49 protein-coding genes, 1 tRNA gene and 1 riboswitch (2 of these 51 cut by a window edge) are annotated in these 57,671 nt (G+C 49.0%); of the genes, 24 read left to right on the top strand and 26 right to left on the bottom strand.

Features of this window, described 5'->3' with window-relative positions; genetic code table 11:
* The 4 genes in view from ACFQ1C_RS08760 to ACFQ1C_RS08775 are tightly spaced (at most 6 nt apart) and all read left to right on the top strand, a layout consistent with a single transcriptional unit that may run on beyond the window.
* Positions 1 to 266, top strand: the final stretch of a protein-coding gene (locus tag ACFQ1C_RS08760) for a DUF2796 domain-containing protein (RefSeq protein ID WP_379558224.1). 319 nt of this gene lie to the left of the window's left edge; 266 of the gene's 585 nt are visible here — the last part of the coding sequence; its start codon lies off the left edge, out of view; the stop codon is at positions 264 to 266.
* A 6-nt stretch (positions 267 to 272) separates the two neighbouring features.
* Positions 273 to 959, top strand: a complete 687-nt coding sequence (locus ACFQ1C_RS08765) for an ABC transporter ATP-binding protein (RefSeq protein ID WP_379558225.1) — start codon at positions 273 to 275, stop codon at positions 957 to 959.
* Positions 953 to 2,200: an ABC transporter permease gene (locus ACFQ1C_RS08770; RefSeq protein WP_379558226.1), complete on the top strand. Its 1,248-nt coding sequence runs from the start codon at positions 953 to 955 to the stop codon at positions 2,198 to 2,200. The genes ACFQ1C_RS08765 and ACFQ1C_RS08770 overlap by 7 nt, the downstream gene beginning before the upstream one ends.
* On the top strand, positions 2,200 to 2,685 hold the full coding sequence (locus ACFQ1C_RS08775) for a DUF3299 domain-containing protein (protein WP_379558227.1): 486 nt from the start codon (positions 2,200 to 2,202) through the stop codon (positions 2,683 to 2,685). Before ACFQ1C_RS08770 ends, ACFQ1C_RS08775 begins: the two co-directional genes overlap by 1 nt.
* A gap of 366 nt (positions 2,686 to 3,051) precedes the next feature.
* On the opposite strand, the gene mtnK is transcribed toward ACFQ1C_RS08775, so the two are convergent.
* Complete coding sequence (gene mtnK, locus ACFQ1C_RS08780) at positions 3,052 to 4,227, bottom strand: S-methyl-5-thioribose kinase (RefSeq protein ID WP_379558228.1); 1,176 nt, start codon at positions 4,225 to 4,227, stop codon at positions 3,052 to 3,054.
* 199 nt (positions 4,228 to 4,426) lie between these two features.
* Here mtnK and ACFQ1C_RS08785 point away from each other — a divergent pair, with 199 nt between their 5' ends.
* From ACFQ1C_RS08785 to ACFQ1C_RS08815, 7 genes are all read left to right on the top strand, one after another.
* Complete coding sequence (locus tag ACFQ1C_RS08785) at positions 4,427 to 5,017, top strand: sigma-70 family RNA polymerase sigma factor (protein ID WP_379558229.1); 591 nt, start codon at positions 4,427 to 4,429, stop codon at positions 5,015 to 5,017.
* Complete coding sequence (locus ACFQ1C_RS08790) at positions 5,011 to 5,241, top strand: anti-sigma factor family protein (RefSeq protein WP_379558230.1); 231 nt, start codon at positions 5,011 to 5,013, stop codon at positions 5,239 to 5,241. Before ACFQ1C_RS08785 ends, ACFQ1C_RS08790 begins: the two co-directional genes overlap by 7 nt.
* A gap of 49 nt (positions 5,242 to 5,290) precedes the next feature.
* On the top strand, positions 5,291 to 6,274 hold the full coding sequence (gene arsS / locus ACFQ1C_RS08795; protein WP_379558231.1) for an arsenosugar biosynthesis radical SAM (seleno)protein ArsS: 984 nt from the start codon (positions 5,291 to 5,293) through the stop codon (positions 6,272 to 6,274).
* On the top strand, positions 6,274 to 6,939 hold the full coding sequence (locus ACFQ1C_RS08800) for a TIGR04283 family arsenosugar biosynthesis glycosyltransferase (protein ID WP_379558232.1): 666 nt from the start codon (positions 6,274 to 6,276) through the stop codon (positions 6,937 to 6,939). The genes arsS and ACFQ1C_RS08800 overlap by 1 nt, the downstream gene beginning before the upstream one ends.
* The gene (locus tag ACFQ1C_RS08805; RefSeq protein WP_379558233.1) at positions 6,936 to 7,619 is read left to right on the top strand and encodes a TIGR04282 family arsenosugar biosynthesis glycosyltransferase; all 684 of its coding nucleotides are present in this window, start codon (positions 6,936 to 6,938) and stop codon (positions 7,617 to 7,619) included. Before ACFQ1C_RS08800 ends, ACFQ1C_RS08805 begins: the two co-directional genes overlap by 4 nt.
* Positions 7,620 to 7,763: 144 nt before the next feature.
* Positions 7,764 to 8,714 carry a tRNA dihydrouridine(16) synthase DusC gene (dusC, locus tag ACFQ1C_RS08810; protein ID WP_379558234.1) on the top strand — a complete coding sequence of 317 codons (951 nt, stop codon included), beginning with the start codon at positions 7,764 to 7,766 and terminating at the stop codon, positions 8,712 to 8,714.
* Positions 8,715 to 9,456: 742 nt separating this feature from the next.
* Positions 9,457 to 9,828, top strand: coding sequence for a transcriptional regulator, TraR/DksA family protein (locus ACFQ1C_RS08815; protein WP_379558235.1), 372 nt, complete (start codon positions 9,457 to 9,459; stop codon positions 9,826 to 9,828).
* Positions 9,829 to 10,113: 285 nt separating this feature from the next.
* Here ACFQ1C_RS08815 and ACFQ1C_RS08820 read toward each other — a convergent pair whose 3' ends face one another.
* Positions 10,114 to 11,166 (bottom strand): porin, encoded by a 1,053-nt coding sequence (locus tag ACFQ1C_RS08820; protein ID WP_379558236.1) that lies wholly within the window; start codon positions 11,164 to 11,166, stop codon positions 10,114 to 10,116.
* Between the two features lie 367 nt (positions 11,167 to 11,533).
* Between ACFQ1C_RS08820 and dinG the strand changes: the two genes are divergently transcribed.
* Together dinG and ACFQ1C_RS08830 are read left to right on the top strand one after the other, a co-directional pair.
* Positions 11,534 to 13,624, top strand: coding sequence for an ATP-dependent DNA helicase DinG (dinG, locus tag ACFQ1C_RS08825; protein ID WP_379558237.1), 2,091 nt, complete (start codon positions 11,534 to 11,536; stop codon positions 13,622 to 13,624).
* Positions 13,625 to 14,060: 436 nt separating this feature from the next.
* The gene (locus ACFQ1C_RS08830) at positions 14,061 to 14,693 is read left to right on the top strand and encodes a YccT family protein (RefSeq protein WP_379558238.1); all 633 of its coding nucleotides are present in this window, start codon (positions 14,061 to 14,063) and stop codon (positions 14,691 to 14,693) included.
* A 68-nt stretch (positions 14,694 to 14,761) separates the two neighbouring features.
* Here ACFQ1C_RS08830 and ACFQ1C_RS08835 read toward each other — a convergent pair whose 3' ends face one another.
* The 4 genes from ACFQ1C_RS08835 to ACFQ1C_RS08850 all read right to left on the bottom strand — a co-directional run bounded on the left by ACFQ1C_RS08835 (position 14,762) and on the right by ACFQ1C_RS08850 (position 18,357).
* Entirely contained in the window at positions 14,762 to 15,334 is a 573-nt protein-coding gene (locus ACFQ1C_RS08835; RefSeq protein WP_379558239.1) for a DUF924 family protein, read from the bottom strand.
* 167 nt (positions 15,335 to 15,501) lie between these two features.
* A complete protein-coding gene (locus ACFQ1C_RS08840; protein ID WP_379558240.1) occupies positions 15,502 to 16,869 on the bottom strand; it encodes a YjiH family protein in 1,368 nt (455 codons plus the stop codon).
* A 568-nt stretch (positions 16,870 to 17,437) separates the two neighbouring features.
* On the bottom strand, positions 17,438 to 18,094 hold the full coding sequence (locus ACFQ1C_RS08845) for a thiopurine S-methyltransferase (protein ID WP_379558241.1): 657 nt from the start codon (positions 18,092 to 18,094) through the stop codon (positions 17,438 to 17,440).
* A gap of 65 nt (positions 18,095 to 18,159) precedes the next feature.
* On the bottom strand, positions 18,160 to 18,357 hold the full coding sequence (locus ACFQ1C_RS08850; protein ID WP_379558242.1) for a DUF4250 domain-containing protein: 198 nt from the start codon (positions 18,355 to 18,357) through the stop codon (positions 18,160 to 18,162).
* A gap of 333 nt (positions 18,358 to 18,690) precedes the next feature.
* Here ACFQ1C_RS08850 and ACFQ1C_RS08855 point away from each other — a divergent pair, with 333 nt between their 5' ends.
* Positions 18,691 to 19,197 (top strand): hypothetical protein, encoded by a 507-nt coding sequence (locus ACFQ1C_RS08855; protein ID WP_379558243.1) that lies wholly within the window; start codon positions 18,691 to 18,693, stop codon positions 19,195 to 19,197.
* Between the two features lie 239 nt (positions 19,198 to 19,436).
* Here the strand turns inward: ACFQ1C_RS08855 and hemH are convergent, their stop codons facing one another.
* From hemH to fadI, 5 genes are all read right to left on the bottom strand, one after another.
* Positions 19,437 to 20,405, bottom strand: coding sequence for a ferrochelatase (gene hemH, locus ACFQ1C_RS08860; protein WP_379558244.1), 969 nt, complete (start codon positions 20,403 to 20,405; stop codon positions 19,437 to 19,439).
* 79 nt (positions 20,406 to 20,484) lie between these two features.
* On the bottom strand, positions 20,485 to 21,129 hold the full coding sequence (gene adk / locus ACFQ1C_RS08865) for an adenylate kinase (RefSeq protein WP_379558245.1): 645 nt from the start codon (positions 21,127 to 21,129) through the stop codon (positions 20,485 to 20,487).
* A gap of 292 nt (positions 21,130 to 21,421) precedes the next feature.
* Complete coding sequence (gene htpG / locus ACFQ1C_RS08870; protein ID WP_379558246.1) at positions 21,422 to 23,338, bottom strand: molecular chaperone HtpG; 1,917 nt, start codon at positions 23,336 to 23,338, stop codon at positions 21,422 to 21,424.
* A gap of 455 nt (positions 23,339 to 23,793) precedes the next feature.
* The gene (gene fadJ / locus ACFQ1C_RS08875) at positions 23,794 to 26,001 is read right to left on the bottom strand and encodes a fatty acid oxidation complex subunit alpha FadJ (protein WP_379558247.1); all 2,208 of its coding nucleotides are present in this window, start codon (positions 25,999 to 26,001) and stop codon (positions 23,794 to 23,796) included.
* Complete coding sequence (gene fadI, locus ACFQ1C_RS08880; protein WP_379558248.1) at positions 26,001 to 27,311, bottom strand: acetyl-CoA C-acyltransferase FadI; 1,311 nt, start codon at positions 27,309 to 27,311, stop codon at positions 26,001 to 26,003. The genes fadJ and fadI overlap by 1 nt, the downstream gene beginning before the upstream one ends.
* A 283-nt stretch (positions 27,312 to 27,594) precedes the next feature.
* On the opposite strand from fadI, the gene ACFQ1C_RS08885 reads away from it, so the two are divergent.
* From ACFQ1C_RS08885 to ACFQ1C_RS08905, 5 genes are all read left to right on the top strand, one after another.
* Entirely contained in the window at positions 27,595 to 28,164 is a 570-nt protein-coding gene (locus tag ACFQ1C_RS08885) for a sigma-70 family RNA polymerase sigma factor (RefSeq protein WP_379558249.1), read from the top strand.
* Positions 28,157 to 28,885 (top strand): DUF3379 family protein, encoded by a 729-nt coding sequence (locus tag ACFQ1C_RS08890; protein ID WP_379558250.1) that lies wholly within the window; start codon positions 28,157 to 28,159, stop codon positions 28,883 to 28,885. Before ACFQ1C_RS08885 ends, ACFQ1C_RS08890 begins: the two co-directional genes overlap by 8 nt.
* Before the next feature lie 345 nt (positions 28,886 to 29,230).
* Positions 29,231 to 30,703: a sodium/proline symporter PutP gene (gene putP / locus ACFQ1C_RS08895; RefSeq protein ID WP_379558251.1), complete on the top strand. Its 1,473-nt coding sequence runs from the start codon at positions 29,231 to 29,233 to the stop codon at positions 30,701 to 30,703.
* 166 nt (positions 30,704 to 30,869) lie between these two features.
* Positions 30,870 to 32,105, top strand: coding sequence for an outer membrane protein transport protein (locus ACFQ1C_RS08900; RefSeq protein ID WP_379558252.1), 1,236 nt, complete (start codon positions 30,870 to 30,872; stop codon positions 32,103 to 32,105).
* A 118-nt stretch (positions 32,106 to 32,223) separates the two neighbouring features.
* Positions 32,224 to 33,438 carry an EAL and HDOD domain-containing protein gene (locus ACFQ1C_RS08905; RefSeq protein ID WP_379558253.1) on the top strand — a complete coding sequence of 405 codons (1,215 nt, stop codon included), beginning with the start codon at positions 32,224 to 32,226 and terminating at the stop codon, positions 33,436 to 33,438.
* A gap of 124 nt (positions 33,439 to 33,562) precedes the next feature.
* Here the strand turns inward: ACFQ1C_RS08905 and ACFQ1C_RS08910 are convergent, their stop codons facing one another.
* Positions 33,563 to 35,134 carry a Na+/H+ antiporter NhaC family protein gene (locus ACFQ1C_RS08910; RefSeq protein WP_379558254.1) on the bottom strand — a complete coding sequence of 524 codons (1,572 nt, stop codon included), beginning with the start codon at positions 35,132 to 35,134 and terminating at the stop codon, positions 33,563 to 33,565.
* A gap of 72 nt (positions 35,135 to 35,206) precedes the next feature.
* A riboswitch (Lysine riboswitch) is annotated at positions 35,207 to 35,380 on the bottom strand.
* Positions 35,381 to 35,804: 424 nt separating this feature from the next.
* Here ACFQ1C_RS08910 and ACFQ1C_RS08915 point away from each other — a divergent pair.
* Positions 35,805 to 36,215 carry an H-NS family histone-like protein gene (locus ACFQ1C_RS08915; protein WP_379558255.1) on the top strand — a complete coding sequence of 137 codons (411 nt, stop codon included), beginning with the start codon at positions 35,805 to 35,807 and terminating at the stop codon, positions 36,213 to 36,215.
* A gap of 174 nt (positions 36,216 to 36,389) precedes the next feature.
* Here ACFQ1C_RS08915 and ACFQ1C_RS08920 read toward each other — a convergent pair whose 3' ends face one another.
* From ACFQ1C_RS08920 to cmk, 7 genes are all read right to left on the bottom strand, one after another.
* Positions 36,390 to 36,632 carry a putative quorum-sensing-regulated virulence factor gene (locus ACFQ1C_RS08920; RefSeq protein ID WP_379558256.1) on the bottom strand — a complete coding sequence of 81 codons (243 nt, stop codon included), beginning with the start codon at positions 36,630 to 36,632 and terminating at the stop codon, positions 36,390 to 36,392.
* 685 nt (positions 36,633 to 37,317) lie between these two features.
* Positions 37,318 to 38,034, bottom strand: a complete 717-nt coding sequence (pyrF, locus tag ACFQ1C_RS08925) for an orotidine-5'-phosphate decarboxylase (protein WP_379558257.1) — start codon at positions 38,032 to 38,034, stop codon at positions 37,318 to 37,320.
* 230 nt (positions 38,035 to 38,264) lie between these two features.
* Positions 38,265 to 39,434 carry a lipopolysaccharide assembly protein LapB gene (gene lapB, locus ACFQ1C_RS08930; RefSeq protein ID WP_379558258.1) on the bottom strand — a complete coding sequence of 390 codons (1,170 nt, stop codon included), beginning with the start codon at positions 39,432 to 39,434 and terminating at the stop codon, positions 38,265 to 38,267.
* 8 nt (positions 39,435 to 39,442) lie between these two features.
* Positions 39,443 to 39,730 (bottom strand): LapA family protein, encoded by a 288-nt coding sequence (locus tag ACFQ1C_RS08935; RefSeq protein WP_379558259.1) that lies wholly within the window; start codon positions 39,728 to 39,730, stop codon positions 39,443 to 39,445.
* Positions 39,731 to 39,835: 105 nt separating this feature from the next.
* Entirely contained in the window at positions 39,836 to 40,117 is a 282-nt protein-coding gene (gene ihfB, locus ACFQ1C_RS08940; protein WP_379558260.1) for an integration host factor subunit beta, read from the bottom strand.
* Between the two features lie 68 nt (positions 40,118 to 40,185).
* Positions 40,186 to 41,856, bottom strand: a complete 1,671-nt coding sequence (gene rpsA, locus ACFQ1C_RS08945) for a 30S ribosomal protein S1 (protein ID WP_379558261.1) — start codon at positions 41,854 to 41,856, stop codon at positions 40,186 to 40,188.
* Between the two features lie 155 nt (positions 41,857 to 42,011).
* Positions 42,012 to 42,692 carry a (d)CMP kinase gene (cmk, locus tag ACFQ1C_RS08950; RefSeq protein WP_379558262.1) on the bottom strand — a complete coding sequence of 227 codons (681 nt, stop codon included), beginning with the start codon at positions 42,690 to 42,692 and terminating at the stop codon, positions 42,012 to 42,014.
* A 219-nt stretch (positions 42,693 to 42,911) separates the two neighbouring features.
* Here cmk and ribA point away from each other — a divergent pair, with 219 nt between their 5' ends.
* Positions 42,912 to 43,508, top strand: a complete 597-nt coding sequence (gene ribA, locus ACFQ1C_RS08955; protein WP_379558263.1) for a GTP cyclohydrolase II — start codon at positions 42,912 to 42,914, stop codon at positions 43,506 to 43,508.
* Positions 43,509 to 43,836: 328 nt separating this feature from the next.
* Here the strand turns inward: ribA and ACFQ1C_RS08960 are convergent, their stop codons facing one another.
* The 5 genes from ACFQ1C_RS08960 to ACFQ1C_RS08980 form a co-directional block, all read right to left on the bottom strand.
* Complete coding sequence (locus ACFQ1C_RS08960; RefSeq protein WP_379558264.1) at positions 43,837 to 45,612, bottom strand: PTS fructose-like transporter subunit IIB; 1,776 nt, start codon at positions 45,610 to 45,612, stop codon at positions 43,837 to 43,839.
* A gap of 50 nt (positions 45,613 to 45,662) precedes the next feature.
* Positions 45,663 to 48,659, bottom strand: coding sequence for a phosphoenolpyruvate--protein phosphotransferase (gene ptsP, locus ACFQ1C_RS08965; RefSeq protein WP_379558265.1), 2,997 nt, complete (start codon positions 48,657 to 48,659; stop codon positions 45,663 to 45,665).
* A gap of 161 nt (positions 48,660 to 48,820) precedes the next feature.
* Positions 48,821 to 49,510, bottom strand: a complete 690-nt coding sequence (locus tag ACFQ1C_RS08970; protein WP_379558266.1) for an SDR family NAD(P)-dependent oxidoreductase — start codon at positions 49,508 to 49,510, stop codon at positions 48,821 to 48,823.
* 46 nt (positions 49,511 to 49,556) lie between these two features.
* A complete protein-coding gene (locus ACFQ1C_RS08975; RefSeq protein WP_379558267.1) occupies positions 49,557 to 50,252 on the bottom strand; it encodes a TIGR01621 family pseudouridine synthase in 696 nt (231 codons plus the stop codon).
* An 80-nt stretch (positions 50,253 to 50,332) separates the two neighbouring features.
* A tRNA-Ser gene (locus ACFQ1C_RS08980) sits at positions 50,333 to 50,423 on the bottom strand.
* 275 nt (positions 50,424 to 50,698) lie between these two features.
* Here ACFQ1C_RS08980 and ACFQ1C_RS08985 point away from each other — a divergent pair.
* The 3 genes from ACFQ1C_RS08985 to ACFQ1C_RS08995 all read left to right on the top strand — a co-directional run bounded on the left by ACFQ1C_RS08985 (position 50,699) and on the right by ACFQ1C_RS08995 (position 54,461).
* Positions 50,699 to 51,358 (top strand): Bax inhibitor-1/YccA family protein, encoded by a 660-nt coding sequence (locus ACFQ1C_RS08985; protein ID WP_379558268.1) that lies wholly within the window; start codon positions 50,699 to 50,701, stop codon positions 51,356 to 51,358.
* Between the two features lie 514 nt (positions 51,359 to 51,872).
* Positions 51,873 to 54,089, top strand: a complete 2,217-nt coding sequence (yccS, locus tag ACFQ1C_RS08990; RefSeq protein ID WP_379558269.1) for a YccS family putative transporter — start codon at positions 51,873 to 51,875, stop codon at positions 54,087 to 54,089.
* Between the two features lie 42 nt (positions 54,090 to 54,131).
* A complete protein-coding gene (locus ACFQ1C_RS08995) occupies positions 54,132 to 54,461 on the top strand; it encodes a TusE/DsrC/DsvC family sulfur relay protein (RefSeq protein WP_379558270.1) in 330 nt (109 codons plus the stop codon).
* A gap of 56 nt (positions 54,462 to 54,517) precedes the next feature.
* On the opposite strand, the gene ACFQ1C_RS09000 is transcribed toward ACFQ1C_RS08995, so the two are convergent.
* Both ACFQ1C_RS09000 and carB read right to left on the bottom strand, forming a co-directional pair.
* On the bottom strand, positions 54,518 to 54,721 hold the full coding sequence (locus tag ACFQ1C_RS09000; RefSeq protein WP_188630930.1) for a cold-shock protein: 204 nt from the start codon (positions 54,719 to 54,721) through the stop codon (positions 54,518 to 54,520).
* Positions 54,722 to 55,293: 572 nt separating this feature from the next.
* On the bottom strand, positions 55,294 to 57,671 hold the 3' portion of the coding sequence (gene carB / locus ACFQ1C_RS09005; protein ID WP_379558271.1) for a carbamoyl-phosphate synthase large subunit. The gene runs 850 nt beyond the window's last position; the window shows 2,378 of its 3,228 coding nt (coding positions 851-3,228); the start codon falls outside the window, past its right edge; the stop codon is at positions 55,294 to 55,296.

Here is a 57,671-nt window from a genome sequence, read left to right on the forward strand (position 1 = left end):
CCGAGCATGAGCACGACGGCGAACATCATCATGATGAGCATGAACATGAACATGAACATGATGACGATCACCACGCGGATCATGGCCACAGCGATATATTGGTACAATATCGTTACCAATGTCAGCAGCCACAGGCACTCACCCAGCTAAGCACTCAGCTGTTTGAGCAGTTCACCAGCTTTAACAACATTGAGCTGCAAGGCATAGTGGCTACGGGGCAGATTGCCGCCACCCTGACCTCCGAAAAACCAACAGCGAGCTGGTAAAGTACCATGACCAGCTTAGTGTCCATTCGCCATCTCTCGTTCGCCTGGCCCGGCCAGGCACCTTTGCTGCACATTCCCAACTTTGAACTGGCCGCCGGTGAGTCGGTGTTTATCAAGGGCCCCAGTGGCAGTGGCAAAAGTACCCTGCTGGGCTTACTGGCAGGGATTCAGAGTGCCAATCAGGGACAATTGCGTTTATTAGGCCACGACTTGACCTCGATGTCGGCCCGAGCGCGAGACCAGTTTAGAGCCGATCATATCGGCTATATTTTTCAGCAATTTAATTTATTACCCTTTTTATCGGTGCTGGAAAATGTGACCTCGGCGCTGATCTTCTCACGCCACAAGCGCCGCCGACTCACCCAGCCCGCCGAGGCTGAAGCCAGGCGCTTGCTCGGTGAATTACAACTAGCGCCCGAGCTGTGGTTACAGCCCGTGCACCGGTTGAGTATTGGCCAGCAACAAAGGGTGGCTGCGGCGCGCGCCTTGATGGGGCGCCCCGAGCTGGTGATTGCCGACGAGCCTACTTCGGCACTGGATGCAGATAACCGCACGGCCTTTATGACATTGTTGTTTAACGAATGTCGGCGCCAGCACAGCAGCCTGATCTTTGTGAGCCACGACTCGGCCCTGGAGCCACTGTTTACTCGCGTGGTGTCGTTGTCTGATCTTAACGAGGCCTCACTATGTTGATATTGGCGTTAAAAAGCCTGTGGGCGCGGCGTCTGACCGCCGGTTTGACCCTGGCCGCCATTGCGATCAGTGTACTGCTGCTACTGGGAGTTGAAAAAATACGCCTAGAGCTAAAAGACAGCTTTGCCCGTACGCTCTCGGGAACCGACTTGATTGTGGGCGCGCGCACCGGCCAGATAAACCTGCTGCTCTATTCGGTATTTCGGCTCGGTAACCCCACCAACAATATCAGTTGGCAAAGCTACCAGCGTATTAAACAGCATCAGGGTATTGCCTGGACCATTCCCATTGCCTTGGGCGACTCTCATCAGGGCTTTCGGGTATTGGGAACCAATCAGGACTATTTCAAACATTACGCCTATGGCCGCAAGCAACCGCTGCAGCTGGCCAAGGGCCGTGCTTTTAACGACACCTTTGAAGCCGTCATAGGTGCTGAAGTGGCGCGCACTTTGGGCTATCAACTCAATGACTCGCTAATTATCGCTCACGGGGCGGGCAACACCTCGTTCAGCCTGCACGACGACCTGCCCTTTACCCTAGTCGGCATTTTAGCGCCCACCGGCACCCCGGTAGATAAAACCGTGCATGTGCGGCTAGATGGTCTGGAGGCCATTCACCTTGGTTGGCAAAGTGGCCGTAAAACCCTGCAACTGTCTCATGAACAAGCGCGCGCCCAAGACTTGACCCCTCAGTCGATTACCGCCTTTTTGGTGGGCATGCACAACAAGGTGCAGGTGTTTGGTTTGCAGCGCGCCATTAATGGTTATCGCGCCGAGCCGCTGTCGGCCATCTTACCGGGTACGGCCTTGCACGAGCTATGGAGTTTGCTGAGTGTGGCCGAAAAAGCCATTGCCTTTATTGCACTGCTGGTGGTGGTAGCCGGTCTGTTAGGCATTCTGACGACGTTATTGGCCGGCTTGTCGGCACGGCGACGCGAGCTGGCAATTTTGCGTTCTTTGGGCGCCGGACCTCGGCACTTGTTTGGCTTGTTGGCTCTGGAAGCCCTGCTGCTGACCGGGCTTGGCATTCTGCTTGGGCTGGTTTTGTTGTATGGTGCCTTGCAGCTGCTGGCACCCTGGTTGCAGGCACAATATGGCTTGTTGTTGTATCCTGCTCTACCACAGGCTGGCGAATGGCGGCTGATGGGCTTAACCCTGCTAGCGGGCACCCTGATCGGCTTGCTACCTGCCGCTCGGGCCTATTTTTATTCACTGCACGATGGAATGAGTATTAATCACTGATGTTACATTATCTTGCCATGGCGCTTACCGCGCTGATGTTGGTCGCCCCCCCTGCCTGGGCCGACGAGTACAGCCTGTTGGAATGGGACGATTTGATCCCGCTGGCAGAACAACTCAATCCGCCGCCTTTTCCCGAAGCGAATCATGACGATGAGTTTGCCATTCCTGCCCAGCCCATCGGCAAAGTAGTGCCCAGCCTGAACGGAAAAAAGGTGCGCTTACCCGGCTTTGTGGTGCCACTGGAAGGTGACAGCCAGCAGATTACCGCCTTTTTACTGGTACCCTACTTTGGCGCCTGTATTCATGTGCCACCACCACCCACTAACCAGATTGTGTATGTGGAATACCCAGCCGGCGCCAAGGTGGACGACTTATGGGATGCAGTGTGGGTAACCGGCACCTTGCGTACCACGGGCGCCAGCCACGAAATGGGCGATGCCGCCTATTCACTGCAAGGCACCAGCGTCGCGCCTTACCAGCTGTAAAAGAAAGCGGTAACCCGAAAGCAGGAAACGGCCAGATACAGATTAAAACTATTTAGCCACCGACCCCACGGAAAAATAGAGATTAAATCTGAAATACATTTTATAGGTAATAATAAACTCTTCGGGCAGCCTTAAGCCGTACGTTGCAAGTCAAAATTGACGATGTTTGTCTTTAACTTACGGCGTACAGCGTAAGGCTGAAAACGATCCGTTGGCTTGACCTCACCAATAAGGTCTATTTTAGCCACTGCATCCAAGCCCTTAGGCAGCTTCTTTACGCCTGCGGCGTAATGCGAGAACACTCATACCTAAAACACGGCGCCTACAAAAAACACCACTCTATTCTGCTTTGTTGGTGCTCTTTTTTTACTGGGCGCTATGTTTTAAAGCTGTATGCTCCAGTTGGGCATCGTCGATTTTGTCGGCGTTCATGATGAGGATGCGCCCCAGTGCCAGCGCCTGGCGTTGGCTGGCTGTTTTTTGGTTGGGATCGGTCATATTATCGATATCGGCCACATGGGCCACGCCTATGGTGCGGCGTATCATTTCGCAGCCCGCATAACCCAAAGCGTCTTGCCATACCTGACGCAACAAGGCGCCGATATACTCGGGCTCGGTCAGAGCCGCGTCCGCCGTTTGGCTGGCGTACTGAAAAAACTGCGTTTTATAGCTGCGCCACAAGACTTGCACGTCTTTGATGCGTAGCAACTGCTGGGGCACGGTCGATTGGCTGCAAAAGTTAAGCAACAAGTTGGCAATCATTACCCCAACGTCAAAGCCCATGGGGCCATAGCCGCCAAATTCGGCATCTATCACCTTAAGCTGGCCCGCTGCCACCATCACGGAGCCGGTATGCAGGTCGCCGTGCAACAAGGCCTGGCCATTGCAGCGAAAATCGTGCTTAAGCCTGGCTACCCTCACCTTTAATGCCGAGTCGGCCCAAAGCTGCTCGGCATTGCTGCGAATGTCGGGCGCCACGTTATTACGCTCGTGATCACAAAAGGGATCGACAAAATACACGGCTTCGCTAATCGCCATTAATTCCGGGTTGGCAAACTGCAGCTGCGCCGCGCGTTGCCCCTGATAGTCGAGCTTGAAGTCACTGCTGTGAACATGCACCTGCGCCAGATATGTTCCCAGCTGCACGGGGGCATCGGCAAAGTGCTGGCCGTTCAGTAACGCCTGGCGCCATACCTGATAGTCGGTTAAATCTTCCAGCAATATCGCCGACAGAGCTGCATCATGATGCAACACCGCCACCGTATATTCCGGGCTATATTGGCCGTGATACAGCAAGATTTCGGCTTCTATGCGTGCCCTGTCTCGAGTTAAAGGCCAAGTCTCGCCAATGCAGCGAATATAGGGCAGCGCCTGTTTCACAATAAAGCCCTTTGCCGAGCCCGGCTGACACACCTTGAACACTTGGTTCAGATTGCCATCCCCTATTTCCTCTCCCTGCAAGACCATATTGGGACCAAGCTCGGCCGCCTGACGCACATAAGCGATGGCATCTTCATCATTAAATATTCGATATTGGCTCATAACAGCTCCCTGACCTTGGCCCTACTTGGCAGATAAGAGTAATAAAAGCGGCCCGTACTGTAATAAAACCGATAGTGACCACGACTAAGCTCATAACAACACAAATCAGTCGAATTAGTAACATTAGAGTCCCAAAATAGTGCGCAGGCGCTAAGCGGCATATACTCTGGTTATTAGCCGCCACCACATAAGAGTCATGATGGATCATAGACACAATGCCGCACACCCTTTGTTATCCGAGGAGTTACGTCGACAAATGCTGCGTTTTGCCACGTTACAGTTAAAAGATGCGCAATTAGCGGAAGACGCGGTGCAAGAGGCTATGTTGGGTGCTTTTAAATACGCAGATAGCTTTAAAGGTCGTGCCGCCTATAAAAACTGGGTGTTTGCCATTCTCAAACACAAAATTGTGGATGTGATCCGCAAAAACCAGCGGCTGGTCACGCTCACCAGTTTGGGCGCCGACGACAGCAACGATCTGGAAGAGCAGCTATTTAACCGGTTTGGCATGTGGCACAAAGTAGAGCGCCCCGTGGAATGGAGCGCACCAGAAAGCAGCCAAGAAGACCACGAGTTCTGGACCTTGTTTGAATTGTGTTTAGACAAGCTGCCACCCAGTCAGGGTCGTACTTTTATGATGCGAGAGTTTATTGGTCTAGAAAGCCATGAAATCTGCCTCGAGCTGGATTTAACGGTCAGCAACCTTAATGTGTTGCTCTATCGAGCTAGGCTACGTTTACGCGAATGCCTAGAAAATACCTGGCAACAACAAGGAGACTGCCCATGTTGATCTGTCACAAAGCCACTCGGCTGATGTCTGAGAGTCAAGAACGCCCTTTAAGTCAATTTGAGCGGCTCTCTTTGGCGTCGCACACCGTGATGTGCAATGGCTGTCGTCAATTTGAACGGCAATTACCAATCCTTCGTTCATTAGCTCATACCTTTGCCCGTCGGCCCGACCCCACACCGACCGATGTGGGCCCACAAGATACGGTTGATAAAGACAGCGGCTAACATCCGTGCTGTTGCGCCTAACGCGGTTCGCCTAAATAAAGGAATGATGATGCGAGACACCCTACCTCTACTCGACTTAACGGGCTTTCCCCCAATCAAGCGTCATGCGCTAGACACGCTGCAGGTGAATTTGGGCTATATGTGCAACATGAAGTGCGTGCACTGCCATGTGGCCGCCGGCCCGCATCGCACCGAAATGATGGATGACGCTAACCTCGCCTTAATTCCCCGCGTGTTGCAAGCACGCAAGCTGACCACCCTCGATTTAACAGGCGGCGCCCCCGAAATGCACCCGCGCTTTCGCGACGTGGTGATTGCCGCGCACAAGCTTGGCGTTCATGTAATAGACAGGTGTAACCTCACTATTTTATATGAGCCTGGCCACGAAACTCTGGCCGACTTTTTAGCCGAATATCAAGTAGAAGTGGTGGCGTCATTGCCTTGCTACGAGCTGGACAATGTTGATAAGCAGCGCGGCAAAGGCACCTTTGATAAAAGCATTGCCGCATTGCAGCAGCTCAATCAACTAGGTTATGGCCAGCCCGATTCAGGCTTAATATTAAACTTGGTCTATAACCCACAAGGGGCGACGCTACCACCCGAGCAGCAAGGGTTGGAAGCCGCTTATCGTAAAGAGTTACTGGCACACTTCGATATTCGCTTTAATCACCTGTTTGCGCTGGCCAACATGCCCATTAAGCGCTTTGGTGATTACCTGATCACCAAGCGGCAGTTTCATGATTATCTGCGGTTATTAAAAGACAATTACTCTGCCGATAATCTGGCCAACTTGATGTGCCGTAATCTCGTAAGTGTAGATTGGCAAGGCTACTTGTATGATTGCGACTTCAATCAACAGTTAGGATTACGGCTGCCCGCTGCCAACCATAAAGACAGCCGACCTCACCTGCGCGACCTCTTGCATCGCAATCTCAACGGTCAGCCGATTCGGGTAGCCGAACATTGCTATGGCTGTACCGCCGGCCAAGGTAGCAGCTGCGGTGGCGCCCTGCATGATGAGTCAACAGCCTGATGACGCTGTCAATTATCATGCCCATGCTCAACGAGGCCAAGGCGTTGCCCACTACCTTGACTGCTCTGCAGCACAAAGCCTGCTATGCCGAGCTGATTTTGGTGGATGGCGGCAGTAACGACCACTCCGTGGCCATAGCAAAACACTACGGCGCCACCGTATTAACCGCGCCCGCAGGCCGAGCGCAACAGATGAATATGGGGGCCGAGCAGGCAACCGGCGATTATTTATTGTTTTTGCATGCCGATACTCAGTTACCGAGCAACTTCGAGCTGTTGGTCCGCTCGGCGCTGGCTCAGCATCAGTGGGGGCGATTTGATGTAGCCATTAACGGCCAGCACCCCATGCTAAGAGTTATCAGTGTCATGATGAACTTGCGGTCTCGTTGGTCGGGTATTGCTACCGGCGATCAAGCGTTGTTTGTGCGGCGCTCCGCCTTTAAAGCCGTTGGTGGTTTTCCCGAACAAGACTTAATGGAAGATATCGCCCTTAGCCTGCGGCTAAAGCGCTTGGGGCCTCCTGCCTGTTTACGGCAAAAAGTGCTGACCTCGGGCCGACGTTGGGAACAAAACGGCGTGTGGCGCACCATATGGCTCATGTGGTGGTTGCGTTTTGCCTACTGGCGCGGCGAATGCCCCAGCAAATTAGCCAGGAGATATCGTTGAGCACCCGCATCATTATTTTTGCCAAGGCGCCGGTTGCCGGCCAGGCTAAAACCCGACTCGCTGCTGCGTTGGGCAACGGAGGTGCGGCGAGGCTGGCTCGATATATGCTGGCCAGTACCATAGAAACGTGTCTAACCGCCAATATAGGCCCCGTTGAACTGTGTATGAGCCCAGGCTCTGATGCTCCCGAATGGGCCGACGTTGTGCTGTCACCTCAACTCATATTCAGCAGTCAAGACGACGGAGACTTAGGTAGGCGCATGGCCTGCGCCGCTCAGCGCGCCCTATCTAACAATGCTTTATCTGACAATACCTTACCTAGCAATACGAGGCTCGAACATAAAACACAGCAACAGCAAGTACTGCTGGTTGGCACCGATTGCCCGCAACTGTCCCCCGAGCTATTACGCCGTGCCGCCCATCGCCTAAGCTCGCTGGATGCATTGCTGCACCCAACTTGGGATGGCGGCTATGCCCTGCTGGGCCTGCGCCAATTTAATCATCAGTTATTTACTCATATTCCTTGGAGCACGCCCACCGTCGCGGCCCTAACCCAAAAGCGCCTCACGCAACTGGGGTGGCGCTATGCTTTAGCCGAGCAGCTACACGACATTGACGAACCCGCGGATCTTTTTTGGCTTACACCTGCCTGGCGACGGGCGTTGACTGATCACTGCTAACCTAACCTAAACCGTGCCGAAGTCCTCTTTTCTTAAGAGATGGGCACACTACAAAAGGCGGTGTGTGTATTTTACTGACAGCTCTCCTAAGGGGTAATCTGTTATAATCTCGGCCCACCATTATTGATATAGCTTAACGTAACTATGCGCCTGATATTGGCCCCTATGGAAGGGGTATTAGATCATTTAATGCGAGACTTGCTTACCCGCATTAACCCCTTCGACCTGTGTGTAACCGAGTTTGTTCGTGTGGTGGATATGCGTCTGCCGCCACGGGTATTTTATCGTCTGTGCCCCGAGTTACATCAAGGTTGTAAAACGCCCGCCGGTACTCCGGTGCGTATTCAGTTGTTGGGCCAGGAGCCAGATTGGCTGGCGGAAAATGCCGATCAAGCCTGTTTGTTAGGCGCTGAAGGCATCGACCTGAATTTTGGCTGCCCCGCCAAAACCGTCAATAAAAGTCGCGGCGGTGCCGCCTTGCTGGCCGACAGCGAACTGCTCTATAAAATTGCCAAAGCCGTGCGCGCCGCCGTGCCTGCGCATTTACCCGTGAGCGCCAAAATACGCTTAGGGTTAGAAGACAGAGACTCTTACTTAGAAAACAGCCAAGCACTGGCCGAGGGCGGCATTAACGAGCTGGCGGTGCATGCCCGCAGCAAACGCGACGGCTATCGCCCACCGGCTTATTGGCCGCAGGTCGCCGATATTCGCGCCGCGTTGGCCATTCCGGTGATCATTAATGGTGAAATTTGGAATAGCCAACAAGCCAGCCAAGCTCAAGTACAAAGCCAATGCACAGATGTAATGCTTGGCCGAGGGGCACTAGCCTTGCCTAACTTGGCCGCCACCATTAAAGACGGTACCGCCCCCATGACTTGGCCGCAGGTGATTGCGCTGTTATTAGATTATTCGGCGTTAGAAGTTGAGGGCGATAAAGGCGTGTATTACCCAAATCGTATTAAGCAGTGGCTGAGCTTTTTAAAGCTGCAGTACCCGCAAGCGCACACCTTATTTGGTGAAGTACGTACCCTAAAGCACACTGATGACATTCGCCAGGTGCTTGCTTCGCAAGCAGCCGTAAGCGATCAGCGTTAAGCTTTCAGCCGCCCGGCGCTGTCTACAGTTATTGCGTTATGCCTGCCGATGTCCGGTAGTAGTACCATCGTCAATTGCCTTGTGATACCAATCGCACTAAATAAGTAGTCTGCTTTTACTTCCTATAAAGGTCGGATAAACGGCCTACTCCACCGACACGCTTCGGGCTAGTGACACTCACCGTCTCAGCCTACTGCGAACATTCACTGGATGTTCGTTAGGTTGATACAGCTCGTCACGGCGAGACAAGCTCGCCCCCTCTAACTTCATCACATGACACCCTTGTCATGTGATGGTCGGTGGAGCTGTGCCCTTCATCCTCTCCTATATTTCGCAGGCGACTGATGATGCTACTCCCAGACAACTCGATGCTTATGAAAGAGGCAACAGAGATCGCCTACCACGACCGTGAAATGCCAAGGACGGCATTTCCCGAGCCCCCATGGGGCAGCTTGCTGCCGTGTATCTTTGTTGGGTAATAAAACGAATATCCTGTGAATATTCGCAGTCGTTACCCAGAAAAGATGGCTATCCCAGTAGCGTGTCGTGGGAGGTGGCTGTGTTGCCTCTTACACTCCAAGCTTTAAAATAGATCAAACATTTAGTGAGATTAGTATGACCAGACACGGCTGGCGACTTTCAGACCACACGACTTAAAGCTATGCGGTCTTGATTTGCATCATGATGTTAACAAAAGCACCGCTCTATACTGGCCACCATACTCCCTCGATTGGATGTCATCATGAGCAGCAATATTACCGAATGTGAGCTGGAGCACCGGCTGCTGGCAGAGGTAGCTAGCCGGCGACAGGCGTTTTTACAGGCACTGCAGGCGTTGGATCTCGAGCTTGCCCTGCAGTTTCAGCAGTTGCCGGCCGATGAATGGGCCGACCACGGCGCCTTGTCTGCCTGGCCGCAGTTACAACCCCACATCACACAGCTCAAGCAGCTTGATGCGGCCTTGTGCCAGCAGCTGCTCGGCCTATATGGGCTGTGTAGCGATTGCGAAGCCGAGCTAAGTTATGAACTATTATATCAAGATCCCTGTCGCCAACGCTGCGCACAGTGCGAACTAAAGCACTTAAACAGCCAGCACACCAGCTGGACACTTTAAACGCTCTTCTAAAGACTAAAGATATTTTTGCCACGGAATACACGGAAGAACACGGAAAAATAGGGATCAGATCTGAAAGAGATCTTGATGGTAAGAGCCTGTGATAGCAACAACTACAGATACAGACTTCGGCACCGGCGAGATAGGATAATAAACGTTCACCTACAAGAGTCCGCTACGGTTTAGCTTAGCTCTTCCTTGGCGCTAGGAGCCGACGCTATATTTTACCCATAAAAAAGCCGGCTTGCGCCGGCTTTTATGCTTCTTACTTTAGCTTAAGCTAAATTAGAAGTTGTACTGAATACCCATGCCGTACTGGTCATCTTTCTTAGTGCCATCGGCAACTTCAGAATCAGAAATCACGTATTCAGCATACAGCTTAGCCTTAGCCGTCAGGTCATACTGAACACCAAGAGTGAGGTCGTCGATGCTGTCGTATTTGTTCGCGGCACCGGCCGCATCGAATCTTTCTTTAGAGTACTGAGCCATAAGAGTCCAAGCATCTACATTGTACTGAGCGTGCAGTTCGTACGCCTTTGACTCATCATCGCCGACAGCTGCTTCACGCTGACGATCTATGTACAAGCCTGCAAAGTAGAAGCCATCTACAGTATAGCTAGCACCGGCAAGCCAAGCATCGACATCTTGGCTATTTGAAGTAACGCCGACTTTATTGTTACCGCTTATTTGCTCATAACCAGCGACCAAGCCCAGACCGAAGGGGAAAGTGTAACCGGCAGTAGCTGACCACTGGTTTTCTTTATTATAACCAGGATTTTGGTTAGCGAAGTCTTCCTTATCAGCATCTGCAAAGGCATAACCAGCACGCAGATCTAAGCCATTCGCAGCGTAAGCCACGCGAACTTGATCGTCTACCTTGTCATCCAGTGCGATAGGGCTGTTATAGGTAATCGCGCCACCAAAAGCATTCATGATATCAGTGAGGTAGATAGCTTGAGCCAGTGGATCTTGGCTACGACCAAAGGTCAGTTCAGTAGTGTCTTGAAATTTAAATCCAGCCCAAGCGTAACGTGCATTAAACTTAGCACCGTCACCAGCTTCGCCGGCAACCTGCCATTCCAACTTACCGATCAGATCCACGTCTTGGTTCAGCATGTACTTAACGTTCATACCTAAACGAGCTTCACCATCACTACCAAAATTTTCAGCTTTAGTTTCTCTACCCGCTGAATCATTCTGATAGCCAATCTCACCGGCTTCGTACTGAATGCGGCCGTAGATATCAACCTGGCTGCCTTCGTCGGAGTAAACGGTTACAGCGCTTGCAGAAGTTGCAAACAGTGCAGGAATTGTCAGTGCAAGAATTGTTTTTTTCATGATTTTTATTTGCCTACTGTTAGTGAACACTAAGTCCTTGTTTTCCCTGTGTTAGCAACGCATAACGTTACTATGGAAGGCAGCCTACCACCGCCATTTTGAGCTTGCAACAAAATAGCGGGAACTTTTTATGACAATTACACTCCTCCCACATCAAATTGTGAGCAACAGCACTCTTTAGCACTTTCAAGCTTACTGCTAGCACAAAATACGCTAGCGACTATAATTAGCGGCAACTTATCGGTATTCGTTTGCGGCAACACGGCTTTCTTCCTCCGATATTTTCAGTAAATATTTGCAATGTGAATCGCGCTATAATGCCCCGCCCATTAAATCCAACAACCTAATAGTGATGCCAACCTCCAAGATGCCAGCTAATAATTATCAAACCTTAGTGCGCGAAAACTATCGGCGCCTAAGCAAGGCCCTACCCGGCTTTATACCGCGCCGCGAGCAAAATTATTTGGTGGCAGAAATGGGGAAAGTATTGCTGGGCCGTTATGACTCAGCTCGGCGCATTTTGGTGGCCGAAGCCGGCACTGGCATTGGTAAATCTTTGGCCTATTTGCAGGCAGGTATTCCGTGGGCGCGCGCTAACCAAAAGAAGCTGGTTATATCTACTGCAACGTTGGCACTGCAAGAACAGTTGGTAGATAAAGACCTGCCGTTATTTTTACCTCATTGTAAGCCCAGCTTTCGCTTTGCCTTAGCCAAAGGCCGCGCCCGCTATTGCTGTGCTCGGCGGTTAGCTGACTTGGCCGCAGGCGTTGCCCAAACGCAGATGTTTGAGCCTAGCGCCTTTGAACAAACGCTTACCGCTCCGCTAACGGCCGCACAACAACGCCAATTGGCAGACATGTGGCAAGCCTATAGCAATAAAAGCTGGCAAGGCGACCGAGACAGTTGGCCCACGCCAATAGACTCTTTACTGTGGCAGCAACTGCAAGCAGAGCGCCATAGCTGTCAGCCGATGTTGGGCCACCAGAGCTGCCCGTTTCATCAAGCCCGAGCCGAGCTTGAGCAAGCCGATGTCATTGTGGTGAATCACGCGCTGTTGCTGGCCGACTTAAGTATGGGCGGCGGCATTGTGCTGCCCGAGCCTGAGCAATGTTTATATATTTTGGATGAAGCTCATCATATTGCCGCCGTAGCGCGAGACCAAGGATCAACACGCTTAGCCTTGCGCCACATTCGCCGCTCGCTTGAGCAATTCAATAAATGGCAAAGCAAGTTAAATGACTTACTGGGCAGCGATGGCCAAACGGCCATTGGCAAGCTGCAATACGGCACGGCTCAGCTGGTGCCGGCGTTAACGGACTTATACCGCCAGTTATCTTCCGCATTGCAGCGCCAAGACCTGCAAACCGATGACCAAGGCTGTTTGCGCTTTAGCCCCGGAGACTTACCCTGCGGATTGGATGAAACCCTAAGCACCCTAAAAGAGGACAGCCAAACCTTTTGCCGAGCGCTGGGCCCCATTAATAGCCAGCTTGCCGAGCAGCTTAAATTAAGCCCCTCTCAGGCCCCAGCTATTGAGGCGGCACTGGCGATGATCAGCCAACAGCAGTTACAAGGCGAGCAGCTGCGTGATGGTTGCACGCTACTGTTGCGGGCAACCAGCCCAAAGCAAACGCCTCCGGCGCGCTGGCTAGCGCTGGACAAAAATGACCAACAAGAAATATTACTGTGCGCCACGCCATTAGCCGTAGGACACTTATTAGAGCAGTGGTGCTGGTCGCGAGCCGCCGCGGTGGTAATGATGTCTGCCACTTTAACGGCGCTAAACGATTTTGGTTATTTTCGCCGTGCCGTGGGCTTACGCAGTGACGATGGTAGCCACTATGTGCGCCTTAATTCACCCTTTGACTATGCTCGTGCTCAGCTTATTATTCCTGATCTTGCCTGCGAGCCCAGCAGCCCGAATTTTGATGACTTGTTAGCCGAACACATTCCGCTGTGGCTAAAAGACCAAACTGCCAGTTTGGTGCTGTTTTCTTCTTATCGACAAATGAAACAAGCGGCAGCAGCATTAAGAGCAAAAGGCCATTCGCTGTTAGTGCAAGGAGAAGCCAGCCGCCAAGCGTTATTGCAGTTACATAAAGTAAAATGTGATGGTAAGCAGCCCAGCGTGTTATTTGGCACCGGTAGTTTTTCTGAAGGGTTAGACTTGCCCGGCCACTACCTAACTAACCTGATTATTACCAAGCTGCCGTTTGCGGTGCCTACCTCACCAGTAGAAGAAGCCATGGCCGAGTGGATCACCCTATCTGGCGGCAATCCATTTATGCAACTGGCGTTACCCGAAGCCTCGCGCAAGCTTATTCAGGCATGTGGGCGTTTGTTACGTACCGAAACCGATACCGGCCGTATTGTGCTATTAGATAAGCGCCTAGTTAGCAAGCGCTACGGCCCGGCCCTGCTACAAGCCTTACCGCCGTTTACCATTTTAAAACCGTGAATAAAGGGGAAGGGTGTTGTCTTTGCGAGCGTAGCGCGGCAATCCATTCTACAAACCACACAGCACTAAAACAGAAATTGCCGCGTCGTTGCACTCTTCGCAATGACGAGGGATGTTGTCTTTGCGAGCGCAGCGCGGCAATCCATCCTACAAACCACACAGCGCTAAAACAGAGATTGCCGCGTCGTTGCACTCCTCGCAATGACGAAAGCGTGGTCTTTGCAAGAATTGTCGTTTTGTTGCGCTCCTCGCTATAACGGGTTGAGAGCCTATATCGTCCTCTTTATCTTTTACTCTGCACTCTTTACGATTTGCATGTAGAAATTGTCACAATTTTGCGGTTAACTTGGTGTTACCTCAAATACTTAGCGCCCTTTATTATGCATAATACGGGTACTTAAAAAATAAAATCTTAATCGCTCAGGAGCCCAACTTAATGAAAACACGTTTAACCCTTGCTGCCATCGCCCTTGCCGGCCTGTCTTTTGGCGCCAGCGCCGCTACGTTTGAAGCACAGCAGCCTTATCAGATTCATTTAGTCGACGGTGAAAAAACAGCTAATAGTATTACCAAAAGTATTCATAAAGTAGACCTTAGCGAAGGTAAGCATCAAGTTGCCATTTCTTACACTAAAGATTACTCAAATAAATCTGAGTTGCGCGTACTTAATGGCGACCCCGTTATTATTACTCTTGATGTGCCCGCAGATGCAGAGTTGGCGCTCGATTATAAATCTCCAATTAACTATCAGTTAGCACGTCAGTTTTTACGCGAGCAGGATACTCAGCTTAAGATAACCGACAAGAAAACAGATGCTCAAATTCCAGCCGAAATGCTAATAATCCCTATTCCCGCAGGTTTAAATATCGCGAGTGGTATTCAAGAATCACTGGCTGAAAAAGGCATGGCATTTAACGGCCGTACCGACGCTGCCGTTGCCGCAGCTCAGGCCAAGTTTGGCGATGCAGTAGTAGATGCAGATGCACTAGATATGCTGAAACATTGGTGGAATGCGGCTGACAAAGATACGCAACGCGCCTTTCAAATCTGGGCTATTCAACAGCAATAAAAAAATGAAAAAGGGGTCGGAGTCATTTATCGATTAAAAATGACTCCGACCCCTTTATTTCTTTATTTTTAGAAGGAAGATCCGGGCTGCTGCAAGAATGCGGCTTCTTCGGTACTCGACTCCCGGTCGAGAATGGCATTACGGTGGGGGTAACGGCCAAAGCGGGCGATAATGTCTTTGTGCAAGCGTTCATATTGCAAACTGCTGGCTGCTCCACTCTGTTCATGTTCATAGCCAACCTCAGGTTCGGCGTTCTTTTCAAACAAAGCCAGTGCCACTTCATGTATTTTAAGTGATTCGCTGTGCATCATCGGCATATACAAAAACACTCTTTGCTGCGGCGTTAATGCTTGGTCGGCACCTATGCGAATGGCTTCTTGTGAAAGAGCCAGCGCCATACCATCGGCCGCGAATGCAGTGGCGCTATCACGATAAATATTACGAGAAAATTGATCCAGCACGATAATTTCTGCTAACCGCCCTTCTGCCGTGGCACGCCACGCAAACAATTCACTAAGACAGGCTTGACGATGTAAGTCGCTAAAGCGTTCTGTAATCTTGCGATCAAGCGCTTTGTTCTTCTGCCACCACTGAGCAGGCGTCAATTCTTCAAACCAAAATTTAAGTACCGACTGCATCATAATTATCCCCTTCGGGTAGCTGTAAGCCGTCAGCTATACGCTGCCAGTTAAAGGTGAAACACGATATCCTGACCTGCGTCAGGAAGACGGCTTAAAATACAAAAAATGGTCTTATCTGTAGCTGATCGCTGACGGCTTAAAGCCTGTTAGCTGCCCGAAGGGCCACTTTAAAACACCCAGTGTGCTACTAGGGCGATTACCGGCAAGGTCACCAGTGTGCGCAGCAAAAAGATCACAAACAACTCTAATACATTCACCGGGATTTTGCTGCCTAACAATAGAGCACCCACTTCCGACATATATATTAGCTGAGTGACCGATAGCGCCGCTATCACGAAGCGGGTCATGTCGCTTTCTATTGACGTCGCCAAAATAGCCGGAATAAACATATCCGCAAAGCCCACAACTATGGTTTGTGAGGCCGCGGCGGCTTCGGGTATCTGTAGCCATTCTAGCAGTGGCACAAAAGGGACACCTAGCCAGCTAAATAACGGCGTCGTTTCCGCTATTACCAATGCCAAGGTGCCAAACGCCATCACCACGGGCAATACACCCAACAGCATATCCAACGCATTGTGAATGCCGGTACGCGCTACTTGGCCTAGGCTGTGTACTTTGCTGGCGCGCTCTAAGGCAAGGGCGTAACCATGACTTAAACGCGAGTAGCCAGGTGGTGTGACTTCATAGTCGGCAGGCCTTGCTTCGCCATTAATAAAGGTGTCTTTTTTCCAGCACAATGGTGGCAAACGCGGCACCACTATCGCCGCCACAATACCGGCCAAACAGACGGCAAGGTAGAACTGCAAAAATAGATATTCCAGCTTCACTTGCGCTAACACTACCAAACTAAAGGTAATGGATACCGCCGAAAAGGTGGTGCCAATCACCGCCGCTTCGCGCTGCGTATAATGAAGCCCTTCGTACTGTTTACTGGTTAGCAAAATACCTACGCTACCATCACCCAACCAAGAGGCCATGCAGTCTACGGCCGAACGACCTGGCAGACGAAATATTGGCCGCATTATGCCAGTAAGCAAGGTGCCCACAAATTCCAGCAATCCAAAATCGAGTAACAACGGCAGCAGCAAACCGGCAAAAATAAACACCGCAAACAACACCGGTAACAGGTCGTTAAGCACTAAGCCGCCGGTATCACCGCTGTACAATATTTCTGGCCCCACTTGGCTATACACCAGCAGCACAAACACCGCGCCCAACAGCCGACTAATAAGCCATACGGGACTGATATTAAACAAGGTGTTTAAAAAGGAGTTTTTCAGCACTGCCATCGGCTTAAATACCGTGACCAGCAAAGACAAGACCGCCGACACACAAATTAGCACCGTGACAATCATCGGTAAGGTGTCAGCTAAAGCGGCCTGCAGGCTTTTGGCAAGCACTGCGATCATAATGGTGAGATCGCCGTTATAACTTACCGGCGTCATAAACAACAACACTCCCAGCAATGAAGGCAGTACAAACATCAGTAAATTACGTTTACTGGCATTACCCTGCTCTGCCAATGTCTTTTCCATGGTGACTCCATCAAGCTATACATGGCACAACTTGAATAAATAAAGTTAAAAAATGCTGATTTATGCAACCTGCAAACTAAATCAGCATAAAACCTTCCTGAAAGTGAATAAATCACCAACAAAGGATAAGCTTACTGAATAGTTATTTTACAGCTAAATATATTTAACAGAAAGGGTAAATCGGGATTTAACGCTAGATAACACCCTGCGGGGAGCGGTAAGCTTTCAGCCGTCAGCGATCAGCTACGGCATACACCACATAAAAACCAAAACTAAGGATATTTTTGCCACGGAAGAACTGGCCTCTTTATTTATGAGAAGCACGGAAAAATAAGACCTAACCCAAAGCATCTCTTATGGTAATACCTTACAACCGACATGCTCTTTCACTTTAGGCTTTTGCCCTTGTTCTGTGAATTCCGTAGCAAATATGGTCTTATACTTTGCTCTTACCCATAAGGTATTTTGGTACTTTTCGCTCTTATCTCAGCTTAATTTTTCCGTGGATTTCGTGGGTTCCGTGGCAGAAATGGTCTTGGGTTTGATCATTAACTTATCGCTTCACCCTTTACGCTTTTCTGACTAACACAAAACACAGCTCGTCGAAGTAGCTCAGCTCGCCGCTGGCAACTTTAGGGTTATCTGGTCCTTCCGACATTTTGTTGCGCGCTTCTATAGTGAAATAGGGTTCAAACAAACTCTTAACGGCATGTTCGGGTACCGAAAATGGCGGGCCTTGCTGCTGATCTGGTGCGTAGTCAACGGTCACCAATAATAAAACAGCGCCAGGGTTGAGCAAACTTGCCAACAGCTCGACATACTGCACCCGCATTGAATGAGGTAACGCAATCAGTGCGGCTCGGTCGTAGGCGGCGTTAAAGCGTAGATTCAGCTGGTGCGCTTGAAAAAAATCACCTTGATATAAACTGATTTTCTGAGCTTGCCAACACTGATAAGGGCCAATCGTCTCTTGCTTAGCGGGAAGCAGTGCTGTGGAAAAAAAGTCTTGCACTGCCAATGACGATAATTCAAAACCGACTACCTCGTGGCCTTGCTCAGCCAGCCAATGCATGTCGTTGCTTTTACCGCACAAAGGCACCAGTACTTTGCTCTTGGCCGGTACGGCAAGCTGTGGCCAGTATTCATTAAGTTGACGATTAACCTGCTGGCGATGAAAGCCAATGCGCGATGTTTGCCAGCGCTGGTGCCAGAAGTCTGCTTCCATAATATTTTCCATTTCAAATAAAACGCCACTGCCACAGTTAAGATAACAGTGGCTCAGACTTTAACTTAAGCTCTGGGTTTAAACTGGTTACTAGTGGCGTCGTAGCGATAGCCAATGTGTGTCATGCTCTCTGTTAGCCAGTGAGTATCCAGCTCATAACGCGATACCAAGGTAGTAAGATTGTCGCATTCGAGGCGTAGCTTTTCATTTAAAATACTAAGCACCATGTGGTGATCCATTTTTTCCAGTAATAATCTGTCCATATCTCCCTCCTATCTGCCAGAGCACAACAACCAGCTTATCTTAACTCAGAGTGAAAAAGCGCTGTTATCAATAAGTATTATTGGCCATAGCTCTTGTCGACTCTGTGACGAGAGCCTGTCAGTTAATCGCAACATTACCGAAGCCGTCACGCTGATACTGAATCGAGTTAGCATGTGGCACAGGATGGTACCGGTCTTTTACTTACGCCGTACGCGGTGTCGTGTGTGACTGCGCTCAACCACTGTAAATTTAACCAGTATTTACTTGATCTCTGGCCGCGCGAACACTACTGTATGTATACACAGTAACCACCCAGGGAACTTGGATTGCTTATGGCCACTCTCTTGCACACTCGTCAGTCACTTTGTTCAGCCATGTCTTGGCAGCCACTATTACTGGATGCACCTTTTATGTATACGCCAAACAGTACAAGCACAGACGCAACAAAATGCAATATCAGTCACTGGGGAGGTGTGCCACAGGCTCGATTGTTAGCCAATTTAGCAGCTATTAGCCAGAACAATAGTGGCTGGATATTAATAGCAAATGCACCGGCCCCTTTATCGAGACAAGCGTTGCTTGAGGCGGGGATAGATCTGGCGAGAGTTATTGATGCCAAGCAGGCATCGCGACAGTTAGTATTACGCGCCACTGCCTGCCCAAGTATTGCTGTGGTGGTGTGCTGGAAGTACGGTGACCTAAAACAAGGGCCGCTAGATATAAACCATAGGCCGCGCCATATTTTGGCCGCGAGAAGGTGTGGGTTAAGCACAAGAGCCGCCGTCAGCTATAAGCGTTTAGATGCACACAAACTCGGAAAAGAGCGGTGTGTCTTGTAGCGGCATGACGGTATAGAGCGGTGTTTGCGTATTGGTGCCGTACCCCTGATGAATGACCGAATCTTGGGGTTTGGGATAGTTAATGCATTCAAAAGACAAAACAAGATACCGGAGCCGTCATGAGGGCTCTACCCGGTACCGGCATGACAGCATAAGGCGGTGCCTTGGTGTTTTTGCCGTCATCCTGATGAACATCAGGATCTTGTTTTTGATTTTAACTGATCGCTTAAAGCTAAAAGTTAAGCAATTTCCTTACACACTAGATCCATCATCATACGGATGTGAGCTGGATTATCATTTAGAGCAGGAATGTAATGATATTGCTCGCCGCCTGCGTCCATAAAGTAGGCTTTATTTTCACTGGATATTTCTTCTAGTGTCTCTAAACAGTCAGCCGAAAAAGCCGGTGAAATAACGCTGATGCGTTTAACCCCTTCGCTGGGTAACTTAACCATGGTTTCATCGGTGTAGGGCATCAACCATTCTTCGCGACCAAAGCGCGATTGAAAGGTAGTGCGCCATTGGTGCGGCTCTAGGCCCAGCTCAGCTGCAAGCAGTTCTGAAGTGCGGTGGCACTGCTGGCCATAAGGGTCACCTTCATTTTCAAACCGCTTGGGAATGCCGTGATAAGACAGTAACAACAAGTCGGTTTGGCCATGTTCTTGCCAACTAGCACGAACTGATTCTGCTAATGCCTGTATGTAGCCATGGTTATCGTGATAATCACGAATAAAGCGAAACGCAGGTAATCTACGCTCGTGCTTCATTAACTTGGCCCAGGTATCAAACACCGACGCCGTGGTGCTTGACGAATATTGTGGATATAACGGCAATATAATAACTCTGTCTACGCCGGCCGCTTTTAACTCTTGCCATGCCGATTCAATAGACGGCTCACCATAGCTCATGCTCAATACAACCGGCATATCAATGCCCGCCTCTTGCAATGCCACGCTAAGGGCCGCTTGCTGTCTGCGGCTGACTACCATCAGCGGTGAACCTTCTTCCCACCAAACAGATTGATATAGCTTGGCTACTTTAGGGGAGCGAAAAGGCAAGATAACGCCGTGTAATATGGGGCACCATAGCCAGCGAGAGAGATCGACAACACGATAATCGTGTAAAAATTGAGCAAGAAAGGTTCTAACTGCCTTAGCTGTTGGTGCCGTGGGCGTACCCAGGTTGACCAGTAACACACCTGTTTTCACTTTGTTACCCATATTTTAAAATCGAAATTAAGCATAAAAAAACCGAGCGCAGATGGCGCTCGGTAGATAAGCATAACAATTAAGACAATATTGTGGCGAGTTGCTGGTTGATAGCCTCTACAGATTGAGTGCCATCCACTTTATGATGCTCGGTGTTGCTAACCGCCGCAGCTTGCTTGTAATAATCAATTAAAGGCGCGGTCTGCTCATGATAGATGCCTAAACGCTTGCGCACTGTGCTTTCTTCATCGTCTACACGAATCGTTAAATCATCCCCAGTTACGTCGTCTTTGCCTTCCACCTTAGGTGGGTTGTAAGTTAGGTGATAAGTACGACCAGATCCTGGATGTACTCGACGGCCACTCATGCGCTTGACGATTTCTTCGTCTGGCACGGCAAACTCCAGCACATAATCCACTACTACACCGGCGTCTTTCATTGCGTCGGCCTGGGGAATGGTGCGTGGAAAGCCATCAAGCAAGAAGCCTTTTGCGCAGTCATCTTGGCTAATACGTTCTTTAACTAGGCCAATAATAAGATCGTCAGACACTAACTGTCCTTGATCCATCACTTCTTTGGCCTGTAAACCAAGTGGAGTACCAGCTTTAATTGCTGCACGCAGCATGTCACCGGTAGAGATTTGTGGAATCCCGAATTTCTCCATAATGAACTGAGCTTGCGTTCCTTTGCCCGCGCCGGGAGCTCCCAACAAAACGATGCGCATAACAGCGTCCTCTTCTTGATTAATTATACATTCATGATTTGGTTTGCGATTGTGTCACGACACCGCCATCGGGACAAGTAACAGCAAGGCCAAGTTAGACTTATTGATAAGAAAATAGCGCCTAGCGCACGGCTAAACATAGGAATTAAAAAGCGAAAGACTCTCTCTACAACGGAATCTGTGGCAAAAGGTAGTTTTATGTTTGATCACTGGGTGCGGGGTATAGATCTAAAAAACCCGGCGCTAAGCCGGGTTTGTTTATGCTGTTTGTACTTTGGCCTAACTTAAGCTCTTAAACTAAGAGCAGGCGGTTTATGCGGGCCACGAAGGCGGCGGGATCTTTCAGTCCGCCCTGCTCGGCTAGTTGCGCTTGCTCAAGCAACAGCTGAGACCACTCGTTGAACTGCTCGCCTTCGGCGATGGTGTCGAGCTTTTTCACAAGAGTATGTTCTGGGTTTAGCTCCAGAATGTACTTTTGCTCGGGCACCGGCTGACCGGCGGAACGCATTAGTTTGATCATCTGCGTGCTCATGTCGTGCTCGTCTGCCACAACGCAAGATGGCGTATTGGTTAAACGGTGCGTTAAACGCACTTCTTTAATGTCTTCGCCTAATGATGCTTTTACGCGCTCTAACAGCGGCGCCAGCGCTTCGTTGGCTTCTGCTTGTGCTTTCTTGGTTTCTTCGTCGTCCAGCTCGCCTAAGTCCAGCTCACCCTTAGTAACAGACACAAACTGCTTGTCTTTAAACTCATTGAGGTGGCTCATTAGCCATTCGTCTACTCGCTCCCACATCAGCAGTACTTCGATGCCTTTTTTGCGGAATATTTCGAGGTGAGGGCTATGATTGGCGGCAGCATAGCTGTCGGCTGTAATGTAATAGATTTTATCTTGGCCTTCTTTCATGCGCTCAAGATAATTTTCTAACGATACTGTTTGTGCATCGCTGTCGTTATTGGTGCTGGCAAAACGCAACAGACCGGCAATTTGTTCGCGGTTGCCGTGGTCTTCTGCGGGGCCTTCTTTAAGCACGTTACCAAATTCGTTCCAGAAGCCTAAATATTGCTCATCGTCGTTTTTGGCCATTTTTTCTAGCATCGACAACACTCGCTTGCTGCATGCTTTGCGCAGCTGAGCCGTGGTTTTGTTGTCTTGCAATATTTCGCGCGATACGTTCAGCGGCAAGTCGTTAGAATCGAGTACGCCTTTAACAAACCGTAAGTATGTTGGCATAAACTGCTCAGCGTCGTCCATTACGAACACGCGCTGCACATACAGTTTTAAGCCGTGGCTTTGGTCACGGTTGTACATATCAAACGGCGCTTTAGCGGGCACATACAACAGGCTGGTGTATTCTTGATTGCCTTCTACTTTGTTGTGGCTCCAGGCCAGCGCATCTTGGTAGTCGTGAGAGATATGTTTGTAAAATTCTTGATACTCTTCGTCGCTAATCTCGCCTTTGGCGCGAGTCCACAGGGCGGTGGCCTTGTTTACCTGCCCCCACTCGCCGTCGGTGGCAGGAGAAGTGACGGTGCCCTCTTCGTCAGTTTGCTCTGGCTCGCCTTCGTTCCACATTTCTACCGCGACGCTAATGTGGTCGGAGTATTTGCCAATAATGCTGCGCAAACGCCAGTCATCAAGGAATTCTTGCTCGGCTTCCCGCAGGTGCAAAATAATATCGGTACCACGGCCTGGCTTGTTAATATCGGCCACGGTAAAGCTGCCATCACCGTCAGATTCCCACTGCACACCTTGATCGGCGGGTTGACCCGCGGCACGGCTCAGTACTGTCACTTTATCGGCCACAATAAAGGCGGAGTAAAAGCCCACACCAAACTGACCAATCAACTGTGAGTCTTTAGCTTGGTCGCCAGATAGCTCACCAAAAAACGACTTAGTGCCCGACTTAGCAATGGTGCCAAGGTGTTCTATGACTTCGTCGCGGCTCATACCAATGCCATTATCGGAAATGGTCAGCGTCTTATTGTCTTTATCCAGTATCAGACGTACGTGCAGTTCGCCCTCGTTTTCATATAGATCACTGTTAGACAGAGCTTTAAAGCGCAACTTGTCTGCAGCATCGGCGGCGTTAGACACCAGTTCACGCAAGAAAACTTCTTTGTTGGAATACAAGCTGTGAGCCATAAGGTTCAGCAGTTGTTTGACTTCGGTTTGAAAACCATGAGTTTCGGTATGCACAGCTTCTGTCATTATTATGTTCCTTTGCTAAGTTTCACTACTAGCTAAAAGATGGGGGTCGCTGTGAGAATTTCAAGGGGGAAGCGAAAAAGTAAAGCGTGAAGAGAATGATCTCCCCCTAGACCTAGACCCATTTTTGCCACGGAATCCACGAAACCCACAGAAAAATAGAGATCAGATCTGAAAAGGCCAAAGCGATGAAAAAATGACTTTAGTGGTAAAAACTAAAACGCCATTCACCCAGTGGCTAGGGACTGGATCTTACCCATTAAATATCTTAGTCACTTGTCGCTGTTATCCCATCTTAATTTTTCCGTGGATTCTGTGGATTCCGTGGCGAAATTTTTAGTGTGCGTATTGTGTCTGTCGTGGCTGATCGCTTGCGGTATGCAGCATAAAAAAGCGCCGAGTTAGGGCTCGGCGCTGGATGTTAATCTTTAGCTTGGTACCGGGTGCTCGGCGCTGTGCTAATAATAACTTTTACCCTCTGCTGCTAAGCGACGTAGGGGTTCGCAGGGGGTGAAGCGTTCGCCATATTTACGGACGTATTCTTCCATTTTATCGATTACCGCCGGTATCCCTAACTGGTGCATATAAAAGAAAGGGCCACCGGCAAACGGCGGAAAGCCGATGCCAAATACCGCGCCAATGTCGCCATCTCGCGCCGACGCAATGACCCCTTCATCTAGAGTAATGGCCGCCTCGTTTAGCATCAGTAGCACGCAGCGCTCGGCCAAGTCTTGGGCCGGTAATTGGCTTTGCGGCTTGATATTAAGCAGTTTGTATAAGCTCTCATCCACCGGCTTCGCTTTTTTAGCACTCTTTTTCGTATCATAACGATAAAAGCCGCGACCATTTTTCTTACCATGGCGGTTATCGTCCAATAACTTAGAAAACACCTCGGGTGCCTTGAAACGCTCGCCCAACTCACGGACTAAAATCGGTGAGATTTTCGCGGCCACATCAATACCTACTTCATCGAGCAAGGTCATGGGCCCAACCGGAAAACCATAGCCAACTAAGGCGCGGTCAATCGCCTCTATCGGTTCACCTTCCAGCAATATTCGCGCCGCTTCGTTCAAATAAGGCGCCAAAATTCGGTTCACATAAAAACCGGCGCTGTCTTGCACCACAATCGGGGTTTTACCCTGAGCGCGAGCCAGCTTAAGAGCGGTCGCCACCGTGGCTGGATGGGTGCCCGCATGGGGGATAATTTCTGCCAGCGGCATTTTATCGACCGGACTAAAATAATGTAGGCCCAAGATCTGACCGGGGCGAGCCGCCCCTTCGGCAATTTGATGAATGGGTAACGAAGAGGTATTAGTGGCAAACACTGTGTGCTCGGGGCAATGAGCCTCAACCTCGGCTACCATGTTCCGCTTTATTTCTACATCTTCAAATACCGCTTCAACCACCACATCTACACGCTCAAAACCACTGTAATTAAGGGTGCCGGTAATACGCCCTAATTGCTGCTGCATGTCGGTGGCACGCAGATGTTTTTTACGCACCTTGGTGACTAGCAAACCGTGAGCACTGGCCATAGCCTGATTAATGCCCTGATGGGAGATATCTTTAATTCGCACTGGCAGATCGGCTTTAGTGGCGGTCACAAAGGCAATGCCGCCGCCCATTAAGCCGCCACCCAACACCCCAATGTGCGCCAAGGTATTGGGGCTTGCCCCTTGCCAGTGGGTTTCTTTTTTCATTTCGGTGGTGGCAAAAAACAACTGGCGTAAGGCGCCAGATTCCGAGCTCATCACCAATTCACCAAATGCTTTGGCTTCGGCGGCAAGTCCCTGCTTCATGCCCTGTTCAAACCCAATCTTCACCACATCCAACAGCTTTTCGGGTGCCGGATATTTGCCACGAGTTTTGGCGCGCAGCGTGCTAAGGGCCTTATCAAACACCAGCTTTCGGCCAAGCGGATTAGCCTCAAGAGCCCAGGTTGTTATATCACGCTTTGCCTGATGCCGAGGCTTGCCGCTGCGGGCCAGTGCAATTGCGGTATCCAGCAAGATACTGATCGGCACCATGTCGTCGACCAAACCGACTTTAAGTGCCTGTTTGGCACGCAGCTGTTTACCGGCCAACATCATGTCGAGAGACGTGGTCAGCCCAACCAGTTTCGGCAAACGCTGGGTGCCGCCCGAGCCGGGCAGTAAGCCAAGTTGTACTTCAGGCAAGCCAAGACGTGTTTTTTCGTGGTCGCTGCACACACGGCCATGGCAGGCCAGCGCAAGCTCTAACCCGCCGCCTAAACAGGGGCCGTGAATGGCCGCAATCAGCGGTATCTCAAGGGCCGCTAACTGATTAAATATATCTTGCCCCGCCTTAGACAACGCCTCGGCCTGCTCAGCCGTGGTGCAGGCGGCCAACATGTTAATGTCGGCACCGGCAATAAAAGAGTCGGGCTTGCCCGAGCGTAATACCAAGCCTTTAATACTAGCGTTGCCCTTAATATCAGCCAGTAACGCCTGAATATCATCCACAAAACTGGCGCGCAGGGTATTCATGCGCTCGCCAGGTACGTCCATGGTGATAATGCCAATGTCGTCTTGCACCTGCAACGTAAAGGTAGATGGGCAGGCTGGCACGTTCTGCTGGCCAGTATCGGTGTCGGTTTGCGCTGCAGCCGGGGTTTCGGTGTGCGTGTTGTTAGTTACGTCATTCATTATTCGGCCTCCAATACCATGGCTACGCCTAAGCCACCTGCGGCACAGGCAGTAGCCAGTGCCAAACCACCGCCTCGACGCCTAAGCTCGGTTAAGGTTTGCGTGATCATGCGCGCACCGGTGGCTGCAAACGGATGGCCATAAGCCAATGAGCCGCCCAACACATTAAATTTATTCATGTCGATATCACCTATGGCGTGATCACGATGGAGCTTTTGCTTAGCAAACTCGGTGCTGGCAAACATATTTATGTTAGCCAGTGTTTGTGCGGCAAAGGCTTCGTGCATATCAATTAAGTCCATGTCTGCCAAGGTGCAGCCTGCTTTATCTAGTGCTAATGGCGTGGCATAAGACGGCCCCAACAGCATGTCGTGTTGCACACTAATGGCAGCATACGCATAGCTGCGCAAATAACCTAACGGTTGCAGGCCCAACTCTTTGGCCCGACTTTCGGTCATCATTAATATGGCGGCTGCGCCATCGGTTAACGGCGTACTGGTGGCCGCAGTAACGGTACCGTGGCGGCGATCGAAGGCCGGTTTTAACTTGGCGTAGTCTGCTAATGTCGACTCGGTACGAATATTATTGTCTTGCTCAAAGGCCGCTTTGAATGGCGGTACGTAAGCGGCCATCACTTGTTCGCTTAATCGCCCTTGTTGCCAAGCATCGCTGGCCAGTTGGTGTGAACGATGGGCGAGCGCGTCTTGCGCTTGGCGGCTAATACCATGGCTTTTGGCCATTTGCTCGGCGGTTTGTCCCATGGTTAACCCCGTGGAGTACTCGGCCACCGCCGGGGGGACGGGGGCCAAATCTGCGGGTCTAAGGCGACGGAGAATAGCAAACTTAGCACTTATCGATTTGGCCTTGCTGAGATCTAATAGCGCCTCGGCTAAACGTGCCGATACGCCAATGGGTAGTACCGATGATGAATCAGCCCCCCCGGCAATGCCCACTGTCACCTGCCCTGCCAACATAGATTCGGCTAAGCTGGATACCGCTTGAAAACTGGTGGCGCAGGCACGCGTTACGCTGTAAGCATCGGTTTGCACCGGTAAGCTGCTAGCCAACACAATTTCGCGGGCAATATTAGGAGCCTTAGGCATTTGTATTACTTGGCCAAACACTAATTGTTGCACCTCGAGCGCCGCCATAGGAGTGCGAGCGAGCAATTCATTCACCACCATGGTGCCCAGCTCTACGGCGGGTATACCGCGAAATGCCGTTGATTGACGAGCGAAAGGCGTTCTTAATCCCGACACAATGGCAATGCGATCACCCTTATGCGTTGTTAATGGGTTTGTTGGCAACATGTATACTCCTTTATAAGGCACCCGTTATGGATATCAGCAAATATGGTCTTGAGTAAACTATTCAGATACCACAAGAGGTCTGACCTCAGATCATCCTAGCAAAGAATTAACAACGCGAAAACATGCTACTAGCGGCTGATCACTAAGGTATAGATGATTTACAGTCCAGAGCCGTGGGGCTCTTGGTTTATAATTTAAGATAAGTCACGCTTTTTATATACTCGCATGAGGCTTTAAGTGTGAGTAAACTCAGTGCCGCCACCCTATTCAACGGTGAAATTTAATGATTTCTTTATTCGGGCGAAAGAATGCCAAGCCTGCTGCGGTCTCTAACAGTGTGCTAAAAAAGCAACAGCGCTATCAAGAGTTGGTATATGCGCTGCATGGCGACTTGTTTCGTTATGCCTTTTGGCTGTGCCATGATCGGCAAGTAGCCGAAGATTTGGTACAAGAAACTTTTTTACGTGCTTGGAAGTCGCTCGACAGTTTAAAAGATGAAAAAGCAGCCAAAGCATGGCTGATTACTATTTTACGCAGAGAAAACGCGCGTCGTTTTGAGCGTAAACGGTTTGATTTAGTCGATTTAGACGCCGTACCGACACCTGACACTCGCAGCTTGAGCCTAGAGCAAGATATGGAAAATGAGTGGTTACGCCGCCACATTGCCGAGCTGGCAGTAGAGTATCGCGAACCATTATTGCTACAGGTACTGGGTGGCTTTAGTGGCGAAGAAATAGCTGAGATCTTAGATTTGAACAAAAATACCGTCATGACCCGTCTTTTTCGTGCACGAAACAAGCTAAAAGAGGCGATTGATAAAGACACTACGGCACGAGGCCAACACCATGAATGAGCTAGAATTCAGACGCCGAGCTTACACCAACCCCAATGATGACAGCGCTGACTTTATTGATGCCTCATGTGCTAATGCAAGCCACCAGCAGCTAGTAAATGAGCTGCAACACTTTGATAAAAAACTGAAACAAGCGCTACATGAACCGGTACCCGATACGCTGGTCAACACCTTGCTGCAAGACACTTTACAGCCAGCGCCCAGCCAAAACTCACAATTTGGTTGGCGTCACTTAGCAATTGCTGCATCGGTGACATTTGTGCTTGGGTTTGTTACTCGATTTCTTCCGCTTGAATCCGGTGTAACCCCCCCTTATCAAACGGTGGGGCAAGTAGCCATGGAGCATGTTCGATTAGAGTCTTATCTTACTCACGATATAGATGAACAAGTCACGCTCACCGCGGTAAACGCCAAATTACAGCCTTATGGCACTCAGTTTAAGAACATAACCAATGTCGGCAAGGTGTATTATGCCAACCACTGCTTGTTTGCGGGAGGCCCGGCTGCGCACTTAGTTATTCAAGGTGAGCACAACCGTGTACATGTATTTTTAGTGCCTGCCGACCGTGCGTTGCAGCAGGTGAACTCTTTTTCGGATCAACAATACCATGGCGAAGTTATTGGTATGAATCTTAATCGACTCGTCGTGGTGAGTGATAAAGAAGAAGATGTTGAAAAAATGGTCAGCAAGATAGAAGCTTCATTAGAAAGGGCCATTTAAATTCGGCAACGATAAAAGCGATGTCTATCTTTAATCGAACACGTATCGCTTGCTGCTGAGTTTGCCATTTTTATTACGCTTAAAAAAAGCCGATGCGAATGATTCGCTCGGCTTTTTTTGTGCGCTAACACCAAGAAATGACCAATATTCGTGATGAGGTGGGAATATTTGTTCAGTCTTATCGCTCAGTTGTTCGCTTATTATGCAGTTAAGTCATATGGTTAGAGTTGTCGAGAGTTATTCGATTTTATAAGGTAAGATTCGGCCTGATTTATTATCGTGCTGCACATACACTTACTTCACTCCATGGAAGCGAACGCGCTGTTCGAAACAATAGGAAACGCTATGACCATCGAACTCCCCATATTAATAACCTTTGTTGGTTATCTAGTAATCACCATGCTAATTGGTATTATTGCTTATAGAGCCACCAGCTCATTAAGTGACTATATATTAGGCGGTCGTCGCCTGGGCCCTGGCGTGGCCGCATTAAGTGTGGGCGCCTCAGACATGAGTGGCTGGCTATTACTTGGCTTGCCTGGTGCCGTGTATCTTTATGGCGTCAGTCAGGCTTGGATTGGCATTGGCTTAGTCGTTGGCGCTTGGCTTAACTGGTTGTTTGTTGCCAAACGACTGCGGGTATATACCGAGCAGGCCAATGATTCATTAACCTTGCCTGATTTTTTAGAAAACCGTCTGGAGGACCGCTCTGGCCTGATCCGGGTTATTTCTGCGTTTACCATCTTGGTCTTCTTCGTGTTTTATACCGCTTCAGGCCTAGTGGCTGGCGCTATTTTATTCGAAAAAGTCTTTGCCCTACCTTACCTTACCGCCTTGCTGGTCGGCGGTGGCGTAATTGTGATTTATACCTTTGTAGGTGGTTTTTTAGCGGTTTCTTGGACCGACTTCTTTCAGGGCATATTAATGCTGCTAGCATTAATCGTGGTGCCTTGGGCGGTAATGAACGAGCTAGGAGGCATGGATCAAACGCTAACGACCTTAGGCAACATGAATGCAGAAAAATTGGATTTCTTCCATGATTTTTCGCTGATCAGTGGTCTGAGTTTATTGGCCTGGGGGCTGGGTTACTTTGGTCAGCCGCATATTCTGGCGCGCTTTATGGCTATTGACTCACCCAAATCGGTACCGTTATCACGCCGTATTGCCATGAGCTGGATGATTTTGTCGCTAATTGGTTCGGTGGCTGTTGGCTTAGCGGGCGCGGTATATTTTGCCGATGCGCCACTTGATAATCCAGAAACGGTATTTTTGGCTCTGGCCAATGCGGTATTTAACCCTTGGGTTGCCGGCTTGCTTATTGCCGCCATTATGTCTGCCATTATGAGTACCATCGACTCACAGTTGTTGGTGTGTTCATCTGCTATTACCGAAGATTTTTATAAACGCTGGTTTCGCCCCACCGCTCACGACAACGAGCTGGTATGGGTAGGCCGCTTTGCGGTGTTGCTGGTGGCGGTGTCCTCTATGTTAATTGCTTTGGATCCCGAGTCGTCGGTATTAGAACTGGTTAGTTACGCATGGGCAGGGTTTGGTGGTGCTTTTGGCCCCGTTATTATTCTTGCCCTACATTGGTCACGTCTCACCCGCAATGGTGCATTAAGCGGCATTGTGCTGGGTGCTCTTACCGTTATTGGTTGGAAACAACTAACAGGCGGGCCGTTTGGCCTATTTGATCTCTACGAAATTGTGCCCGGGTTTTTAATCTGCACCTTGGCCTGTATTTTCATCAGCCGCATGGGTACTCCTCCTAGCACAGCCGTGGTATTGGGCTTTAGAAGAATGGAGTCTGAGCTCTAACCTTTGATCCGTCTCACAGAAATAGTTAAAACGCTTGTTTATCTAAACAAGCGTTTTACTTATCTGTAACATTTTCTTATGCTGCCAGTGGGTAAGATTTAACCACCTTACTCACTGCGCTGGCGGTGTGGCGCCAACAAACACTAAACTGATGAGAGAGCCTTTCATGAGCCAAAAAACATTGAAGTTATCTTTGCTTGCTGCATCCATTGCTTTGGCTGCTGGGCAAGTTAACGCCGCGGCGTTTCAGCTGGCAGAACAAAACGTAACGGGACTTGGTCGTGCCTACGCAGGCGAAGGCGCCATTGGGGATAACGCCTCGGTGCTAGGTCGTAACCCCGCCGCCATGACGCTATTTGATCGTCCTGCGCTATCTGGCGGTGCCATTTACATTAATCCAGAAGTGGATGTTACCGATAACCAAACCAGCGAACAGGCCAACGATATTGCCGACGATGCGGTGGTGCCCTTCTTCTATTACGTACACCCTATCAACGCACAATGGGTGGTCGGTTTCGGGGCCTTTACCAACTATGGTCTAGCAACCTCTTACTCTCCAGAGTTCTCGGCGGGGGAGATTGGCGGTAAGACGTCCTTGGAAACCTTCAACCTAAACCCGAATATTGCCTTCAAGGCCAATGACCATGTATCGCTAGGCGCTGGCTTTAATGCCGTATATGCCGATGCCGAATTTATTCGTTATGCGGGTCAAAGAGGCTCTGCTATTCCTGGAGTCGACAGATCTACCGAAGTAGCCAATCTTTCCGGTGACGACTGGGGCTATGGCTGGAATATTGGCCTGCTGCTGGAAGCCGATGACAATAATCGTTGGGCGCTGACCTACAGGTCTGAAGTCGATCTGACACTAGAAGGGAGCTATTCTAACCAATTTCCCGGAACCCAATCTCCAGGAAAACTAGACCTGACTTTGCCCGCCATCGCCGAAATCTCCGGCTTCCACCAAGTCCAGCACGACTGGGCTGTGCATTACGGCATTATGTGGACCGAATGGAGCAGCTTTAAAGAGCTGAAAGCTTTGAGTCCTCAAGGTTCTACGCTGTTAGAAAAGCCTGAAAATTTCGAAAACAGCTGGCGGATCAGCTTGGGGACCACCCACCAGCTGAACGATCAATGGACCTTGCGCGGCGGTCTGGCCTACGACAAGTCACCGGTGCCGGCTGAATTTCGCTCCATCTCGATTCCGGACGTAGACCGCATCTGGTACTCTTTGGGTGCCACTTATGCTTATAGTCAGAATCTCAGTATCGATGGTGCCTTCGCATTTCTAGATGGCAGTAAGGTAGCCGTTGAGCAAGAAGAAAGTAAATTCGGTTCTAACTATGATATGACTTCCGGCGGCGATGCGTACTTGTTTGGCTTACAAATGAACTACGCATTTTAAATATAATCACCCGTACCAACCCTTTATTCAAGCGCCCAAACGGGCGCTTTTCTTCGCTTTGTTTATCTAATGACAATGCTGTATATTTGCACTGTTATTATTATTGTTCGGGATCATTATGCATTGTTTTGTAGCCAGACAAGCTATCTTGGATGGCCGAGGTAATCCATTAGGGTATGAACTGCTGTTTCGTACCAGCCTCGAAAATCGCTTTCCTGACATTGAGGCTGGGCTGGCCACGCGACGCCTGATGGCAGAACAATTTTTAAGTCAAAAAATTGAAGATTTAGTTGGGCAATCGCTGTGCTTTGTTAACTTTCCTGACTCACTCATCCGTGAAGGCATGAGTGATACCTTTAATCAACAGCAGCTAGTGCTGGAGATATTGGAAGACGCGACGCCAGATCAGGCGTTATTAGAAAGTGTTAAACTACTAAAAAAAGCCGGCTTTAAGACCGCACTTGACGATCATATTCCCAACAAAGAATGGGAGAAATTTTTTCCCTTTATCGATTTCATTAAGCTCGATTTACGCCAAATGTCAGTGGCAGAATGCGGGCACTTTATCAAACATTGTCAATCTCACCCTCACATCCGTTTTATCGCCGAAAAAGTAGAAACTCAGCAAGAGTTTATTGACGCTCAAACAGTTGGTTTTGATTTTTTTCAGGGATACTATTTCCAACAACCCCAAGTCATTAGTCGACGAATTTTAACCACCGATGAAATGACAGGTTTCGAACTATTATCGGCCATTAGCAAAGAAGAAGTTGATTACGACAAACTTACAGAGCTGTTCAGTCGGGATCTGTCACTGTCTTATTATTTGTTGCGTTATGTAAACAGTTTGCACATGGGCTATCGACAGCAAAGTATAGACAACCTTCGTAATGCCATTGTATTTCTCGGCCATCAACAACTTAAGCGTTTTACCGCGATGATGATGATTGCCTACATCAGTAAGAACAAAAATGTAGAGCTGTATCGCCTGTCGATGATAAGAGCGAAATGGTGCGAATTGCTGGCAGAAAAAATGTGTCCGGCATTACAAGAAGATGCCTTTATTTGCGGCTTGTTCTCACTATTAGACACCTTACTAGAAAGACCGATGGCCGATATATTACCCCATCTATCAGTAACCGAACCTGTCCAGCTGGCACTATTAGAACAAAAAGGCCAGTTAGGATTTTTAATGGGCATGATACAAGATCATGAGCAAGCTAACTGGCCGATGCTGCAACAGCGATTAGTGTTTGCTAACTTAAATGAACAAGACAGTAGTCAGTACTATGAAGAAGCCATATTGTGGAGTAAACAGCTCACTGAAAAGTAGTACCTTGTGGGAGCCATAAGCTTTAAGCGGTCAGTTAAAAGTACAACCAAAGCCAATCCAATGAATTGGCTCCTGCAAAATACGGCGTAAACGTACCGCCGTATTTATAGTTTTGTCTGACACCTTATGCCTCACGCCTTACCGCTAGAGTAATTTTCCAACGCCACCCTGCCAATACCACTATAAAACCGCCCATAGCTGCTGCTAGCCCTATGCCAACTGATGCCGTATAACCCAGCGCTAAATAACCAATAAGGGTCACTACGGCGATGGATAATGCATAAGGCAACTGCGTGATCACATGGTCAATATGATGACAAGAAGCGCCGGTAGACGACAAAATGGTAGTATCGGAAATAGGCGAGCAATGATCGCCAAATACCGCGCCTGCCATCACCGCAGACATACCCGGCAGCAACAGCTGCACATCAATTGCCATCGTCATATCAGCCGCTATGGGTAGCATAATGCCGAAGGTTCCCCAACTGGTGCCGGTGGCAAATGCCATAATGCCAGCCAGTAAAAATAAAATAGCTGGTAACATGAATAGCGGAATGCTTTGCTGAACCAAAGACGCAAGGTATTGGCCTGTTTTAAGTTCGCCAATAAGACCGGCAATGGTCCAGGCAAACAATAAAATATAAATGGCCGGTAACATGCCTTTAATACCAATAGCTAGGGTATTTAGCCAACCTGATAAGCACACTCGATGTTTAATCATCGCATAAGCACATACTAAAAAACCAGCTACGCCACCCAACACCAAAGAACGCCCTACATTGGTATTTTCTAGAGCGGCTAATACATTAAAGGGGGTTTCGCTGCCGGCTAGCGCCTGCGCACCGGTTAATAGCAGTGCGACCACAGTAACAAGAGTAAGCGTCCCTATAGCAAGTAATAGCTCACTCATCCGCCCTGCCTGTTCACCACTATCGGCCACCCCTGGTGGAGTCCCTTTGTCTGCATCAAACAGCTTGCCCTGCAGCGCTTGTTCCTCATGCCGTGCCATTGAACCTAAGTCCCATCCGCCTTTAATGACCAGCAGCACCATCAACAGGGTAAAAATAGCATAAAAGTTCATGCTGCCCATTACCAAAAATGCGCCTAGCGCACTGTGCCCCGTCAAACCGTGGCTGGCTAAAATTCCGCCCACCAAGGCAATAATATAAGCCCCCCAAGAAGAGATCGGCATCAACACACAAACTGGGGCCGCGGTAGAGTCGAGTAGATAGGCCAGCTTGGCACGAGAAATATTAAAGCGGTCGGTAACTGGTCTGCAAATAGTACCGACTGACAAGCTATGAAAGTAATCATCAATAAAAAACAAAAATACGAGTAGGCCCGTCATTATCTTGGCTTGGCGTCGATTTTTAATACGAGATTGCGCCCATTCCGCAAAGGCTAATGTTGCGCCTACTCGGCTTAGCATACTGATAATGCAACCGAGCAGCAGCAAAAATAACAATATATTTACATTCCACTCATTAATTGTATTGTCGGACCAAAACAATGCCGAGACCTGGCTCATCAAGTGCGTAACCGTCGTCAACGGATTAAACTGTTGCAGTAATAGCGCAGCAAGAATGATACCTAAGCCTAAAGATAACAGCACACGGCGAGTAGATATTGCCAACACGATGGCAAGTAAAGGCGGTAATAAAGACCAAGGGGTTTGAATAAAGGGATGTAATTCCACGTCGGCACCTGATATCTAAATTGTCAATATAATGACTAGGAGTAGGAGGCCGATATAAGATCGTCTTCTCTTCCCAGCAATAGCGCACCATGAATATAAATTCATGACAGTATCGGCCCTTTCAGTACCGATCCCAGCCTTGTTACCGGATAAGTAACACGACTTCGGCATAACCTCCTTTCGATCAGCATAAACGGCATCACCCTAGGCTAATCTACTGATAAATTACGCACCTCCACGCAGGTAAGTCGGAGGATTTTACTGTCAACACCACAAAAATCAACACTTTTCACCAAATGCACCCTCTCGTTGCTGATTACAGTACCTATTGCTTGTTTTTAATGCCAAGGCATTGTTAGTTAGCATAACTTTAAAGCGAAACTTTCAGTCGTTAGCTGCGGTAAATTCAAACAAAAACATCATTTGAGTCTTGCCTTGATTTACACTTCTCAGGGCTTTTATATATTCTGGTAGCCTAGATATTAATGTAAAGCAAACGCCATTATTAATAAGCAACACACTTTCGCAAAATGCAAAGCCATATCCATAATTTTCTATGACTATCAGTACTAATTATTAAACTTTGTAAATATTTCAGTAATTAACTTGCTAGATTTAAAATGAAGCTGTAAATTTAAAGAATAAAAATATATAACCCTAGGTGGATCCAATGACTGACTTTTTGAAAACACTATTAAACATTCGTAGTTTACGTGCTGCAACTCGTGATTTGACTCTTGATCAGATGGAAGAAGCATTAGCTAAACTGTCCTCTGTTATTGAAGAACAACGCGAAACTAAAGCAGCTGAACAAGCAGCAACCCAAGAGCGCGATCGCAAGCTTAAAGAATATATGGATAAAATGGCCGCAGACGGCATTGATTTAAGTGACTTACTAGAACTTGCAGAGCCATCTAAAAAGGCAAGTGCCCCACGTAGCAAGCGCCCAGCTAAGTATGAATTCTATGACGATAACAATGAATATAAAACATGGACAGGCCAGGGTCGTAAACCAACGCCGATTAAAAATGCAATCGACAACGGCACTAAAACGCTAGAAGACTTTCTAATTAAAGAATAAATATCACAATTAGACTCAATAAAAACAGGGCCATATGGCCCTGTTTTTGTTTGTTATTTTAGCTAAATAATTTGTGACGGGGAAAGAGTAAAGAGGACGACACAACAATAAACTGTAAAATCACGTACCTTTTGTAGTTAGCCTACTGAACATCACCTTTATAGTACTGACGGCTTAACGCTGACGGTTGCCCGAAGGGCTGGGTTTTAATAGCTGATATAAGGGTAAATCAACGCCATTGAGTTTGAGCTCATACACCAAAGCTAATTCTGTTCCTAAGACGCCTGGTGGCCACCCTCCTCGTTCCAACCAGCATAAATATGCCATGGGTAGCTTGAGTAATGGTCGACCACTGTATTTCCCAAATGGCATCGTTTTGCTAATAATATTCAGTAATTCAGAACTGGCTAAGCTCACATTATATTCCTTTGAATAAACGGCGATAACGTCGTGTGAATCTCATGTATTAACCTCTCGCATTTCACTATTCATTTTATTCATGCCTGATTTAATCACGCCGAGCATCACCCTACAAGATACCGCTATACCTCTTACGCTGTACGCCTTACGTTAAAGATAAACACCGTTCTTTGTAGTTCAATGCTTCAACTGTTGGTTCTGCGGAGCAGGATGGGTTTAAATCACGCTAAGACCAATCTAGTAAAAATATGATCTAGTTTAAAATCGGATCCGTGTTGTCTGTAAAGCGCACCGACAGGCGACCTCGTAGCCTAGGGACGGATAAAGAGATCGACTCCACCGACCATCACATTACAGGGATGTTATGTGTTTGAGCGTCATAGGCGAGTGTGTTACGCCGAGATGAACTATTTTAATCTGACCGAGTATCCAGTGAATATTCGCAGTAAATTAAAATAGTGAGTGTCATTAACCCTTACAGCGGGTCGGTGGAGTTGACTCTTTGTTCGGCTTTTATACAAACAAAAATAGATCAGTTAGTTTTCCAGATTGGTATGAGACGGGAGTGCCAGCTAAAGCGACACCCTACAAAACACCACCGAAACCAACACCAAAAAAACATCGAACCAACCGATTCGATGTTTTAAAGGGGTCGATATCTATTGCAGCTGATGGCTTAAGCTTATCCCTGCCGAAGGCTGTTATTAATGTCAGCCAATGCCTGAGCGGGGTTAGCTGCTTGAGTAATCGGGCGGCCAATGACTAAATAATCGCTGCCGGCGGCTAATGCCTGCTCGGGCGTCATGATCCGCCGCTGATCGCCAGCATCAGATCCAGCAGGTCGAATGCCCGGCGTTATCAGTTTGAAATGATGGCCCAGCTCAGCCTTTAACAAACTTGCCTCTTGTGCAGAGCACACGACACCATCTAAGCCCGCATCTCGGGTTAAGCGTGCTAGGGCAAGCACCTGCTCTGCAGGTGAACGTAGTACGCCTACTTGTGCCAATTCGTCGTCTGTCATGCTGGTAAGCACGGTTACCGCAATCAGCAGCGGCGCTTGTTCACCATAAGGTAATAAGGCCTCGCGCGCTGCCGTCATCATACGCAAGCCTCCGCTGGCATGCACGTTGACCATCCATACGCCGAGCTCGGCTGCGGCAGCGACCGCTTTAGCCACAGTATTGGGAATATCATGAAATTTAAGATCAAGAAAAACATCAAACCCTGCTTTAACCAAAGTACGCACAAACTCTGGGCCAAATAAGGTAAACATTTCTTTGCCTACCTTTAATCGGCAGCTAGCAGGGTCTAATTGCGCGATAAGCGCCATGGCTTGTTGCTGGTCGGCAAAATCAAGCGCAATCAAAATTTTAGGATCGTTTGGGGTAGAAGCTTGCATACCAGGTTACCTTTCAAAATTTATACAATAAGCCCTTTCGGGCAGCTATAAGCTGTCAGCTCCAGAGAAGACATAATAAAGATACCGGAACAAGTCCGGTAAGACGGCAAAAGACCGACGGTTTTTCTTTGGCTTCCAGTTGATAACCCTAAAGCGGTCGAATACTCTTTTAACGATAGTGACCCTACGGAAGACGGTGTTTATATTTTACTTACAGCTTACGGCTATTTTTACTCCCCATCTAGGCCACGTAGCGGTCGAATACTCCCCCACTGTTTACAGGACGGGCATTGCCAAAACTGTGTTTTTACAGCAAAGCCACACTGACTGCATTTATAACAGGGCTTCAGCTTAATTTGTTCAAAGACTAGAGAGCTAAGCATCTCTAGGCTTTCTCGCGCTCGCCCTTGCTCGGCATTTGCAGCATGGTAAAACATCAGTCGATGAAAACCTTTCATAGTGGGGTGGCGCTGCAATTGCGATAACACTAATTGTTCAGCGGCCACTACCCCTTGGCGCTCGGCAACATAATCGGCCAGCATTAATACCACGCTGGCACCACTGTCTTCTGCCACCCATAAATGCAGCTGTCGTGTTAGCTCGCCTTCATCATTTAATTGTCGATAGCAATATTGTATATCATCCAACACCTCACCAATAAAACCGGCGTCTTGTTTGGTGACCGCAAGTAAATAGTGTAGCGCCTGTGCCCATTGCTGCTCTGCCATAAATAGCGCCCCTAGGCGTATATTAGCTCTTACGCAGCCGGCGTCCGCTTTTAAGGCTTTTTTAAACTGGCCAATGGCGCTTTTAATATCTTGCTGTCGCCAATGTTGCTCGGCTAATTCGCAATAAAAATGCCCCATGGGAGTGAGGGCTTTCATACCTTGACGTTTTTTCAGCCGCTCGGCCGTCGCAATAGCTTGTTCCCAATCTTTCAGCTGCTGGTAAATGAGCAATAATTGGCTTAACGCTTCTTCTTCATAATCGGGATCGCTTTTCAGCTCTATCAAAATATGTTCGGCCCGATCTAACAAACCTGCGGCCAAAAAGTCACGAGCCAGCTCGAGCATAGCTAAATGGCGTTGTTCTAATAATAAATTAGGCCGCGCAACTAAGTTTTGATGAATACGAATGGCGCGATCAACTTCGCCCCTGGACCGAAATAGGTTACCAAGGGCAAGGTGGGTTTCAATGGTTTCGCTATCAACCTGCAATAACTGAATAAACAGATCAACCGCTTTATCAGGTTCGTCAGACAGTAAAAAATTTAGCCCGGCAACATATTGCCGGGAAAAATGATTCGATTTCTGTTGAGCGTCCTGCCGGACTCCTCTGCGCCCCATATACCAGCCATAAGCCGCTGCTACAGGGAGCAGCAGAAACAACAATTCCAGCATAGGACTCGTTAATCCTTAAGGGGCAATGCTCTAAGCTCTTCTAGCTCTCTGTGTTGACGATCAACTTTTTTGCGTAAGCCACTGTTGTTCATTCTCAGGCGTAGCAGCACAAAACCGAACACCAACCAACCGATGACAAAGCCGGCCACAAAAAGAATTGCTAGCAACGAAGAAAGACGATAATCACCTTGGGCTAACAGATAATTAACATGCACTAATTGATCGTTTTGTGCGCCCAGTGTTAAACCAACGGCAAATAAAATCGCCAGAATTATCAGGCCAATAATAATCTTCACTTTACCCTCGCAACTTCCTAATTTTGAGTACTGACATTATCTCGAAAAAACACCGTTCTCGCTAGTCGAGTTGCCGTAAAAAGTGATATAGCGCCACAGATAATATTAAGCGGGGTTAACTCGCTCACGCAATTCTTTACCTGGTTTAAAATGCGGTACGTATTTACCGGTTAATGCGACTTTTTCGCCGGTTTTAGGGTTACGTCCCTGACGAGGCGCTCGGTAGTGTAATGAAAAACTACCAAACCCTCTAATTTCGATACGGTCACCACTTTGCAAGGTGGCCGACATTTGTTCCAATATTTCTTTAATTGCCCCTTCTACTTCTTTAGCAGATAGGTGGCTGTATTGTTCTGACAGTCTTTCAATGAGATCGGATTTCGTCATGAGGGTTTCTCCTGATCGCCAAGCAACAAAAAGGGGGCACGAAGGCCCCCTTTTACAGTCGGACAGGCTTATTCGCCTTTGGCTGCCTTGAAGGCTTCTGCCATTGCACTTAAACCAACATCTTCTGGTTGCTGTTGGTTCAGGTTATCCAGAACGACTTTATCATCAGCTTCGTCTTTCGCGCGGATAGACAAGCTCAAAGTACGGTTCTTACGATCAACGCCCATAAAGCGTGCTTCGATTTCTTCACCTACTGTTAATACAGTAGATGCGTCTTCGATACGGTCGCGAGAGATGTCTGCAACGCGGACATAACCTTCCACGCCTTCTTCCATCTCTACTACTGCGCCCTTCGCATCAACGGCTGTGATAGTACCCTTAACAATAGCACCTTTCTTAACGTCAGCAAGGTACTTGTTGAATGGGTCTTCGTCGATTTGCTTCACGCCTAAGCTAATGCGCTCGCGCTCTGGATCAACCTGCAGTACTACTGCATCAATCTCGTCGCCTTTCTTGAATTCACGAACGGCTTCTTCGCCACCGTTCCAAGAAATGTCGGACAAGTGAACCAGACCGTCGATGCCGCCGTCCAGACCGATGAAGATACCGAAGTCAGTGATTGACTTGATCTTACCGGAAACACGGTCACCCTTGTTGTGGGTTTCCGCAAACAGCTGCCATGGGTTAGATTTGCACTGCTTCAGACCCAGAGAGATACGACGACGTTCTTCGTCGATATCCAGCACCATTACGTCTACGCTGTCGCCAACAGAAACCACTTTAGATGGGTGGATGTTCTTGTTGGTCCAGTCCATTTCAGACACGTGTACCAAGCCTTCAACGCCTTCTTCGATTTCTACGAAGCAACCGTAGTCGGTCAGGTTAGTCACGCGGCCAGAAAGACGAGTGCCTTCTGGGTAGCGATTAGCGATATCTACCCATGGATCTTCACCCAGCTGCTTCAGACCCAGAGACACACGAGTGCGCTCACGATCATACTTCAGCACTTTAACGTTGATTTCGTCACCAACGTTTACGATTTCACTTGGGTGCTTAACACGCTTCCAAGCCATATCGGTGATGTGCAGCAGGCCATCTACGCCACCTAAGTCTACGAAGGCACCGTAGTCAGTCAGGTTCTTAACGATACCTTTAACTTCTTGACCTTCTTGCAGGTTCTCAAGCAACTGCTCGCGTTCGGCACTGTTTTCAGTTTCGATAACAGCACGGCGAGAAACAACAACGTTGTTGCGCTTCTGATCCAGCTTGATTACTTTGAACTCAAGCTCTTTCCCTTCTAGGTGCAAGGTGTCACGTACTGGACGTACATCAACCAGCGAACCAGGTAGGAAAGCACGGATAGTGTTTACTTCAACAGTAAAGCCGCCCTTAACCTTGCCGTTGATCACACCGATAACGGTTTCTTGATCTTCGTAGGCTTTTTCTAGTTGCAGCCAAGATTCATGGCGCTTCGCCTTTTCGCGGGAAAGCAGAGTCTCACCGAAACCGTCTTCTACAGCGTCAAGAGCAACGTCTACAACGTCGCCAACGCTGACTTCCATTTCGCCCTGAGCATTTTTGAACTGCTCTGCAGGGATAGCGGATTCAGACTTCAGGCCTGCGTCTACCAAAACGATACCGTTCTGGATGGCTACTACAGTACCTTTAACTATGGAACCCGGACGGGTTTCAAGTTCTTTCAGAGACTCTTCAAAGAGTTGAGCAAAAGATTCAATCATGTTTAATGAATACACTTTTTAAGTTGAACATCCACAGGGCAATCCGGCACCGGTGGGGTGATTAACATCGACCCGTTTCATCCATGAGGCGGGCATGCTCAGGCAGAATGCCTGACTTACAATTTTTATCGTTTAACCGAAACAGCCTTTTTGGCTTAACCGGCAACTTTAACCTTAGTATGATTCAGCACTATGTCCAGCACTTCTGTAATCGACAAATCGGTTGAATCAATCACTAACGCATCGTCTGCCGCCTTCAGGGGTGCTACGGTTCTATTGCGATCCCGCTCGTCACGCGCCTGTATTTCGCTTAAAAGACGGTCAAAATTAACATCAAAGCCCTTGTCTTGCAACTGCAGAAGTCGGCGATTCGCCCTTTCTTGTGCGCTGGCATCGAGGAATATTTTCACCTGAGCATCAGGAAATACCACTGTGCCCATATCACGGCCATCGGCAATGAGGCCCGGAGTTGAGCGGAAGGCCCGCTGGCGGCGTAATAACGCCTCTCTTACGCGAGGAAATGCCGCCACTTTGCTGGCTGTATTACCCATTTTTTCGGTACGGATGGTATGAGAAACATCTTCACCTTCGAGGATCGTTTTGACCTGACCATTAAGTACCGGAAATTGCACATCTAAATGGGCGGCTAACGGCACCAAAGCCGCTTCATCGTCTAGTGCTACATTATGGTGCAAGGCCGCTAGCGCCAAAACACGATAAATAGCACCGGAATCAAGCAAATGCCATTCCAGCTTTTCGGCCAGTAACTGACAAAGTGTTCCTTTGCCAGCACCACCTGGCCCATCCACGGTAATGACGGGTGCTTTTTCGGTCATGGCTTTCTCCAGTAGAACATTAAGTTGAGCATATTTAAATAAACTGCAGCATAGCGCGTATTATACGCAACTTGACTACCAAATGTATCGCCTACTATTTATTACGCGGCAAATTATGCCGTTTAATAAAACTTGTGTGTATTGCGCCTATACCTGCAACAACATCCGCCTTACAATGACCACCATTTTTTTGTTATTTGAAAACTGAAGAGGAACGCCATGAGCAGTGTTACCCGGATGGCAAACTCAAAATTGCCGACACCCTGGGGCACCTTCACCCTGATCGGATTTGAAGAAAAAGGAACAGGCAAGGATCATGCCGCCCTAGTGATGGGCACCCTAGATGACAATCAGCCGGTATTAGGTCGCATTCATTCTGAGTGTTTGACTGGTGATGCCTTATTTAGCCTACGCTGTGACTGCGGTTTTCAGCTGCAAGCCGCCATGGAAAATATTGCTAAAGAAGGTCGAGGTATACTGCTTTACCTGCGCCAAGAAGGCAGGGGCATTGGCTTGCTGAATAAAATTCATGCCTATCAATTGCAAGACCAAGGCAAAGACACCGTAGAAGCTAACGTTGAATTAGGATTTGCAGCCGATATGCGTGATTACACTATTTGTGCCGATATTCTGCATAATTTGGGTGTAAAGAAAATGCGATTAATGACCAATAATCCACGCAAGGTAACCGCGATGGAAAGCTTTGGCATTGAAGTAACAGAGCGTATTCCGCTACAAGAAGGCCGCAATCCGTTCAATGAACACTATTTAGACACTAAAGCCGGTAAACTCGGACACATGTTTGAAGATGAATAAAGCACCCTGCACCGAGCACCAAGCGCCAAGCTAAAAACTAAACACCGAACCCAACCAGTTCGGTGTTTTTTATTTACTACATAAAGCTACATGCTCGACGTTCGTCTTTAACTTACGGCTTACAGCGTAAGGCGTGCCAGTTTAAAATCGAACATCGAACCAAAACCTATTTGCCACGGAAGAACACGGAACGCACGGAAAAATAGTGATCAGATCTGAAAGGGAACTTGATGGTAAGGCCTGAGGTTAGACTCGTGCAAAAGAGCCAGGCGACACAAAAACTAAATATGCGGGTTAGTTTGAGTGGTCTTTGTTTGATGTCGTCCCTTCACCCTTCACGGCTCTTCCCTAACATTTGTGCGTCGCTGCGCTTAATAGTGGCGTAGCTTATTGCGGTAACGAGGGCGCCAGCGGCGATGGCTAAGGCATATACGCCGAGTTGCTGTACGGCGTTGGGAATAAAAAATACAAACACGCCACCGTGAGGGGCTAATAATTTAGCGCCAAATAACATCGACAATGCCCCCGTTAACGCCCCGCCGATCATGCAGCATGGGATCACCCGCAGTGGGTCTCGCGCGGCAAAGGGAATGGCACCTTCAGAAATAAAACACAGTCCCAGCACAAAAGCGGCTTTACCTGCTTCTTGCTCTCCAACATTAAACTTACGCCGGGCAAGCAAAGTGGCAATGCCCATACCTAACGCGGGCACCATGCCCGCCGCCATAGCTGCCGCCATCGGGCCATAGGTTTGTGATGCCAATAATCCCACCGAAAAGGCATAGGCCGCTTTATTCACCGGCCCCCCCATGTCAAAACACATCATGGCACCGATCAATACCCCCAATAACACGGCGTTAGTTGAACCCATGTTATTTAGAAAGTGAGTCAGCGAGTCCATGAGCCAAGCCACCGGGGGGCCCACTACATAAATCATAACTAAGCCGGTAAGCAAACTGGCAAACAGTGGGATCACTAAAATGGGCTTGAGAGCCGATAAATGGGTGGGCATCGACACTTTTTGCGCCAGCCAGCGCGCACTGTAACCCGCTAAAAAGCCACTGATTATGCCACCTAAAAATCCCGCGCCCAGCGTACTAGCCAACATACCGCCGATCATACCGGGGGCAATACCGGGCCGATCGGCAATAGAGTAAGCAATGTAGCCAGATAATACTGGGATCATTAAGGCAAACGCCGAGGCCCCGCCAATTTGCATCAGTGCCGCCGCAAGCGACCCCTCTTGGTCGGCGGCATTAATGCCAAACATAAACGACAGCGCAATAATTAAGCCGCCCGCCACCACCATGGGCAGCATAAAGGAGACCCCCGTCAACAAATGCTTATAAGGCTTGGTTATTACTTCATCTTGCGCAGCTATAGCACTGCTTTGTTGCCTAGTCTGATACACATAGGTTTCGGCCAACGCCTGAATTAAGGTGTGCCGCGGCTTTTTAAGCGCTAGCCCAGTGCTGGTTCGATATAAGCGTTTGCCATTAAAGCGCGCCATATCTACGTCAATGTCGGCCGCCACAATCACCACCTCGGCGCTAGCAATATCCTCGGCGGTTAAAGTATTTTGTGCACCCACTGAGCCTTGAGTCTCTACTTTTATGTTAACCCCTAACTGTGCTGCCGTATCATTTAGCGCCTGAGCCGCCATAAAAGTATGCGCCACGCCTGTAGGACACGCGGTAATCGCGACTACCTTTTTAAAAAATGAAGAGGGTTTAGTAGGCAATAAACTAACAAGCTGAGTCTGTGAGTCGTGTTGAGTGTCTTCGGCGGTGGCAATATAAAGCGTGGCTTGTAGTTGAGCATGCTGCAACCACGCGCTCGGGTCGTTCAATGCGGAAGCAATACTACTGCGATACAGCGGCTTGCCCACAAAGCGGGACAGGTTCAACTCAATATCGGAGGCCACTACAATCACATCGGCGGCGTCTATGTCTGCGGTGCTACATTCATCCCGTACCGTTAATTGACTATGACACTCTACGCACGCTGACCACTCTAGATTTTGTGCGGCGTGGGCTAATAATTGGGCAACCAAGTAGCTAGTCACTAAACCACTGGGGCACGCAGTAATGATGATAATATTCATCGCTACACTCTCCTCGGCCCTACTTCATCAATGATGAATGGTTAAAATACTCATACGCTCTTCTCCAACAGTCGTCGAACACTTGGCGCATCTTCGGCCAACAAGGCACGCGCGGCCAATTGCTGGCAGGCCCCAAAGTTCGCGCGCCTAACCTGCTCTTTAATCAAGGCCACGCGCTTTAGGCTAACCGATAGCTTGTCTATACCTAACCCCAATAGCACCGGCAACGCCTGTGTGTCTGCAGCTAACTCACCGCATACTCCTACCCATTTACCTTGCGCGTGAGCTGCATCCACGGTCATTTTAATCAATTGTAATACGCTAGGGTGTAGCGCATCTGCCAGATGTGCCACCTCACCATTTCCTCTATCTATTGCCAAGGTATATTGCGTAAGATCGTTGGTGCCAATACTAAAAAAGTCGACTTCTTTGGCAAATACCGCCGCATTCAGCGCCGCTGCGGGCACTTCGATCATTATGCCTAACTCAACCTGAGTGGCCTTAATTTCATCCTGTATTTCATTCACTAACCGCTTTGCCCAGCGCCATTCGGAAATATCAGTGATCATGGGAAACATAATGCGCACCGGTCGGTCATTAGCAGCCGTTAATAACGCTCGTATTTGAGTGGCCAATAATTCGGGACGCTGCATACACAGTCGAATGCCGCGCACACCTAAAAAGGGGTTATCTTCTTTTGCTACTGGCCAATAAGGCAACGGTTTATCACCCCCCACATCTAGGGTACGAACCAACAACGGACGTCCTTCTAGATCATCAAATAGGCGGCGATAAAGCGCCGTTTGCGTCGCCAAGTTGGGCGCGCTGTGCTGAGACATAAACACAAACTCGGTGCGTAGTAGCCCTACACCGTCGCTTCCCGACATCACCACACGGCTGGCATCATTTACTCCACTTAAATTAGCACCTACTTCAATGGAGTGCTGATCTTCGGTGATGGCAGGCAGGCGGCGCAAGGCCCACGCCTGCTCTGCATCTTGTTGTGTTTGCTGATGTTGTTGTTGGGCCTGCTCTAGGGTTTGCGGGTCGGGGTTAATACGTAAGCTGCCTTGATCACCATTTAAAATAGCGTCGGTGCCAGAACGCAAGCTCATTACCGTCTCATTGACTGCGGCCAGTGCGGGAATACCTAACGCAGATGCCAAAATGGCGCTATGTGAAAATGCACCACCACTCACTGTCACAATACCCAACACACGTTGCGGGTCTAAGTTCACTAACTGTGAGGGACCAATGTCTTGTGCTACCCAAATATACGGATGGTCGGGTGGCGTGATGACCGGACTCTGACACAAAATAGCCATTACCCGCCGGCCTACATCTCGAATATCGGCGGCGCGTTCGGCCAATAACGCATCGGTATTGGCGGCTTGTCGGGTGGCGGCGGTATCAGTTTCGCTCCACCATGCGGCAGCGGCTGATAGCCCTTCGTTAATTAGCTTGTGAACGCCAAAGCTCAATGAAGAGTCTGCCAGCAACTCGCGGTGCATGGCTAACATGTTGCGGCCTTGCTCGTCATTCGATTGTGCTTGAGTAGCCGCTAGATCACTGCGCGCCAAGCTAATAGCCGCAGCCAATGCGGCTCGCTCAACACTGACATCGTCAGCCTGTTTGAGGTAATTAAACTGCGGTGGCGCATCAACAAATATTGGCCCTATGGCAATACCTCCCGCGGCCGACACTCCTGTCAGCTCAGTATTAGCCGCTAATGGTGACTGTAGCGGAACGGTCAAAGAAGCCGGAGCAGCTGGAGCATTCGAAGAACCCGAAGCCGCCGCAGAGAGAGAAGCCGCTACGGATGAAGTAACATCATACTCATTAGCGGGGGATGCTTGTTGTTCAATATCGGCATGAATATCGCCATTAAGCGGGGGAAGCGTCTCGCCCAACCCCTGCTCTACCGCATTGACCAATGCTGCTACGGCAAGATCTGCATCTTTTCCCGCCGCTGAAAATAACAGTTGGTGCCCCGACTTAGTCCCCAAGCTGATCATTTTCATTAAACTTTTAGCCGACACCCATTGTCCGTCACCATCTTGGTTACGCACGCGCACATCTGCAGCATATTGCTTGGCCACTTGTACCAAAATAGCCCCTGGTCGCGCATGTATACCGTGGGTATTACGCACGATGGCCGCCTGTTCAACCCGCTCACTCACTGAGGTATTTACCGGTGGGCCATTCTGCAACGCAGCCAATAACCTGTGTGCCTGAGTAATGGCCGCAAGCTCCGCCCCTTGCTCAGTCTTTAACCACACAAGCAATTGATCCAGTAATACTTTATGACTTAAATCTGCGATGACCAGCATTAACAAACCGCGCACGGGAGGCTGCTGCGTCATCAGCTCGCTATTGGTATACGGCGTGACCAAGGCGGCTTTGGTGTGCCCATCATCGGCAGGGTTCTGGCTTAACCACCAACCTTGCCCAATATGAATGCTCGGCGTTTGTTTAAGTCGCGCTTGTTCGGCAACAGTGCAAGGCATTAAAGTCATGGCGCTTTCTGTTAGCGCCAACAGTGAGTTTAACGTTAACTGTGTCTGTATGTGTTCTACGCGTAACAGTTCGCTCGTAATTGTGGGTGTCGGTGTAAGCGCAGGCGTGTTTTGTAATAATTGCAGTATTTGCTGAGGCTGGGTGATGGCTTTTATCCGCGTTGGTAGATCACCTTGAGACAAGGTAGTGGCAAGCTGCTTAAGTATGTCGAGGTGTTCGTCTGAACGAGCGGCAATGCACAATACTAAGTAGGCTATTTCACCGCCTCCCCATTCCACACCCTGTGGCAGGTGCAGCACTTTGATACCAGTTTTTTTTATTAAATGACGGCACTCTTGAGTACCATGAGGAATAGCAATGCCTTGCCCAAGATAGGTGGCAATTTTGGCTTCTCGCGCCAGCATACCTGCTTGATAACCACTAGCCACATGGCCTTCTTGTTCTAACCATTGGGCTAGCGCCTGAATTACCGCGTTTTTATCGGCTAAATTAACGTCCGTTCTTATATCTTCTACCGATAATGCAAGCATAGGTTCACCCACTGATTAACTTAAGCTGACTACCCTAATTAAAATAGGAAGATAAGCAAATACAGCTTTGATTGAATACCATAACATGACTCATGGAAATAATGGCCGTAGGTGGTCGACTTATGTGACCTATCTTTATTGAGATGGCCCTAACAATGCTGTTAGGGCTGTATCTCTTGGCCATCCCACGCGAATAATCGGCCAGAATGTTCAGGATGCAAACCATCTAACACTTGTAATAAATGCAGAGCTGCCTGCTCTGGTGAGTGTAGTTGGCCCTCGGCTAACCCTGATCTAAACGGAGACGATAAATCGGTGGCTACCGTGCCTGGGTGCAGCCCAACGATGGTGGCCGCAGGAAACCGCCGTTGCCATTCAATACCAATATTTTTAATAGCCATGTTGAGCGCCGCTTTGCTAATACGGTAGCTGTACCAGCCCCCCGCTCTATTGTCACTGATACTGCCGACCCGCGCGGATAATGCGGCAAATTGCAGCGGGTGCGAACGCGTTAATCTTGCCGATACTAGCTGGGCCATAGCCAGCGTTGGCCACGTATTAATGCGCATGCTGTTATTAAATGCCGCATCGCTTAGCTGCTCGATACGCTTTTCTGGCCGCTGCCCGCCTTGGTGCAACATACCCAAGGTATTAATGACTCTGTCGGGCAAGGCATATGCTGCTGTGGCCTCGGCGAGTGCCACTTGGTCGGTATTATCGACAGCTTGCCACTGAATACCAACGAGTGCAGGTTGAGTGCGGCTGAACATCACCACCTTATCGCCTCGGGCCAGGCAGGCCTGTGCCAATGCACACCCGATGCCGCCTGCCCCCATAATCCAATACTGCATGGGGTTACTCCTCAATGTAATGAACATTGACCGAGTGTAGCCGCTTTTAATTACCGCTCGCTTTTTCTACCATTAATTGGTCTGCCCAAGCAGTGAGCTGATCACCTAGCGTTAAAAAGTGCCGGCCGTGAGTTAAGGGAGCACGAACGCAGACTCGCTCACCGCGATATTCAAAACTTAATTGCCACGCATGAAGGTATCCGCGATCCGCCGGGGTGCCGCCATAACGGCTGTCGCCCAAAATAGCGCAACCTTGGCTTTTTAGTGCGACACGCAGTTGATGGGTTTTACCGCTTTCTGGCTGCAATAAAAAGCCGCGTACAGGGCTTGCTAACACATCGCCGACTAATGAACGGTCGGCCAGCAGGCAGCTATGAAAACGGGTAATGGCCGGATTAAGCAGGCTACGAGACAACTTCCAGCTGCCACAGCGCGCCTTTTCCATATCGCCCTTAATCAGTCCCTGCTTCTTAGTGGGTTTGCTATCGGACAGTGCCAGATACCACTTACGCGTGCTGCGTTCGGCAAACTGGCGACTTAGCTCGCGGTTAGCGGCACTAGTGCGCGCCAGCAATAGTACACCCGTGGTCATTTTATCGAGTCGATGCACCGGATATAACGGCTCGCCTAGATGTTCACTCAACAAACGCACCAACCCAGGCTCGTTGTTCTCTTGATGCATACCGATGCCAGCCGGTTTATTAATCACCAAATAATCGGAGTCGGTTAGTAAAATATCCATAGCTGAGTCTCTAAGGCGTGTTTAAGACTTGAGAATGCAAAAAGCCCGCTGCGAATAAACGCAGCGGGCTTTTTATAGTTTGGCGGAGGAGCAGGGATTTGAACCCTGGATGGGCTATAAACCCATGCCGGTTTTCAAGACCGGTGCATTCAACCACTCTGCCACCCCTCCGACGCGGTGCATATTACCCAAGGAGGGATGCGCTTGTAAACTGATAAATTGTAATATTAATGCAAGCGCGCACTTTATGCTCACATTGCTGCTAACTCAACCAATGCGTATTGCAATTAAGCAAGAGAAGACTCGACAATCCAGCCGTCTTATGTCCAAATGGTTGCTAACTATTTTCCCACCTTATTGGTTTCGTTTTAACAGCAATCGGATTGTGCCTTAACCGACACGCGATTATGCCTAACCGATAAGAGATAAAGCCTAAGGAACCTTGAATGCAATATCATAATTCGATACCCCACACTCAGTCGAGTGCACTGGCCACCAACAAGGTGCTACGTAACACCTATATGCTGTTGGCGATGACCCTGGTTATAGCCTCTATATCTGCCGGCGTGAGTGCCATGCTCGCACTGCCCCGCCCAGGCCTCATTATTACGCTAGTCGGCTTTTATGGCTTGATGTTTCTCACCGAAAAAAATCGTGATAGCAGCCTAGGCTTGTTGTGCATTTTCGCCTTTACCGCATTTACCGGTTATACCATTGGTCCCATCATCAACTACTACCTCAGTAGTGCTAGTGGTACCGAAACCGTGATGTTGGCGTTGGGTGGCACGGCACTTACCTTTTTATCACTGTCGGCGTATGTGCTAACCACCAAAAAGGACATGTCCTTTTTGGGTGGCATGATGATGGCCGGTTTTGTGGTGTTGCTGGTGGGCATTGTCGCTAACATCTTCTTTCAACTACCCGCTCTTAGCCAAGCATTAAGTGCGCTGTTTATTTTGTTCTCATCTGGCGCGATTTTAATGCAGACCAGTGCCATTATTCATGGCGGTGAGCGTAACTACATTTCAGCAACCGTTACGCTGTATGTGTCACTCTTTAATATCTTTTTAAGCTTATTGAGCTTGTTAGGCTTAAGCCGCGACTAAGTTCAAAGTAACTTTAAAAAAGCCCCTGTTGGGGCTTTTTTTATACCTAATACCAACCTGAGAAAGTAACTAATCTATTTAGCTACACTGTAGAAGCCGAACAAAGGGTCAACTCCACCGACGCGCTGCAAGCACCTCCCTGTGGCGCTCAAACACATAACATCCCTGTTATGTGATGGTCGGTGGAGCCGATCCCTTTATCCGCCCCTAGGCTGTGGAGCCGCCTTTTGGCGCTATCTACAGACCACTCGGTACTGAAGAAGAGGCTACAGAGATTGGTATAAAACCTATTTTTGCCACGGAATACACGGACGAGGATAATAAAGATAAAAGGGTAAAGTACCTACTTATTGTAAGATCTTGTGCCTTGAGAAGCTCGCCCTTATGCTCAGCCTTAATTTTTCCGTGTATTCCGTGGCGAAAAAAATTTAGTCTATAGAAGGCAGTGTAGTTTAACCCTTCACCCTTTACATCTGCCCCTTTACCCGATTAACCGTCTATTGTGAGCCATTTAATGTCATCTGCCGTAAGTTACCCCGCCATTTCTTGGCTTAGACGAGTATTCACCAACAGTCATTTCTTTTTTTCCATCAAAGTCTTTCTAGCCATGGCCAGCCTATTGCTGCCCGGCTGGTGGCTAGAGCAAACACCGGCCGCCGTTACTCTTATCTTGGGCGTTATGGCGGGGGCGCTTAGCGAGGTAGACCAAGATCCTAAAGGCCGCTTACGCCATTTATTATTAAGTTTGGTGTGCTTTTTTATTGCCATTAGCCTAGTAACACTGCTTATTGATACACCGTTATTATTTGGCCCGTTTTTAATATTAAGTACCTTAGGGCTGATCTTAATGGGGGCTTGGGGCTCCACTGCTAGTACATTAGGCTTTGGTATTTTATTAGTCTCGCTGTATGCGATGCAGGGGCACCCTGACAGCCCGTCTTTTTGGTATCAGCCCATGTTGCTTACTTTAGGGGCGGCTTGGTATGGCCTATTGTCTTGGCTGGTGTTGTTGATTTGGCCTTATAAACAGGTACACGAGCAGTTGGCACAATGCTACTTTTCGCTGTCGCGTTACTTATTAGAGAAATCACGTTTTTTTGATAGCCCCGAGCAGCAACATCAGCATTTGCGCCATCAATTGGCGCAAATGAATATTCAGCTGGTGAGCGCATTAGAAAACACCAAACAAATGCTCAATCGTCGTATTCAGGGGCAAGGGGAGCACCCTCAACAAGAAGAGCTAGGGCGGCTTTTAGCGCTGTATTTACTAGTGCAAGACATGCACGAGCGTGCTACGTCCAGTCATTATTCTTACCAACAACTGAATCAAGATTTAAAACAGGTCGATGTGTTAAGTGGCTATCAAACGCTATTGGTTGCGCTTGGGGAGTCTTGCTATAAGTTAGGCTACTCTATTTTAACCCACAACGCCTATCACCATAGCAAACGCATTACCTGGGAGTTAAGTGCGCTGCAAGACCAACTGAATTACAGCCACCTGCAGCAAGATTACCCGCCAGCGCTACTCAGCCCGATGAAATACTTAGGCCGTAATATGGCACATTTACATCAGGCACTGGTGCGAGCCGAAGCCCTCACTCAGCGCCAACCACTGCCCGAGGCTATTTCTGTTGAGTTAGCTCAGCCGCAGCGCCAACCGTTTTGGCCAAAACTAAAAGCGCTTCTGCACCCTGACTCGTTGCTATTTCGCCATTGTGTGCGGATGTGTCTGTGCTTTGCGCTGGGCTACAGCCTAATTGCCTATCTGGAGCTCGAGCGTGGCTACTGGATATTACTGACTATTTTGTTTGTCTGTCAGCCCAGCTTTAGTGCCACACGAAAACGGCTAGTACAACGTATTTTGGGCACGCTGGGCGGCATTTTAGTCGCCGTGCCCTTGCTGTACCTGTTTCCGTCTATTGGCGCACAGCTGATGATATTGCTGCTGGGTGCATTTATCTTTTTTACGCAAGTTAAGGTGTATTACAGCTGGGCGGTGGGCTTTGTTACCTTGTTCGTGTTGCTGGCGTTTAATTTACAAGGCGGCGTAAGCGAGCTAGTTTGGTTGCCCAGACTATTTGATACCTTAATAGGGTGCTTGTTATCTTTTGTGGCGGTATGGTTTATTTGGCCCGACTGGCAGCGCCGCCATTTACCACGGTTAATGGCCGATGCCATGGACGCCAATGCCAATTACTTAGCTGCCATTGCAGAGCAGTTTTCGGCTGGTAGGAATGAGGATCTCGACTATCGGTTACCACGCAAACAAGCCCATTTGGCCGATAATCAATTGGCACTGGCTTGGCAAAATATTCGGGTTGAGCCCGTCCCAAAATACTGGCTTAATTTATGCTTCGATATTGCCTATCGTAATCACGCCCTGTTATCTTATCTGTCTACGCTAGGTGCTCATCGCGCCCAAAGTCACTTATTACAACAAGCACACAGTGCGCAAATTCAACGGTTAGTCAGTCTATTGCAGGCGGCGGCTAAGGCGTTACGCTGTCAGCACGCCCTGCCCCCCTCCGTCCCGCTACCCACGAGTGAGGCAACTCTAGTTCGGGATAATACTGAGAGCATCGATACCGACAATAAAGATGATGAATGGTTAATCCTCAGCCAACAGTTACTAGGTCATATCACCTTACTGGTGAACGATCTGTATCAATTGGCTGAAGGTTTTCAACAGCAAGAAACAACAACAGATGCCGCTGCGGACAAACTTGAGTAATATCACGCGGCTCACTCAATAAAAGTAGATAAAGGACGCATTATGTTCGAGTTTGAAGGCCGCACTATTGCGACTGATACTCAAGGGTATCTTAAGCACCACCAAGAGTGGCAGCCAGAGATGGTGGCCATACTGGCCGAGCAAGAAGGTATTACGCTGGGTGCGGAGCACTGGGAAGTGGTGCAGTTTGTGCGCGATTTTTATATTAAGTACCACACCTCTCCGGCCATGCGAGCTTTGGTAAAAGCCATGGCCAAAGAGCTCGGCGAGGCAAAAGGTAATAGCCGTTATTTATATCGACTATTTCCCAAAGGCCCAGCTAAACAAGCCACCAAGCTAGCCGGTTTACCTAAGCCTGTTAAATGTCTCTAAATACAAAAAACCCGCCGAAGCGGGTTTTTTTAGTATCTGTATTACCCAAGGGGTAATTAGATAGCTTCGATTTGTGAAGCTTGAGGACCTTTAGCACCTTCAGTAGCGGTGTAAGATACCTGCTGGCCTTCTGCCAGAGTTTTAAAACCGCTACCAACGATTTCAGAGAAATGTGCGAACAAATCTTTGCTGCCGTCTGCAGGAGTAATAAAACCAAAACCTTTTGCTTCGTTGAACCATTTTACGGTACCAGTAGCCATAATAACTCTTACCTTTATTTTAGTGTGACGAGCGTATGCTCGGAAAATGCAACAAATATCAAATAAGGGAAGCTTGGTGACTGTAGTGCCATAAGGAACGAACAATGTACAACGGCCGCGCTAACTTGAATCTTTTGCTGGAGAACACTCTACGGGAGTCGGGGGATTAGGTCAAACTTTATTGTCGTCATTTACCAGCCCTAGGCAAAAGAACAGTGACGGAACACATGAAGCCCACGGGGGGGAATTAAAACTAAGGCCGAGTTTTTAGCGAGTTAAGTCCTTACAATAAATGGGCTCTTTCGCTTATTGTCTTTGTTGCCCTTAGTCCGTACTTTTCCGTACTGCTTGTAGCAAGGAGTCGTGGCAAAAACAGATGGCATGTCCGAGCTTGCATGGATGTACTCGTAGCGTGTCATGGGAGGCGGCTGTGCTACCTCTGACGTTCCGACCCAACACCTGACCAAATACTTAATGTGATTAGTATTAGATTTAGTATCTTTTGTGGTCTTTTACGCAATAAAAAAGCGCCTTGCGGCGCTTTTTTATTGCGAATAACCTACTGACTAAATTTATTGACTGTTCGCGATACGGGCGTGCATTTCTTGTACTGATATCACCGAGGAGGTGGCATCAAAGGCCATGGCCATACACGTCGCAATGCCGCCGTTGAGGGTGGTGGTGTACGCCAGCTTCTGCGCCAAAGCTCCACCGCGCAACTGCCGCGAATCTTCAATGGCTTGACGCCCCTCTACGGTGTTCACTATATAGGTGTACTCATTATTTTTGATACGGTCCAAAATATGAGGTCGACCTTCATGCACCTTGTTCACTAAGCGCGGATTAATATTGGCTTCACCCAATACCACTGCCGTACCATGAGTGGCATCCAACTCGAAACCGGCCGCTAATAAGGCCTTAGCCAGCTCTACAACCCGCTTCTTGTCGCTGTCACGCACCGAGAGTAGCGCACGGCCACTGGTTGGTACCGCCTTGCCAGCACCTAGATACGCCTTGCCAAAGGCTTCACCAAAGGTGTCACCCACGCCCATCACTTCACCGGTTGAGCGCATTTCTGGGCCTAACAGCGGATCCACGCCTGGAAATTTATTGAACGGTAACACGACTTCTTTTACCGAAAAATACGGTGGAATGACCTCAACGGTCACCCCCAACTCGGCCAAGCTCTTACCCGCCATCACTCTAGCGGCCACTTTAGCTAACGGCACACCGGTGGCCTTAGATACAAATGGTACGGTACGGGCGGCGCGTGGATTGACTTCAATCAGATAAATGTCGCTACCTTTCACCGCAAACTGGATGTTCATCAAGCCGATAACACCCAGCTCTAAGGCCAGCTTGCGCGTTTGCTCGCGCATCTCATCTTGTACCGCTTGGCTTAGGGTATAAGCCGGCAGTGAACAACCTGAGTCACCGGAGTGCACTCCCGCTTGCTCGATGTGCTCCATAATGCCGCCGATAACCACGTCTGAGCCATCACAAATAGCATCTACGTCGACCTCAATGGCGTCATCTAAGAATCGGTCTAGCAATACCGGGGACTCGTTAGATACAGTGACCGCTTCTTTAAAATAGCGGCGCAAGTCTTGCTCGTCATAGACAATTTCCATGGCGCGCCCACCCAATACATAAGACGGACGAACTACCAACGGATAACCGATGCGCTCGGCCACTACTACCGCTTGCTCCATGGCGGTGACCGTGCCGTTTTCTGGTTGCTTCAGACCTAAACGCTCTATCGCCTGCTGAAAACGCTCACGGTCTTCGGCACGGTCGATGGCATCGGGACTGGTACCAATAATCGGCACACCGGCCGCTTCTAAGGCTCGCGCCAGCTTCAGCGGTGTTTGACCACCATATTGTACAATCACGCCTTTAGGCTGTTCGATGCGCACGATTTCTAACACATCTTCTAATGTCACTGGCTCAAAATAGAGACGGTCAGAGGTGTCGTAGTCGGTAGAAACGGTTTCTGGGTTACAGTTGACCATAATGGTTTCATAACCGTCTTCACGCAGCGCCAAAGATGCATGCACGCAACAGTAGTCAAATTCAATGCCCTGACCGATACGGTTAGGGCCACCGCCGAGGATCATGATTTTGTCTTTGCTAGACGGGCGAGCTTCACACTCTTCATCATAAGATGAGTACAGATAAGCAGTGTCGGTGGCAAATTCTGCGGCACAGGTATCTACCCGTTTATAGACGGGGAAAATCTCGAAGCGATGGCGCAGCTTGCGCACTTCATCTTCCGATAGACCCAGCAACTTACCTAAACGAATGTCGGCAAAGCCTTTGCGCTTAAGGCTGCGTAACAACGCTGGTGTTAAGTCGGTAATAGCCAACTCACTCACCTGCCCTTCGAGCTTAATTAAGTCTTCTATTTGCACCAAAAACCAAGGGTCGACGTTGGTAAGCATGAATATTTCGTCCATGCTCATACCCGCACGAAAAGCATCGCCTATGTACCAGATCCGCTCTGGACCGGGCTCTTTCAATTCGTGACGAATACGCGCCATGCTGTCGGTATCGGCTAAGTCGACAATGGGGTCTAATCCGTGCTGCCCCGTTTCTAGGCTGCGCAGTGCCTTTTGCAAGGATTCTTGGAAGTTACGGCCAATCGACATCACTTCACCTACCGACTTCATTTGGGTGGTTAAGCGGTCATTAGCGCCGGCAAACTTTTCAAAGTTAAAGCGCGGGATCTTAGTCACTACATAATCGATGGCCGGCTCGAACGATGCAGGGGTGCGGCCACCGGTAATGTCGTTTTGCAGCTCGTCTAAGGTATACCCCACAGCCAACTTGGCGGCAATTTTTGCAATCGGGAAACCGGTGGCTTTAGAAGCCAGTGCCGATGAGCGTGATACCCGTGGGTTCATCTCAATCACCACCATACGCCCGGTATCCGGTTCAATACCAAACTGTA

The organism is Oceanisphaera ostreae, from assembly GCF_042676125.1.
Taxonomy (GTDB): domain Bacteria; phylum Pseudomonadota; class Gammaproteobacteria; order Enterobacterales; family Aeromonadaceae; genus Oceanimonas; species Oceanimonas ostreae.

Bases quoted from the DNA above. Each gene is read 5' to 3' on its own strand.
- ACFQ1C_RS08765 (WP_379558225.1), top strand. From the start codon at position 273: ATGACCAGCTTAGTGTCCATTCGCCATCTCTCGTTCGCCTGGCCCGGC.
- ACFQ1C_RS08770 (WP_379558226.1), top strand. From the start codon at position 953: ATGTTGATATTGGCGTTAAAAAGCCTGTGGGCGCGGCGTCTGACCGCC.
- ACFQ1C_RS08775 (WP_379558227.1), top strand. From the start codon at position 2,200: ATGTTACATTATCTTGCCATGGCGCTTACCGCGCTGATGTTGGTCGCC.
- mtnK (WP_379558228.1), bottom strand. From the start codon at position 4,227: ATGAGCCAATATCGAATATTTAATGATGAAGATGCCATCGCTTATGTG.
- ACFQ1C_RS08785 (WP_379558229.1), top strand. From the start codon at position 4,427: ATGGATCATAGACACAATGCCGCACACCCTTTGTTATCCGAGGAGTTA.
- ACFQ1C_RS08790 (WP_379558230.1), top strand. From the start codon at position 5,011: ATGTTGATCTGTCACAAAGCCACTCGGCTGATGTCTGAGAGTCAAGAA.
- arsS (WP_379558231.1), top strand. From the start codon at position 5,291: ATGCGAGACACCCTACCTCTACTCGACTTAACGGGCTTTCCCCCAATC.
- ACFQ1C_RS08800 (WP_379558232.1), top strand. From the start codon at position 6,274: ATGACGCTGTCAATTATCATGCCCATGCTCAACGAGGCCAAGGCGTTG.
- dusC (WP_379558234.1), top strand. From the start codon at position 7,764: ATGCGCCTGATATTGGCCCCTATGGAAGGGGTATTAGATCATTTAATG.
- ACFQ1C_RS08815 (WP_379558235.1), top strand. From the start codon at position 9,457: ATGAGCAGCAATATTACCGAATGTGAGCTGGAGCACCGGCTGCTGGCA.
- ACFQ1C_RS08820 (WP_379558236.1), bottom strand. From the start codon at position 11,166: ATGAAAAAAACAATTCTTGCACTGACAATTCCTGCACTGTTTGCAACT.
- dinG (WP_379558237.1), top strand. From the start codon at position 11,534: ATGCCAGCTAATAATTATCAAACCTTAGTGCGCGAAAACTATCGGCGC.
- ACFQ1C_RS08830 (WP_379558238.1), top strand. From the start codon at position 14,061: ATGAAAACACGTTTAACCCTTGCTGCCATCGCCCTTGCCGGCCTGTCT.
- ACFQ1C_RS08835 (WP_379558239.1), bottom strand. From the start codon at position 15,334: ATGATGCAGTCGGTACTTAAATTTTGGTTTGAAGAATTGACGCCTGCT.
- ACFQ1C_RS08840 (WP_379558240.1), bottom strand. From the start codon at position 16,869: ATGGAAAAGACATTGGCAGAGCAGGGTAATGCCAGTAAACGTAATTTA.
- ACFQ1C_RS08845 (WP_379558241.1), bottom strand. From the start codon at position 18,094: ATGGAAGCAGACTTCTGGCACCAGCGCTGGCAAACATCGCGCATTGGC.
- ACFQ1C_RS08850 (WP_379558242.1), bottom strand. From the start codon at position 18,357: ATGGACAGATTATTACTGGAAAAAATGGATCACCACATGGTGCTTAGT.
- ACFQ1C_RS08855 (WP_379558243.1), top strand. From the start codon at position 18,691: ATGGCCACTCTCTTGCACACTCGTCAGTCACTTTGTTCAGCCATGTCT.
- adk (WP_379558245.1), bottom strand. From the start codon at position 21,129: ATGCGCATCGTTTTGTTGGGAGCTCCCGGCGCGGGCAAAGGAACGCAA.
- htpG (WP_379558246.1), bottom strand. From the start codon at position 23,338: ATGACAGAAGCTGTGCATACCGAAACTCATGGTTTTCAAACCGAAGTC.
- fadJ (WP_379558247.1), bottom strand. From the start codon at position 26,001: ATGAATGACGTAACTAACAACACGCACACCGAAACCCCGGCTGCAGCG.
- fadI (WP_379558248.1), bottom strand. From the start codon at position 27,311: ATGTTGCCAACAAACCCATTAACAACGCATAAGGGTGATCGCATTGCC.
- ACFQ1C_RS08885 (WP_379558249.1), top strand. From the start codon at position 27,595: ATGATTTCTTTATTCGGGCGAAAGAATGCCAAGCCTGCTGCGGTCTCT.
- ACFQ1C_RS08890 (WP_379558250.1), top strand. From the start codon at position 28,157: ATGAATGAGCTAGAATTCAGACGCCGAGCTTACACCAACCCCAATGAT.
- putP (WP_379558251.1), top strand. From the start codon at position 29,231: ATGACCATCGAACTCCCCATATTAATAACCTTTGTTGGTTATCTAGTA.
- ACFQ1C_RS08900 (WP_379558252.1), top strand. From the start codon at position 30,870: ATGAGCCAAAAAACATTGAAGTTATCTTTGCTTGCTGCATCCATTGCT.
- ACFQ1C_RS08905 (WP_379558253.1), top strand. From the start codon at position 32,224: ATGCATTGTTTTGTAGCCAGACAAGCTATCTTGGATGGCCGAGGTAAT.
- ACFQ1C_RS08915 (WP_379558255.1), top strand. From the start codon at position 35,805: ATGACTGACTTTTTGAAAACACTATTAAACATTCGTAGTTTACGTGCT.
- pyrF (WP_379558257.1), bottom strand. From the start codon at position 38,034: ATGCAAGCTTCTACCCCAAACGATCCTAAAATTTTGATTGCGCTTGAT.
- lapB (WP_379558258.1), bottom strand. From the start codon at position 39,434: ATGCTGGAATTGTTGTTTCTGCTGCTCCCTGTAGCAGCGGCTTATGGC.
- ihfB (WP_379558260.1), bottom strand. From the start codon at position 40,117: ATGACGAAATCCGATCTCATTGAAAGACTGTCAGAACAATACAGCCAC.
- rpsA (WP_379558261.1), bottom strand. From the start codon at position 41,856: ATGATTGAATCTTTTGCTCAACTCTTTGAAGAGTCTCTGAAAGAACTT.
- cmk (WP_379558262.1), bottom strand. From the start codon at position 42,692: ATGACCGAAAAAGCACCCGTCATTACCGTGGATGGGCCAGGTGGTGCT.
- ribA (WP_379558263.1), top strand. From the start codon at position 42,912: ATGAGCAGTGTTACCCGGATGGCAAACTCAAAATTGCCGACACCCTGG.
- ACFQ1C_RS08960 (WP_379558264.1), bottom strand. From the start codon at position 45,612: ATGAATATTATCATCATTACTGCGTGCCCCAGTGGTTTAGTGACTAGC.
- ptsP (WP_379558265.1), bottom strand. From the start codon at position 48,659: ATGCTTGCATTATCGGTAGAAGATATAAGAACGGACGTTAATTTAGCC.
- ACFQ1C_RS08970 (WP_379558266.1), bottom strand. From the start codon at position 49,510: ATGCAGTATTGGATTATGGGGGCAGGCGGCATCGGGTGTGCATTGGCA.
- ACFQ1C_RS08975 (WP_379558267.1), bottom strand. From the start codon at position 50,252: ATGGATATTTTACTAACCGACTCCGATTATTTGGTGATTAATAAACCG.
- ACFQ1C_RS08985 (WP_379558268.1), top strand. From the start codon at position 50,699: ATGCAATATCATAATTCGATACCCCACACTCAGTCGAGTGCACTGGCC.
- yccS (WP_379558269.1), top strand. From the start codon at position 51,873: ATGTCATCTGCCGTAAGTTACCCCGCCATTTCTTGGCTTAGACGAGTA.
- ACFQ1C_RS08995 (WP_379558270.1), top strand. From the start codon at position 54,132: ATGTTCGAGTTTGAAGGCCGCACTATTGCGACTGATACTCAAGGGTAT.
- ACFQ1C_RS09000 (WP_188630930.1), bottom strand. From the start codon at position 54,721: ATGGCTACTGGTACCGTAAAATGGTTCAACGAAGCAAAAGGTTTTGGT.